Source organism: Butyrivibrio sp. AD3002 (assembly GCF_000420905.1).
Taxonomy (GTDB): Bacteria; Bacillota; Clostridia; order Lachnospirales; family Lachnospiraceae; genus Butyrivibrio.
The window spans coordinates 1-47360 of record NZ_ATVV01000029.1; the positions used below are offsets into that span (position 1 = coordinate 1).

Sequence of the window (47360 nt, forward strand, 5' to 3'; positions counted from 1 at the left end):
ATAAGTCGGAGGGGTTCATAAATATATTGAGCCGGGTCTATTCTGTTTTTATTTATAGAGATCTTCCAATGTCAGCAGCTTCACTTTATCCTTATCCGCATGTTCTAAAACCCATTTTGAATATCCTGACAAGGAAAAGAACAAAAACTGCACTTCCTCATATTTTCTGTCTATAAGCCCCTTTCTGTCCATCAGGGCTTCGTAAATGCCTTTATCGATCTGCTCATTCTTAAACTTGCATTCCCCGATAAGTGCTTTATTACTGGTATTATCTATTCCAACGACATCGATATCCGTGGGCTTTCTGTCATGACCATTCCCCCACCATTTACCGGCATTTGTCACGAAGCAGCCAAGCTCTCCATCCATTCCCTTTAACAGGACATAATATCTGCACATGTACTCAAATATTTCACCCATAAACTCGTGCAGCTTGTCTTTGACATATTTTTGGTAGTAAACATCCCCCCTGCCCATCTCTATTGCAGTCCTTGCCATGGACACAAACCTGTACCAGAAACGGTACATTCCATCTGTTATTTCATAGCTTACTTTCTTCTTGTTCTTTTCATCTGTTATTGCAAAAACCTTGGATATTACGCCCACTGTCATAAGATTCTTTAGGACATAGGATAACGTAGCCGTGGATTCATGAGTTCTGTCAGAAATCTCATTAACCTTATTTGCCCCGTTGGAACAGGCTTCTATGACCGAATTATATGTGTTGATTGTCCTGAATTCCTGAGTCAGAAGGTTATGAGGCTCCTCAAATAAATATCCGGAGGAAGTAAAATAATTGTTGATGATATTCTGATCCAGAGAAAGCCTGTCATCAAATAATGAGAGATATTTTGCGACTCCGCCGGTAACACCATACACAATAGCCTTTTCCTCTGAGGAATACTTCGGCACAAATTTGGCCGAATCCAGATAGTCGAAAGGCTTTAAGAAAATCTGGTTAGTCCTTCTTCCAAAAACAGGGCTCTTTTCACTAAGGATTTCCTTTTCCATGAAGCTGATTGCAGATCCGCAGATTATCAGATAAATGCTCTTTTTTGCAAGAATGGTATCTATCGCAATCTGAAACCTGGATAAAAAGGACTCATCTGCCTCGGCAACATAAGGAATCTCATCAAGGGCAATGATTACCCTTTCATCCTTACATGTATTCCCCACAAATTTGAAAAAATTCTCAAGGTCGCTAAATTCTGCGCCTTCAAGTTCTGGCGCTATATCATCAATGAACTGCCCGCCCCACTTTCTGACATTGTCCTCCAGGCTTGTCTGCGATGCCACATAGTATGAAGCTTTTTTATCCTTTATAAATTCAGTGATAAGCCTGGATTTGCCGATCCTTCTTCGCCCGTATATTACTGTCATCTGAAAGCCGGGCTTGTCATATGTTTCATTAAGTATCTTCAGTTCCTGCTCTCTGCCAATAAACATAATACGCTCCAAAAAACATCAAATATGTTTTAGTTAATTATCTTTTACTAAAATATATTTTAGTATAATGCCCACATAAAGTCAATTTTAGGGCATCTTCTCAAGAAAAGTCATACCTTTTTATCTCACAGTTTTTTACGCCAAATGACGAGAACTCCTCGTTATCCATTTCCCTGAAATATGACTCCACGATTCTTGCAATACCATTATGCGCAACCAGGATATATGTCTTGTCGGATGCTTTGATGTCGTCCAGAAGGTTGTAAATCCTCTGAGCAAGCTGCAGCATGGATTCTCCCGAGCCAAACCTGCTTGCCATATCCTTTTTTGCTTCATGGAATTCTTTGCCATCCCTTGCCGTGGATTCATATTTTCCAAAATTCTGCTCGATGAGCCTTTCTTCAATTCTCAGTGGAATTCCCGTGATCTCAGAGATGTGCCTTGCTGTTTCAGAAGCCCTTACCAGTGGAGATGTCAGTATCTCATCTGCCTTTATCCCCTGTTCAAGCATTTTTTCTGCTGTTTCCACCGCCTGCCGGTGTCCAAGATCTGTCAGCTCTATATCGGTAGCCCCGCATATCTTATTCTCTACATTCCAGATCGTCTGTCCATGTCTAATAAAGTAAAAATGTCCCATATATCACTCCATGATGTATTTCTTCATATTTTCAAAAACAATCTCATATGCATCCGGCCACATATGTATCCCATCTACTGAAAATTCTTCCCTGGTCTGACCGGTTTCATCTGTCAGGCCTTTGTTTACGTCTATGTATTCATACCCAAACTCTTCTGCCAGTTCTTTTACAGCTGCATTTGCCTTTTCTAGCCTTTCAAGCCTGAGCCTCGCCGCCTTATCAGCATCAGGCCATGGCTGCCTTGCAGCAACTGTGACGTTGACGGGATAGTACGCCATAAGATACACCTTTGTTTCTGGCAGCCTTTTTCTGATCCCACTAAGGACAGAACGGTAGTCTGCTATCAGCATTTCCAAAGTTTCATCCTCACGGCTAATGTCATTTGTCCCAATGTTGATAAATATCTTTCCAGGCTCAAGGTCGAATATCTGCTCATCCATGGCATCAAGCATCTCCGGTATCGTATATCCGCCAATTCCTCGATTGTATATTATTTTGTCAATGCCGTGTGTCATTGCGATCTCATTGACCGGGAACTGTTCCATCAGGGATGAACCGGTAAACAGTATCTGCCCCTTCACCACATTCCTGTTAAGGCGCCTGTATCTTTCGAGCTTCTCGTCTTTCTGTCTCTGGAACATGTTTTTCACGAATTCTTCCATTTTTTATCAGTTCTCCTAACCTACCAGCCGTTTTACTGTTTCCTTAGCTTCATCGCTAAAGTCTTTCATACCATATTCTCCGTATTCGCACCCAACATGGGTAGCTTCTATCTCATCTACGAGGATCATTTTGCCGCCTTTTTTGTCATACAGTTTTACAGTTCCATAGCCGGTTCCACCATTCCAAAGCCTGTTATGGAGCTTTTGTCCGTCAGGAGCTTCATAGTTTATTAGCAGCATGTCCTTTTTCAAACAGTGTATTTCTGTCTCCATTGCAGCCACTATATTCTCCTGCCTTACATGCCATATGACTTCGTCTTCTTTTTCCTCAAAGCTGAACTGTGTCTGCACATGAAGATGTAGCTTTGAAAAGTTGAAATCGTATTCCTTTCCTTCGTAGTAGAATACCCCAAGAAGTCTTCTGTCCAGCGGGACGAAGTAAATTTTAGGTCTTCCTCCTCCGATATGGAGATGCTTCCTTTAAGGGCCGTTTCAGAAGCAAAGCAGTCCCCTGCCTTTATCTTATACGGTGCTTTTCCGTGTATCTTTACATCCTTAAGTGAAAAGAATCTATGAAGCTGGCAGGCATCCTCTCCCCAGGTTCCGGCTTTGACCATTAGATATGATGGTTTCTTCCCCTTATTTTTGTTTTCGGAAAGCTGCCCAAACACTGGGTCCTTCTCAGCAAGCGGGACAATAAGATGAAACCAGAAGTTCGCTCCTTGATACATGGAAAAAAGCCCATAGATCGGTCCAAGAAAAAATGCTATTGTCATGAATGTAAGCCCGAGACATACACAAGCCATGAACTTTATCTTTTCTGTTTTTCATAAGCAGTCAGAGCCAAAACAACATCACACAAATTTAGTCTATAGTCTCATCATACAACTCAAGTTCTTCATCTTCTTCATGCTTTGGCACAGCGTGACTTCTAATGGTCTCCCTGAACCTGCTTTTTACGCGCTTTTTTGCCTTTTTCCTTATGATATGGATAAGGATGCCAATAACGACAGGAACAAGAACTATAGCTCCTACCTTTATTCCAAGCTTTATCTTAAGCCACATGAGCTCTTTCTTTTTCTTTTCGATGGCTTTGCTGATTCTTCCCATAAACACCTCCATCTGCATAATCTGTATATTTAACCTTAACATATTTGATCTAATGCAAAGGTTTTGGAAATATTAAATTTCTATAAATACTCATATTTGCAAAGTAATGGATTTTCAGATTCACACAAGAAACACTTTGTCTTCATACGCATAAAATCCGGATTCTAAGAGACAAGAATCCGGATTTCCTCATTATTCCATGTTTACTATATTTGTAATGTCCTTGATTATATGCAGGATCTCATTTGATATTTCAAAGGAAGCCCCTTCTGCCATGGTAACAAAATGACGTTCATGGAGAGTAAAAAACTTCCTTTCTATGTGGGCTACTCTGTTCCCTGATGCATCATAAATATCTGTCTTATCATGGATTGAAGGGAACTGTGTCTCAGCATGATATACCACATTCTCAGAAGAATCTGTTGCTGTTATTTTGCCAATAACGGGAACATTGTTACATTGTAGATGACATAGTAATATTAAGCTGTAATATAGTCACAATATTGCTATGTAAACCGGAGGTGTTTAAATGCAGACACTAATAAGACCTTCTGCAAAAATAAGGCAGAATTATAATGAGATATCTGCTCTGTGTAAAGAAACAAAATCCCCAGTTTTCCTGACAAAAAATGGCGAAGGAGATCTCGTTGTAATGGATATTGAAGCCTATAATGAAAGGGAACGTACCCTTGCACTCAGGGAAAAACTTGTTGAGATAGAAGAAAAAAGACTTGCCGGAAGGCCAGACTTTAATGGCCGCGGTGTCCTTGCAGAATTGAGGTCGAGACGCGATGGTTAACTACACTGTTGATATCTCGCTCGCTAAGAATGAATAATGAACCTGTATTGAGTCTTCAGGGTTACAAACGAGGAATACCGTGTTTGTAACCCTGTTTTTTTGACGCTTTTCTTCACACAGAATCATTCATCCTTTACCATATCCATCAGCTTATCAACTTCCTCATGTTCCTCTGACTTCTGTTTTGCTGCCTGAGCCATCTTATCCTTCATGACAGCCTGCATGATAAGCCCCTGATCCTTGGCAGAAAACATGCCTATGCTCATGAGAAGATCATCAATGTTATCTCTGTTAACAAGGAGGCTCCCGCCTTTTGACAACTTTACCCTGATGCAGTTGCGTTCATCAGAGCAGTTTCCCAGCTCAAGAGTATTATTTTTATGGTTACAGACAAAAACAGCATTCTTGTATGATATGAATCCATTTTGGTCTGCCAGATCAAAATATTCACATGGTCGCTTATCCTGAACATAGTCTTGCGCTCTGCTATTAAAAATTTCCAAAAATGTTGATCTGGAAGCCTTATTGTCTTCCGGTTTTAAACTGTGAGTATAAATATGCCGCTGAGTATCTGTATCCTTAATCCCTTCTATATTCATCCGCTTACCTCCAATACACAAAATGGTAATAAAAAGCCAGACCCTGGTGGATCCGTTCCATCACCACCAATGCCTGGCAATCCCTTGCTATTTTGTTTATCGGATATATTTTCATAATAGTTTACAGCATTCTGCTTGGCATAACCGGCTCTTGCATCAAATCAATTGATAAGAATGCATTTAAGAAAGGAACCAAGACCATTCTTAACATACGCTCAACCAATGATATGAAATATGGAAAAAAGGTTAAGAAACTTCTTAATAAAGCAGGCATAAAAGTAAAAAAAATCTATACCTACTAGCCTTTAACATCATCTAAAAAAGCATCCAACGCCCCGCAATCCAGATTATTACTGAGGTTGCGGGGCGTTATTGTTTTCTATTTTTGTGATAAAAATCCAATTCTACCGGTTATCAATGCTTCTATCAGCAGTATTGTTCCCACAGAGACACTGGCAGTAGAAAAATCATCCCTGATATTAAGAAAGATAGCTATAGCAGTAAGAAAAATCGTGATGATCGCACATGCTATTTTTATCTTTTTCTGATGTCTCTCATCTTCTAAATCAACAGCATATATGACAAGTCCAAGGCTGATACATAAAGCAAGCGTGCCGATGGCTGCTCCTTTTCCTGTTCCGCCGCTCTTATATAGATACAAAAGTCCGATGAACTGTATGAAAACTGAAGCAAAGAGCGATGCCACTGTTGCTATTTTGCTGCCCAGATCACTTTTTACCTCCGGTACCATTGCAGCAAGTCTGAAAATACCCACAACGTTCAGGAAAGTACCTACTACAAACAATACCCAGCCCCAAATACCCATATCATCAGGCATGGCGAAAAACAATGCGCATCCGATTATGATTAATGAGATGCATAGCATTAACTCTGATAACGAAAAAGTGGGTTTATTCTTTGAATACTTTTCTTTAAGTTTTTCTAAATCAATTCCCATATACCGTAAGCCCATTCTCATTCTATTTTTGCGCAAACCGCCAACATATAAGATTTCCCCATCAGTATACTTCTCCCTCATCCCCCTGTATAACAGCATGTAGGGCATCGGCCAGTGGACGCACCGTCTCTATTACATCATCAATTCCAAGAAGTTCTTCCGCTAGGCCTTCAGATTGCGAACCTGACGCTCTCCCAGCTGAGCTAATGCCCCTTGAAGTCATTATATCAAAAGAAAATGTACTTGTATCAGAAATCCATAAAGCTGCTGATACACTACTGTTTTAATAGCAAAAAATAGAACCCTCCAAGTAAGGAGAGTTCCTAATATTAATACTTATAAACTTCTATCAGCTTACACTCTGGCATTGCGCCAAGTGAGATCGTCATTGCCTCATCACCGTTGAGGATACGACCGCACTTCCATTCTCCGTTATCAAAACGGCCTTCTTCATATCTGAGTATTCCAACTGTGCAATTTTCGCCGGGAAGTGGATGGAATCTAAAACTACAATTTGTACCGGCCAACAGAAATTTATCATGTTCAATTTCGAATATCATACCGCCACCTACAGGCTTTAATCTCTCCCTATGGGCATAGGAAACGTGTATATTATACTCTTTAAACGCAAGATAACTCCCGAAATCAGTATCCCTATGCTGGACAAAGCTTTGAAGCTTATCGCTTCCACGGTATTTTATAATAAGAGGTTTTAGTTCCTCAATCAGCTTATAGGTCCTTGCCAGATAATTCTTGCTCCCTGCAATATCAAACGCGGTAGGGTCAATATTCAGAGCAATCATAACCTCCATCGGCGGACTATTGATCAGCTCTGGATCCATGGCTAATTCTTCAATCCCAAACGGTGAATAGCAAATAGCATTGTGCTTTCCAAAAGCATAAAGGCAATAAGAAGCTGTTACAGCATCTTTGCGTACCTCAGGAATAAACAATGGATTCCCTTCATAATGATATTCATCCATCACATCAGGAACATAGGAAACATATATATCCGGTGCAAGTGCAAACAGCGACGGGGCTGCTGCTTTCCAGATTTTATGCATCTGTGTAACAGGTCCTCCGCTTGGATATGATCCTGCATACCAGGGATACTGTTTAAGCCAGGCATTAGCATAGCACGGCAGAGGATACTCTTCTCTGCCCGAAGCAGTTATCACTTCCACTGCTTTAGCAAAGTGATACGCCATGAATGCCTCCTCTGCATCTCTTTTGAACACATCTCTCCAGGTTCTTTTTTCTGATGTATCATCCTCACTCAGTTTTTCAAATAACGCATCAGGAATGCTTTTTTCAAAAGCAGCCTTAGCTGCATCTGAGTAGTCACAGGCTGTACCTAATAAGCCAATTTCATTTTCGACTTGCATCGTTATGACCGTGCTCTCTTCTTCGTCATAGTTCCTGAGAAATTTCATCAATTCCTTAAAGGCCCTGGCATCCTTCTGCACAGCTTCATCACATAATGGTGAAATAGTATTTACCAGCTCTCCGTTCACCTTTTTAACGCGGAAATATTTCTCTGTGTCTTTTTTCATCCATCCGGGAACGTACATTGACTCTGCATTTTTCCATAGCCCAAACCACAGAAGTATCAGTTTCATTCCATTATCCCTGGCCTGATCAATAATTCCCCGAACCAGGCTAAAGTCAAATTTTCCTTCCTGTTCCTCGACTTTTTCCCAATATACAGGTACAATGACCGAATTCATATTCAGGTCTTTCAGATACGGCCAAACCTGCTTCTCCATATACTCAAGATCACTGGCACTGGAATTATGAATCTCACCGGCCAGTGCAAAAAAAGGCTGTCCATGAACATAGAGTGTATCAATACCATTATCTTTTCTTATTTCAGGGATCATTTTTCTTCTCCTTCATCTGTTTTGAATGTATGTATTTACAAGGTAATTATATTATTTTGGGTTGACCGGTTCATCAGATTATTATTATATTTATATAAGAATAGTCCGATATTTAAAGGAGTTTTTTATGCTTTATTCATATCCATCACATGTATCACAAAACAATCATCCACTTTCCATAAATCTTTTAGGAATGATGCATAATCAGGAACCGATAAATCGTCCAAACGGGCTTCCATTCTTCCAATGGTTCTATTGTGAATCCGGACGTGGAAATGTAATAATCGAAAACAGAAAATCCATTCTGAATCCCGGGGAGGGTATTCTTATATACCCCGGGATCAATCATTCTTATAATGCAGTCGATGATTCGTGGATCGTAAGTTTTATTGGGTTTTCAGGAGCAAATTGTCTGGAGATATTAAGATCTTTACGCATGCAGGAATCAGGCGTTTATCATTTTAATCATGAAAATCCATTTTTACGTTATGAAAAACAAATTTTGGAGATAACGCATTTGCCAAAATCCGATCAAAGACATCGACTATCTGTTATCTGCTATGATTTCCTCCTGACGCTTTCGGAAAACATAAGATTCATCAGCACATCGGAAGAAGTTGCTGATTCTGGGACTGTACGCAAAATACTAGAATTTCTGGAAGATCATTACTCTCAGACAATAACCATAGATGACTTGGCAAGAACAGTTCATCTGTCCAGGGCTTATACCCAAAGTCTGTTTAAAGCCGAAACGAAAACTACAATAATGCAGCATCTGACTTCAATACGCATTAATCATGCCAGAAATCTACTGATACGATATCCTGAACGTCCCGTCTATACTATTGCTTCAGAATGCGGTTTTAAGGATGCCAGCTATTTTGGGTATATATTTAAAAAACAGACAGGCATTACGCCTGCACAATTTAGAAAATAGAAAAGGAAATACTACTGCATAAGCAATAATCTCCAGCGGAGCGTTTCGCGGGATTGAACCCGTGGCCTCCGCGACTTAGTTCACTCAGATGAAAATCGGTCTGAAGCCCAAACAAAAGGACAGATTTTGAATATATGAAGTCTGTTTTTTTGTTTGGTCTTACACCGATTGTTCACGTTCCGATATAACTTACTCGTCCCCAAGCATCTTTTTATAATAATCTGACTTGGTAGTTGCATCAAATCCATCCAGTAAATACTCTGTAGGGATATATTTTTCATACTTAAGATCCATGAAGTAGTTGCAAAACAACTGCTCGCCATATATTATTCTGCCGTTACCATCAGTGAGGGCATATACAAATCCATGATAAGAATCTGCGTTTACTGCAAGAAGGTCATAGGTTTTTTCCTCTTTAACGCAGTAATATCCTACGTATTCAGTAGACTCGTACTCTCTAAGCCTCTTTACTTCTTCTGCATAGTCATCGGCTGAATAATCTACAACCAGATATCCAAGGTACTGCGCATCCCAAGGATTATAATAAACCATTTTGAAATCCGCCACATTCATATCATCTGTAATCTTATATGGCCAGATATGTTCATCCATTCCAAGCTTGGTCCATTTGTTTTCTTCATCCTTAAACGGAGCTTCATTTCTGGAAAAAGACATATATTCATTATAATGGGTGATGTCGTCATATTCTTCAATTGGCGCCAAGTGAAAGCCTACACACAAAATTCCAATGATTACATATAATACAATCACTCGCCAAAAGCCAATGATCATCCCGGCCACAGTGGCTATTTTCATGAAAAGAACCAGCTTTTTATGCTTAACTATCTTTTCCAATAACCCTGTAACATATAAAGTGATAACCCCCATTATGATCAGGGCTATAAACGATGTAAATAACGCTTCATAATTAGGTGGGTACTGCTCATCACTGGCTGCAGTTTGTAGCACAATGGATAATAATAAAACCAATACCCCTGCAAAACTTATTATCTGTATACTTCTAAGGAGCTTTCCCTTTTCTTCATTAGCATAATCAGCCATCTTAGTGGCCACATCTCTTACTTCCTTATCCATCATCTCGCTTTTTCTTTCTCCTTCAATTATTTCTCTGACATCCACATCGTAGAAATCCGCAATCTCAACCAGTAAAGAAATGTCCGGTAGATTGGTTCCATTCTCCCATCGTGATATGGTTCTGGAGCTTACATTAAAAAACTGTGCAAGCTGTTCCTGGGTCATTTCCTTTTCATGTCTTAATTCTTTTAAAAATCTTCCTGCTTTTTGCTGATCCAATAATTGATTTCCTCCTCTCATTGGATAATTGGAGTATATGAAACCTGTCCACGTATTACCACGACACAAAGCGAGAAATGCCGTATTTTTGCACCGGACAAGGTGTGTCTAGTCCAATATTATTAAATTCATGAGTTATTATATACATAGTAAAAGCAGCGTACAATCCATAATCCGAATCATACACTGCTAATATATTCCTACTAAAGAAATCTCACTGACTCCATGTTGATTCATTTTCAGATGTAGTCAAAGATTCCTTGGATAGCGTCTGTGATATTTATAATGTCAGGATAATGTATCCTATCAATCTTTGAATAACCCCTGATATTCAAATCAAGGAGTGCCATTTTTTCACATTGCACATAACCTTCTACGTCTTCAGTTTCGATATGTATATGTAAAGGTCCTGCTTCCCCTTTTTCAAAAATAGGGCATCCGATTATCTCATAAGTCTGATTAAAGAAATCCTTACTCACAATAAGAACCGGTTTCTTGATATGTTCAATCTTAAGTATATCCCCCTGATGCAATTCTTCCTTCATTCCCAAATCTCTCTTCCTACCGATTCACCCCAGTCAAATTCGCCATCTAAATGGAGCTGCCCACCATACTCTGCAGCACGTTCTTCCAGTGTTCTATGTCTAAATGGTTTAACAAGCATTATCATGCCACTAGATACCTTTACATCAAGAACATCATCAACTGAAATAGCCGCTTCCTGAAGTACCTCTTTTGGTATTCTAATTCCCTGACTATTTCCCCATGTTTTAACTTGAGCTTGCATAATCAGCACCTCCTTTGTATATACATTGTATATCCTTGAAACAAAAAAATCAACTTATTTGTCATCCAGATTAGTACGTTACGCTGGAAGATATTCTCAAACGCAACATGCTTATGTTCATATGGAAATGATACAGATTCCAGTTTTTCCTCCATTATGCACGCACTTTCAAACGAGGGCCAAACTTCATCTTTTTTTGATGACAGAAAAAGGACAGGTCCCCTTATGTTCTCAACCGAAATGATCGTATCCGGAGTAACATCTTTATCACTGTTAATGTCCCTAATCCTTCGCTTACATAATAGGACGGAACCCTCGCTATAACACACGAAATATCCGAAAGCAGAGAACCTGCAACCAAAGCCATTTCACTGCCTTTTGATGCCCCGTCGATACCGATCTTTTGATATCCCTGTTCTTTTAAGTACCTGATAGCATTTTCAACGTATTCAATGGGTACACTTACCAGATCAGGAGATGTCTGCTTTGTCTTGAAAAGTGCAAGCGACATAGCCGGAATGCCGTTCTTATGGTAGAACTCTGCCTCATGTTTAGCCATATTCATTCCACCATTTGAACCGGACATAACTATTATTAAGATAATTTTGAACTTTCAATCTCTATTATACATAAATTGAGCTCTAAAGCATTACTGCTTCAGAGCCCGAATAATTCTATTTGTCCTTATTGTATCGCTCCTGCCACACACATGCCTCCCCACATAATAACTGCATTCTTTGGTTCATTAAATTTCTATTTTAATTAGTTTGCAACATCAATCCACCACATCTCATAGCTGCTGGATACGTCCTTATACTGCTCGACATTTGCGTTAGCGTCGTTACTACCGTAGGCGATGTTAAGGCACTTCCCACTGTTGTGATTTATGATCTTGTAGGTGTTATTTGCAGCCGGGTAAATCTCCCACTTCTGGCTGTTGCTGCCATAATAATCCCACTGACATACGTTTCCCCCGTCCCATGTTGCTGAATCCTGGACTGTGAGAACTTTACCTGTTGAAGCAGATTTAATGATGTAATAATCGCCTTCTTTTACGAAGTACCACTTCTGATTAGCATTTCCCCTGAAGGGATACTGAAGGATATTGGTGCCGTTGTCCCTTCTGTTGCCCTGAACATCCAGTGAAAGGCAGCTTCCGGAGTTTATGAGCTTGTATGCCTTAGAACTGTCAAACATTGCACTTGATCCGGCATTATTACCGGTATTGGATGACTGTGAAGGTGCAGGCTGATAACTACTGTTATTATTGCTGTTATTGTTGTTACTATTATTGTTATTGCTGCTACTGTTGTTCGAACTTCCTGTGTGAGCATCATAGGAAGCCCAGTCATAGTAAGCACTTATCCCGGTTCTTCCATCGTAGTGTCTAAGCCAGTTGTCCACTCCTGTTCCTGGCCATACGTTCATCATGATTTTTCCGGGAGTGTTCGGGATATCCCTTGTTGCAGTGTATACAGCCTTGCCATCCACATACCAGGTGATGCTTCCGGCATTCCAGTCAAAACCATAGGTATGGAAACTCTGTGATGCATCAAATCCAAGGTTGTACAAGTATTCGTGGTTACCCTGTCCGTTTGTGTAATAGTTAAACTGGACTTTCGTGGTGTCATATCCAAGAAATTCTATATCGATCTCATCCCATTTTGTACCATCACTCTCACCTGTGTAGGTAAAGAAAGAAGATACAACGCCTGAGTTCTTAATGGGTTTCATATTAACCTGGAACAGCCCGTATCCGTAGTATTTCTTTGTTCTGTACTCTCCTCCCGTGTATCCTTGCCAGTTTCTGTCGATAGTAAGCTTCATCTGGCCGTTTGCAAAGGATACATTATTTGGTGACCAGGTGCAGTCCCCAAAACAAGTGAAACTAGTTTCTTTCCCATAAAAACAAACACCTCCTTTTTTGATAATAATAGGCATTATCAAAAAAGGAGGATATTATATTCATGTCCAAAATATCAGAATGCTGATGTTGGATGACGGAATAATGATGATAATTTTGTGCAATAATACTAAAAATCACAAGATATTTATTCCTGCATCCTCAAGCTTTTTAAGTGTTTTCTCATACACTTTTTCATTTCGTGCTCCTACGCACTTTCTTACTATTTCCGTCTTATATCCGAGTTTTGCGGCATCCATCGCCGTTTTAGCGACGCAGGAGGTGCCGTCAACTCCTACAATCTCAAGCTCCGTTGCTTTGAGCCCTTTCAGTTTTTGTGAAAAGGCTTTTGATGAAAATGCACTCGGACTCTTCTTTTCAAAAACCAGATCCGAAACCATGAGAAGCTCATCCGAGAGGTCGTATCCGTCTCTGTTCCCGGTGAGGCCTACGTTTTTCACATAGAAGATTGGAACGTCTTCCTCTTCATGAGCCAGTTTTATCTCGTAGTTAATGTTCGATAAAAGCTTCTCATCGTATCCGCTAAGATACTTTTTCTGCATGTCAATTACAACTAATACCCTCATAAGATCCCCCTCTTATCCGGTCTTTGTACTTAATTGATACACATATTATTTATCATTGTAAAACTGTCGGGGGGAATTTACAAATTAAAAGTTCATAATCTTTGCAACGAAACCGCGGCATAAACTGTATATATTATATAATGATAAACGGAGGAAATGCTGTGAAAACGTGTATGAAGAGACATATATTGTTTGAAACATTGATTTTGATTGCCGTATTTAAGATACTTAATGACTTGCTGCAAGCTCATAAACTGCGATTCAGATTCTTTGTGATCCAGGTAGTTGTAACCCTGGCTGTTATAGGGATTATCGTTGGAATTATTCAGCTTATCAGACGACAGAATAATAAAAAGGCCCGAAGACTTGCCTATATAGCAACTACTGCAACAATTGTTTTAGGCATGTTTTATGCGTTTCTGCCCATCACTATATTCTATTTGGGTGAGCGCGAAACTACTGCATATATAGACGGGGTGAAGTATTCTGCTAACACTTCTGAGTTCCTGGACCGATTTGTGTATTACTATGAGTACAAGAACTTTTTTATCTCAGGAAATGTGCTGAAAATAAGGGATGAATACCCGGGATTCACCGGCCCCACTCCCATCAGAACCGTTTATAACGAAGACGGAAAAGGAACGGTTGTTATGGGTCAGGGAGGCTGAATTTCATATTAATGCAGAAAAGAACTGAATGATCAGCTCTTTTTGTAAAACAATCAGGGTCTGAGTATAGCCATAAGCCACTCTGAATCCGGAGTGTCAAGCGCCCTGTCCATGGTCATCTCTTCCATTATCCCCTGAAATGCAGACCAGAAGCAAAGCGCCAGCAGTTTAGGATCGCCCTTTCTGAATAGCCCGGCTTTTTGACCGTTTTTTATAATCTTTGCCGTATTGTCGATGGCTTCCACCGAATTCGCCAATTTGCGCACGTCTTCCGGCATTCCGGCACGTCTGGCCTGTGCCATCAGGACAAACATATTTGCTACGTATGCATCCTTTTTAGCATAGAGAAATAGTTCATCCAGCATCCCTTTTAGGAATATGTCTGCAGGGATTCCCTCTACAGGAGCTGTTGCCCCTGTAAACTCTTTCCCCATTACGACGAGAGCCATTAAGAGCTCTTCTTTTGATTTGAAATAGTGAAACATCAGGCCGGTGCTCATTGGAACCGCAGCCGCAATATCCGCAACTTTGGTCTCATGATACCCTTTTTCCACGAAGAGCGTCAGAGCTGTCATAAGTATTGCTTTCCTGCGTTCTTCCTTCTGTTCTTCTCTTGTCATTGGCTTCCCCTTTAAAATATCCCTTGTTTTTACAAATTCTCTGAATAGCAAACTTGCCGTTTGTCACAGCTATCGGGAGTCCTCCCGGTGAACTGTTCCACTGCCCTGCAAAACAGAGATTCTTTATGCCCTTTATGTCTCCTTTTACTCTAAACGGTATTCCGTTACCTGTCGAGATAAAGCTCATGTAACTTCCATGATATGCATTGCAGTATCTCTCATAAGTGAGCGGAGTCCAGGAATCAAGGACGTGGAGATTGCCTTTGAGCTCGGGATATCCGGCCTCTAATCTCTCAGTTACCTCTTTCACCAAAGCTTCCTTAACTTCTTTATATTCCTCTTTAGGAAGTCTCTTCCAGTATTCAAAATCGGCATCGCTCTGGAAAAAGCTGGTCTGAAGTACCTGTTTTCCATCCTTCACAAACTTCGGATCATAACCATACACTTTGACATACATACGGTCTAACGTTCTTGCGCCAATCTTAAGAGGCTCAATATCGATAAATACGGTTTCTCCGGGATTAAAATCCTTATTTACGGTATACGCAACCTGGAATCCGCTTGTGACAGGAAATGCTTCGCGGTTATCGTATGCTTTTTTCAGTGCTTTTGGCATATACTTGCTGTCGATCATTTTGCCAAACAGAAGATTTGTATCAACGGTTGCTATGAAATAATCGCCGGTTACCTTCATTCCGTCGTCAAGAATCATAGCAGCGGCACGCCTTTTCTCAACCAGAATCCTGTCTACAGCCTTGTTATAGTAGATCTTGCCGCCAAGCTCCTTGTATCTCTTCTCCATTCGAATCGACATCTCCAAAGATGCCCCCATTGGTATGTCACCGTTACCATCAGCGATGGATGCATAGGATACAAACAGTGATTCTGCACTGTATTCCTTGGGAAGATAATCACACATAAGCTTCTGAATCAAGGGAGACTTGAAGCGTTTGCTGTAGTCTTCCAGAGATTCCTGCCCAAGATCCTTGATAACCTTCATAAAATCGCCCATGGATTTTCCAAGTCTGATGTAATCTCCGATGCTGAACATGTCCATCGGTTTATCTGCCGGAACCTGACATTGCTTGGAGTATTCCACATATTCGATAAATTTATTTATTTCATCAGCATCTTCCGGAGAAAGCTCTGTAAGCTCTCTTCTTGTTCTCTCAAGATCTGCCCAGAGTGTCGCCTTTTGTCCACCAAGACATGAGGTATAAAAGGACTCGAGATGAACGTACTTAGTATTATCCGAAATGGCTCCGACAGTCTCCCATACGTCGTACAACTCTGTTCCCTTCTTGGTTCCTGTGAGCCAGTGAATACAGTTATCTATATGAAAGCCTTCTCTGTTCCATCCTGTGCATTCTCCGCCGGGTGTGGAATTCTTCTCATATATTTCTGCTTCAAAACCTGCAAGTCTTGCATAAATACCTGCAGAAAGTCCTGCAATTCCCCCACCGATTATTACTACTTTTTTCTGCATACCCATAATTGATCTCCTGTTTTATTGAATTAATATTCATTGAATGTATATTCAATATAAATCTTTCAATCATATTTGTCAACTTGTTTTTTACATAAAATAACACATAAAAAACAAGCCTCACATATGCACTGATATTGGCTTGTTTTACACGATATTGACTTTACTAATTGTTATGCGCCTTTTTATCGCATTTTTGTAAGTTCATCAAGAATACAGTTTGCTGCGCTATCCTTGCTCATAAGAGGAAGCTCTGTCTCGCTGTCCTTGGTGATAAGCGTAATAACGTTGGTATCAACGCCAAAGCCTGCGCCGGCAACCTTGAGATTATTTGCACAGATCATGTCGAGATTCTTTTTTGCAAGCTTTTTCCTGGAATTCTCGAGCATATTCTCGGTTTCCATTGAAAAGCCACATAGAATCTGACGCTCACCTTTGTGCTCTCCGAGCCATTTTAAGATATCTTCCGTTCTTTTAAGCGGTATGGAGAGATCACTGTCATTATCTTTTTTCTTAATCTTGTTATCTGCTACCGTTTCGGGTGTGTAGTCCGCAACTGCAGCCGCTTTTATAATGATATCCTGTTCCTTTGCCCTGGAAGTTACTTCGTCAAACATATCCTTAGCTGAAGTTATCGGAACCACATTTACATAGGCCGGAACCTGAATATCCGTAGGTCCCAGAACAAGTGTGACATCGGCGCCTCTGCCTGCCGCAGCCTTTGCAAGAGCAATTCCCATCTTGCCTGTTGAATGATTGGTTATATATCTGACGGGATCTATTGCTTCTCTTGTGGGGCCTGCAGTCACAAGGACCTTGATTCCTTCCATATCCTTAGGCGCTGCAATTTCATAAATGATGGCATCCACAATATTTGCAGGCTCTTCCATTCTTCCTTTTCCCACAGTGCCGCAGGCAAGGTAACCCTCGTCGGGTTCTACAATAATATATCCGAAGTCCTTAAGAGTTTGAAGATTGCGCTGTGTCACAGGATTTTCGTACATATGTGTATTCATAGCAGGTGCTATTATTTTCTTACAGGTGCAGGCAAGGGCTGTGGTTGTGAGCATATCGTCTGCTATTCCGGCAGCAAGCTTTGCTATGCAGTTTGCTGTAGCGGGCGCGATAACAAGAATATCTGCCTTGTCTGCCAGGGCGATATGTTCCACCTCCCACGGATGATTCCTGTCAAAGGTGTCCGTGACGCATCTGTTGTGTGTCAAAGCTTCAAAAGTAAGCGGCGCAATAAATTCCGTGGCGTTTTTGGTCATTACAACATCCACGTTTGCGTGCTGCTTTATGAGCTTTGATGCCAGATCAGCCGACTTGTAAGCCGCGATCCCCCCTGTAACTCCTAATAGAATATTTTTTCCTGATAGCATGATCTACTTCACTTTCATAACTGCTTGCATTAAGTTCAAATATGGCATTAAGTCCCCGTAAAAGAAGGTCCTTTTCATAGCAGACTTCCCGATTTATCCAGGGAATAACAAGGCTTCCAAGGCCTCCCGTGATTACAAGTGCCATATTATCCAGTTTGTAATCGGCGCTGATTCGCTCTGCTGCGCCCGAAATCATCATTCCGGCTCCGGCTACAGCTCCGCTCATCATGTTTGAGGCGGTGTCTGTTCCCAGAATCTCGGTCACTTCTCCCGCAGACAGCTGTGGAAGCTGTGCAGTCCGCATAGCCTCTGCATCTAGTGACAGCTGCACTCCGGGAGCTATCATTCCGCCGATAAGTTTTCCATTTTCATCTGCTACGGTGATTGTGGAGCAGGTTCCAAGGTCGCAGACCATGACCGGTTTGTCCTTAAACATCGACTTTGCTGCGGATAAATCCACGATTCTGTCTGCACCGATTTTACCCTTGCTGTAATTCGAGATATCTATTCCGGTTATGAGTTTGTCACTCATAAGAAGCGGCTTCGTTCCGGTTATCTCCTCCATTGCATAAAGAGTAACTTCGTTTATCTCGGGCACCACCGAAGAGAGAATCGCCCCCCTGAAGGGAGCTTCCTCATACTCTGCTTCTATTTGGTCAAGATAATCCTGTAAAAGGCCGCCAAGAGCCTTCGTTATCTCTTTTTTGCCATAGTCTCTCATAGTCGCGATTCTTCCGGTGAATTCCGGCTCGCCATTATTCAAAACTCCGGCAACTATGCTTGAATTACCTATATCAACAGTCAAAATCCTGCTCATAATAATTACACCTGCTATTTATGTGCTTATGCTCTGTGAAGAACCTTTGAGAGCACCATTCCTACAGTACCTGCAAGGATGCAGCCAATGCATGCTTCCACTGTTGCCTGAACACCAACCATTGCAATTACAAATGCGAAAGGATTGGTTGCATTGTAGTTACTTACAAGACCCTGTACATAGTCTGTGTTGTAGAAGAACAGGCAGAGTGATGTCATGAAAAATACTGTGTTGAATAAGGGCATAAATGCGCCTGTAATATAATATGATGCGTTTGTGAGTTTTCCTCTGTGGATAAGCTTGTAAATGCCGCTTACAACAGCTGCATCAAGAAATCTTGCTACTATAGCTGTGAAAAATACACCGAAGGGATTAATAGTAAAAAGTGTTGAGAGCATTCCGCTTGCACCTGTGAGTGCGCCAACAAAGCTGTTAATACCGAAAGCAAGACCGCAGATCATGCCTGCAGCAGGTCCGATAAGCATTGTTGCCAGTGCAACGGGAACGGTAACAATAGAAATCTTAAGAAGCGGTGTAGGAATTGTCCCTAAAAATGTGTTGCCCATAATAAGAACAACTGCGATCATAAGGGCAGTCTCCACCATGTAACGTGTTGCGTGACTCAGTCCGAATGACTCCTCTGCGGTCTTACGGCCAAGTGTCCTTGTGTTTTCCATATTTAATTCTCCTTTTGACAAAAAAGCTACCGTTTCGGATCATTCCGAATACAGTGCAACTGTAATATATCAGCTTGCCAGACGGATTGCAACACATATTTTTATGCCTGTTTTAAAGGCGTTTTATCCCCCATATACTGCACTGCTATCCTGTTCTCCGGATGGACATCAACCATGTATATTACTATAAGGAAAAACCACTCCAAGGGTTTCATGATAAAGTAAACGGCGTCTGCAATCCATCTGCTCTTAATAAGCCTTGCAACCGGGAATCCGTATTTATCGTAAAAAGCACGGACAGCCCTGTGAAGGTGCGGAGTCTTTTCCTCCAGGATCTGCTCGAAGGCATTAGCTATGCAAAGCTGTCTGTTTACCGTAACTTCATGTCCGTGGCGGATGCCCTTTCGGATAGGCTTTACAACCCTGCGGTGGCCGCCGGCAGCTACAGTACACAGATAATGTTCGTCATAATAGATGTTCTGCGGCGATATTTTCGTTGAAAGATTCCACTGACTGGTCTCTGTCCAGGCTTTAATTACGGAATCCGGCGCCTGGCCGAATAAATACAGTATCGCTATCAGGATTCCGAGGAGCGGAATCATAAGGAAAATTGCGAAAAACGGCCATAAGATAACATTCTTCAGGATAGTATCAGAAGTTTTCAAAGCAGGATTTTGCTCCAATTTACTTGTATCGAAACGGTTGTCATTCCATTCATAAATCTTCTCAACTATCGTGCGGGCTGTGATAAGTATACAGCAGGCAGGAAGCGGAAAGAGATACACATCCATCTCGTCACCAACACCGAATACCTGCACAGTCAGGATGATAAGCTGAATTATACCAAGGTACATGGCAGCCATTGACAATGCCGCAACAAGGGGCGGTAATTCGTTAAGAGGCGTATATTGAAGGATAATATAGCCCAAAATTGCAAGAAGAAAAATAATCATAACGGTTGCTACTGCGCCTGTATAAATAGGTGTATGACGCTGAGCGTTGTAAAGTTGCTCCGGCCAATCATACCAGGTTGCATTTTTTATCTCCCCTATATAGAGCCACTCGTAAGTTGGCCCAATGATGAGAACAAAGGCGTCAAATACCCTGGAAGCAATAATTTTCACTTTATTAATTGAAATAATAAAGCAGATAAATTCATCAATAACCAAAAATACAGGGAATATGAAAATCGGCCCTAACAGTATTCCACCTCTCCTCGCAAAAACTACTCCTATCAGCACGGGTGCAATCAGTGTTATCCATATTGAATGCTTATTAAATAATGAAAACGGCTTATTTTCCATGACAACTCCTCCAAGTTCACTTTGGGGCTATTATCCTATTTAATGGCCCCGTCTAAATATAATACAGCTGAAAGGGTTGAAAAGTTGCATATTTTTTGAGTTTTTTTAAAAACATGTGTTATAATCTCATCCGAGGTATGAAAAATTATTACAGGGGAACTATAATATGAAAAGAAAAAAGCATCTTTTGGTCATCACAGTCATACTGTGTCTATTTTTTAATGCATTCGCAGGAATTACTTCCAGAGCAGAATCAGAACTCCTAACCGGAGAAGAACTCTCGCCTGAAGCGACTTTTAGTGCTGAAGATGAAGTCAGTGCCGGAAATGCGGAAGAAACACAGCAGGAATCATCAGAGGAACCAAATCCCGGTGCCGATAATCCATCCGAATCCGAATCAGGTGAAACACGTATCGAAGAAAATGCTGATTCCATACCGGATGATACCGGGGGTTCGGCTGAAGACCCTGAAGCAGGGATTGAAATGCTGCTTCCTGTGGAAACCGAGGAGTTAACCGCACTTGGCAGTGCTTTTTCATCAGAGTATGACAGCTTAAATGACCTTCTTGCAGCTGATATTCCCGTGGGAACAGTTGTAAGCGTCAAAGGCTACGCTTCCGCAGGAGATGGCGGTGCTGCATCATATCAGATAACAGATAGCGCTCCGGATAAAAACATTTTTTATACAAAAATGAAGAACAAAAAATATGCACAGCTCATATTGACCGATACGATCAATGTGGCGCAGGTGGGAATTTTCCCGACTACCGACATATCGGAGCGTCTGAACTTACTTATTACATCATCGGTTGCCAGCGGCGTGGTTTCGACCATCCAGTTCAACGACGGCGTTTATACTCTTGATAAAACTATATACTTGAAATCCTTGAATTACAAAGGAACAGGGAATACCACTTTGAGTGTCAGCAAATCCTATAGATCCGGGTCCAACAGGATAATGTACACTGTTCCGGGTGAGACTAGTCCGACCTTTTCTCTTACATTTTCGGACATCAATTTTTACATGGAAACCACCAAAGATCATCCGCTCAAAGATAAACAGGTAGTCATTCTCAGCCTTTCCGAAATTGATGGATGTAAGATCACAAACTGCAATTTCTATGCCGCTCCCGCCAAGAAAAACGGGGGATTCATGCAAGTGGATCTGGTGTGGTTCAAGCACAGCAGAAAGCTGAATAACGTTGAAGTAAGCAACTGCTCTTTCCGAAACCTTACCGGCATGGGCTATGAGGGTAACATAACAGATACTTTGGTCGGCGGTTGTCTGTGGTTCTGTGGTAAAGAAAATACGCTGGATTCAACTCTTGAGAATTTAAGTGTGCACGACTGCGATTTTGAAACTACGCTCACTGATGAAATACTGGCTTTTTGGCGCGGAAATTACAGAAATGTCAGTGTATATAATTGTAATTTCAAAAACCATACCCATGACTGCCACAACATTTTTACATTGTTTAATGGTTCCTTTAAGGACACCAGCATAAAGAACTGCACATTTAATCTGTCAGCAGCCTGCGTCAGAGTTTGCAAGGTTATGCGACTTGCAGGTGAAACGGAAGTTGTTTTTGACGGAATTACTTTCGATCTCGACTCCGGAGTAACTGACACAAAAAGAAATTCCAGCATTTTCTTCACAGGCCCCGATTCAGAGGAGACTACGGGTGAATATCCCGCAAATGTGACAGTTAAGAACTGCATCACTAACAGCAAAAACGGTACAGTATACAGAACCTTCCTGGATGTTCCGGAGACTTCGCTCAAAACCTATAACGTATCGGATTGCACACTCGAAATGCCCTTTACGACAGGTGTTCTCTCCATGAAAAAGGGCAAAAAGAACACCGTAAATATATCGTCATGTGTTATAAATACCAACGATTATCTTACAAGCTTAACTCAGACAGAGGCATGTAGGGTTTCATTTTGTAATAACACCATCAAAAACAAAATAAACGCAGGCATTTATAATTCCGCAAGCCTTTTCTACAAGTTTTCGGGCAATACCTGCACATATGCTGAAAAAGGAACCGTGTTGTCCTGTAAGAATCTATCCAAAGAGGATTTTGTAGTGCTTTACAATGAAGGCAACAACTATCCTTCCGGCACAAAAATAAATGAGTTTTATATAAACAATAAGCTCAAAGCTGATGATATCGTAGTAAGAACGCAGGATCCTGACGGCGCTGAGTTCTACACATTGACAAATACTAAGCCTGAGGATTTCGTTGCTCCTAATACAAATCAGCCCGCTCCTTCTGAGGATCCCGCAAATCAGGCTACTCCCGAAGATCCGGCAACCCAGACTGCACCCGAGGATAACGGCTCAGGTCAGACTTCCTCCGCTCAGGTGAATTCAGAGCCTGCTCAGCCCTCTGAGTTTACGGTTACAGTGGATGATATCACTTACACCATCGGAAGCGATGGAAATGCTACAGTCGATAAGATCGGCAAGAGAAAGAAGGCTTCCCTCAACAATGTTACTGTTGACGGAATCACCTATCCGGTAACCAAGATTGCAGCTAAAGCCTGCAAAGGAAACGACACGATTAAGAAGGTTGTTATCGGAAAAAATGTCAGATCTATAGGCAAGAATGCATTTAAAGGATGCTCAAACCTTAAGAAGATTACGATTAAAGCCAATAAGCATCTTAAGATCGGCGCCGGTGCATTTAAGAAGCTTCCGGAAGATTCAAAGATAAAAATAAAAGGTGTATCCGGTAAGACAAAGAGCAGAATTACAAAGGCTGTCGCTAAGAGAACAAACGCAGAAGTGGAATAAAAGAAGTAGAAAGAACAACCCGTGTCAAAAGGCACGGGTTGTATTTTCATAGCAAATATTTAATTTACAATACTAATTCTATCTGCCTCAACATGGCAGCTGTGGCATACGACTTCCACGCCTGCCTTTTTTGCGGCTTCCAGCGCTTTTTCAAATTCAGGCTGAGTCTTGTCGTTTGGAAGCACAGTATATATGCCGTTCATTTGAATAACAAATGCTATTGTGCAATGATATCCCTTCTTTACCGCTTCTGCCAGCTCCTGAAGATGCTTGATTCCGCGCTCTGTCGGCGCATCCGGGAAATAACCCACTCCGCTTTTTTGATCATAGGAAAGTGTACAGCCCTTAACTTCCGTAAGGTATTTCTCGCCATCTTTTTCCATATAAAAATCAAATCTGGAATTCCCGTAAGTATATTCAGCTTTCACATAGTCATATCGCGGCTCAAGGTACTGCTTCATGAGCTTGTTCGGAACAAGACTGTCGACGTTAATCCACTCGAACTCCGGTCTGTAGACGGAAATCAGGTCATACTTCGTCTTCCTTCCGGGATCATCGGATTTTTGAAGCGTCACCTCGGCATTTTCCAGGAGGAGCTCTCCGAGGCGACCGGTATTCTTAACATGTACCGTCTCCCTGTGTCCATCAACCAGGACTTCTGCCGTGAAGCGGTTATTTCGTTTTATAAAAAGTGCGGACACGGTATTTTCATATATAATCATAAAATCAATTAAACTCCAAACACAGCATGGTCAGATCATCAAACTGCTCTGCTTCTCCGACAAATTCACTTATATCGGCTCTTACAGTCTTAACTATCTGCTGCGGAGAAACGTCCGGATCCTTGTTAAGTGCCTCTATCATGCGGGATGTTCCATACATCTTGTTATTTATATCTGTGGCCTCTGCCACACCGTCAGTGTACAGGAACAGCTTATCTCCGTGGCCGATTTCTATCTGATATTCTTTGTATTTGATTCCTTCCATTCCACCGATTACAAATCCGTGCTTATCCTTGAAAAGCTCGAATTTACCGTCCTTTCGCATAATGGCGGGATATTCGTGCCCGGCATTTGCACAGGAAATTATTCCGGTAGAAATCTCCAGAATACCGAACCAGACTGTGACAAACATATCCGTCTTATTGTTGCTGGTGAGGGCTTCGTTCATCTTATTCAGAACTTCCGCGGCCGATTTTCCAAGCATAGCGCAGCTCTGAAGAATTACCTTGGAAATCATCATGTACAGTGCGGCCGGTATACCTTTACCGGAAACATCTGCCATAACCAATCCCAAATGGTCATCATCTATCAGGAAAAAGTCGTAGAAATCACCACCGACCTCCCTTGCAGGTTCCATCATTGCATAAATATCGAATTCCCTTCGGTCCGGGAAGGGCGGGAAATCATGGGGCAATATACTTGCCTGAATCTCGGTAGCAAGGGCAAGCTCTACTCCTATTCTCTCCTTCTCAGCTGTCGCCGCCTGAATATCGACAATATATTTCTTCATCCTCTCAGTCATAAACCCAAAAGATGTGGCCAGCTCCTGTATCTCATCGCCAGTGTCCTCGGTCCATTCGAAATCGAGCTGATCTCCTTCAATTGCCCGAACCTTAGCCGTAAGCTCCTCTACAGGCTTCACCAGCTGTCTGCTGAGCATATTTGAAATAACTACCGTTATTAGTGCAATGACAACAATGAAGGCAAGAACAGTGGTTAACGCCGTTCTGAGAACCTTTTGCACTTCCGTAAGTTCAATGATTCGATTGCTATTCAAAGAATTCAAAAGACTTTCTTTGGGTGCAAGGACAGTACTTTCCGGAACAATGGATATCAGTGACCATCCTACAACTTTAATGGGGGAATACGCCAGATAGCATTTTTTTCCGTTGATCTCCAATAGTTCGAGACCTCTCTCTCCGGAAATTGCCTTCTCTGAGAGCTTTTTGAGAGAGCTGTCTTTTTTCCCTTCTCCAAGAATTGTCTGTGTCTTGAGATCCCCTTCGTCTTGTGAGGAAAAGATGATCATCCCATGTTCGTCAATAATGCAGGAATTTCCCTGATCACTTATACGGGCATTCATCATTACCGATTCTATTCCCTCAAGATAAATACCTGCGCCGGCAACTCCCACAAATTCACCGTCTCTGTAAATTGGTGAACCGCACATTATTGCCAGCTTTTTGGTATCATAGTCCTCTTTTATCTCGGAAAAACTGGTTCTCCGTGCATTTTTTGCCGCCAGGTACCAGGGCCTTTGTCTGGGGTCAAAGCTGGCATAATTGCCGTCTTTATCCCATCTCTCAGGAAGTACCGGCCCTGCAAGCAGCATTAAACCTGTCTCCGTACCTATATTGGTTGCTCCAAGTTCTGGAAATTGTCCGTACATGGCAAGAAGACTTCCCTGCATATTAGCCAAAAGGGAAATCTCTTCTTTTACGCTCGGACTGTTCGGGTCAACTTCCTCTGAAAAGAGAAACTGCCCCATGCTTTTTCCGATATCTGACTTTTCGGGTATTTTAACTACAGATGAACCGTATCTTTCAGGATGAGAGTACATATCAGTAGCGGCATCCGCCATGATGGTTACGGTTCCTGCGAAATTTTCAAGATTATCATTAACAATATAGGAACACCCACGAGTAGTGGCACTGAGCTGCTGCAAAAGCTGATCACGCATCGCCTTATCGGAGTATTCATCAACCTGATTCCCTGATTTCTCTGCGTTCTGTATCAGTATAGTTCTGACTCTGAAAATCATTTGTACTGTCAAAAGTACAACTAATGCCAATAATAATGAAGAAACTATCATCATTATTCTCATTATCTTTTTTTTCATAAAATCTTATCTCCCCCCAAGAAGTCAGGCTTTCTTATATAATCCGAATATTGTCCTATTGTAGCTTCCCAGCTCCTTTGTAGCCGCTGCAAGATCCTTGGTGACAGCTGTCAGGTCTTTCTGGGTGGAAAGCAGCACTTCCTGCGTCTTTTTAAGCTCAGTCTGCATGGATTCAAGCTGATCGTGCTCCTTATCCGCAAGCAGTAAAAGAGCCTGTGAACGTGCGCGGTCCTCAAGCAGCGTTGAATTCTGCTTCGTCATATCCTGAAGCTCCTTCTGAAGCAAAATAATAGCATCCTTAAGGCGCTCTTTCTCCTCGCGAACCTTCTCCAGCTCCTGCTTCATATCATTATTATCATATTTTACAACGACATTTCTCTTTAGCCTGTGCTGATCAAGAAAATCACAGGCAAACTCATCAAGAACTTTGCGTTTGTCCTCGGTCTTGATATGTCCCTTAAGCTCTTCCTTATATCTGGTGGTCTGAACGCGAACAGTCTCGTAACTCACGGATCTGCTCTCGGCGTATTCTTTTAAAGTCATCATTTTTAAAATCTCCCCCACACAATATTGGAACAAGTTGTTCAAGTATATTGTGTGTATTTTTTATTTTTCCACTACTTATAGTAGTAGACTATGCAATTATATCAATCAAAACGGTGTCCTTTCAAGAGTTTGAAGGCCTATTTCTATAGCGGATTTACAAAATAAAAGAGCCCCTTCGCCGCCCCGATAGTGAGCCGGCAAAGGAACTCCTCGTAATATATATATAACCATAGGTGAAGCAAATTTAATCAGGCATTTTTCTCGCTTTTTTCCTGATTGTCTACTGTAGAAAAAGCTGTATCAATGGTGGATTTCATATCCACATAAAGTGTATTCTTTTTACCACGAATAAGTCTTAAACCCAAAACAATAATAACAACTGCAATTATTAATCTGGGAAGTGAATATACACAACCGGCCACAGCGTCATATATGAAATTCAGCCCGGTCATATTCGCCAGAGCTTCAACACCACTTAAAATAGGCTCAACAACTATATTCCAGATTATGGAAACGCCTGCAATTATCAGTACCCATGCGGATATTTTCTTCGCTGTTTCGGATTTTAAGTTTATTCCTTTTCCATCAAAGAATTCATTCCAGAAATAATCATCCTGCAGTCCCGCAAATACATCAATTCTGCAGGTAGCCATATTTCTTGCATGGAAAAAGCTGTAAAACCACAGTACAATCGGTATCATCATGAAGGCATCGCTAAGCCCGAGAAATGCAATCAGCCCCATCAGTCCGAAAAAAGCTCCCATAAGGCTGATTCCCATTTTCATGAAACCCATATACATCTCTGCCGCACCGGGCACAAATGCAAATATAAAATTAAAAAATCCTCTTTTCTGCGCTCTCATAATTAATTCTCCTTATCTGTCGAACTGTTTAAAGTTCCTATTTCAAAATGATTACTTCCGATAGATTCACTTAGCGTGTGATTTCCCAAAAAATCCGAGACATACGTTGTTGTTTCTCTGGGAACTGTCTGTCCAACCGCAACTTGTGCCTTCCATGCATTATAGTTGTCGTTCGCTGAAAGGAACGGTGAAACGATCAAAAATAGAATTGCAGCAGCCATCGCCAGACAAACTTGAAATCGGAACCTTGAAAACTGTTTCTTTCTCTCTTCAAAAGAAATGACCGTTGATTTTGTCTCCGCCTCTTGGATTCTCTTTAGAACCTCTGCTTCAAAACTGATAGGAGCTTCAAGCAGTCCTGACTCTTCGGTGGAATCAATGAGCTTTTGCAGTTCATCGTCGCTTAAATATTTAAATTCATCATTCATGCTTCCAGCCACTCCTTTCTATAGGATTTTTTCAGCATTTCCTTTGCCCTGAAAATTCTTGTCTGTATAGTCTTAAGATTGTCGCCTTTTTCTTCCGCAATCTCTTTTGCTGTACGCCCTTCAATAAAATGTTGCATCGCTATGTCGCTGTAGGCTTCCGGAAGCTCCTCACAACATTTTGAAAAGCTGTTCATAACATCTTCTGCTTCATATATATCCGCCGGATTGTTGCTGGCTGTCATCCCCATTACCGCGGCGCCTTCTGCAGGCTCCGGCATCTCATCCTCTGCCGTGGGAAGCGTCTTTGCGGCTGAACTTCTGAGGTAATCAGTGCACTTGTTTGCCGCAATTCTGCAGAGCCAAGCCTTTTCATTATTTCCATCGAACTGATCCATGTGCATATATGCCGAGAGGAAGGTCTCCTGTGCAATATCCTCCGCGGTGAAGTAATTGCCGGTCATCCTAAGGCAGATGGAAAAAACAAGGTTCTTGTACTCACTCATCCAACGTATTAAGTTTTCATTCGCCTCTATTTTTCCCACCTCCTTTCAGCTTTTCCTGCTCTCATTACATATAACGAGTGTAACACAGATAAGTCTTCATAATTTTCTAAGAAAATATTTTTGTCTTATGCAAAATATTAACAAATGCAGATATCAGCATAATTGAATAGATAATCCAGATTAGTGACATCATCAGATTTCCCTGCCCATTAATCAGGCGAATGATATTTAAAATCAATTGGATTAGCGGAAATATCACCATGATAATCACAATTCCAACCGCCAAAAGACGCCTGCAGAGCGCATTTTTCATTAGATTGAAAAATATGGGATATCCAACGAGAGACTCAAATCCGGAATTCAGGCTGATCTCATCAAGAACAGGCAGAATGTCGGGGAATCTCTGTCCCCGGCTCTCTGCCTCTGCAACATATGAAATATATTTATCGGTATCGCTCTCTTCGTAGCCATCTTCGAGCATCTTTTTGCACAGTTGTATTGACCCTTCAACTTTAAGTCTGTCCTCTTCGAGTCTCTGCATCTGTAATCCCAAGAGTTCCCCGATATCCTGCTCATTATCGAGCATTTTCCTGATATCCTCCACCGGCATATCTATTTTTCTGAAAAGAACGATCTTTTTTAATCTTTCTATATCTTCGGGTGTATAGTCCCGATAGTTGCTGTCTTCTCCCCTTTCAGGATTTATGAGCCCCTTTCTCTCATAAAACCTGACGCTGCTTACATCAAGCCCAGCGGCGCTTGCAGCTTCACTTATTTTCATACCTGATCCTCACGCAATATTCTGATCCTTTAATGTTTTTCTGGCGGTTTCCACCACTTCCTTCGGAAAATCATAGCATGAAAGCAGATCAATTGCATTAGTGCCTTCGCCAAATCCTGATTTTATCCTGTAATCGAAGTGGATTCCTTTGTCGGTAAGCCTGCTGTCAAAATGGTAGCCCTCGTATTCATCACTAAGTCTCTCTGCAAGCTCACTGTCATGTGTTGATACGATAACCATTCCGCTTTTTTTACATAAATAGCGAAGTACGGCCTCTGATGCGGCAAGTCGCTCTTTGTTATTCGTCCCTTTCAGGATTTCATCTATAAAATACAGAACGCATCCCTTCTTCTGCGATTCATCCAACATTCTTTTAAGGTATTTTACTTCTCTTACATAGTAGCTTTCTCCGGTGGTAACATCATCACGAACAGCCATTGAGGTCATAACGGTGCTTTTGGGAAACTCCGCTCTCGCACCGCAGCAGGTGAATATTGACTGGGCAAGAATTGCATTGACTGCAAGTGCCTTCATAAAGGTACTCTTACCCGAAGCATTTGCTCCCATTATCATGGAGCCGCTGTGTAAGATTACGTCATTGGGGACGGCATTCTCTATAAGAGGATGATAAATATCATCTGCTATAATTGTGCCGGTATCTATAAAGTTCGGATAACAGTGTATCGGAAGACTTTTCCTGAAGGATGCCACCGATATCCCGGAATCTACCGCTCCGGCGAAGGCATAGAGGTCCATCACTGCCTTCTCGTTCCCTCTGATGGTTCTCACAATCTTATTAAAAGAGACCAGGTCAAACAGAGTAATTCCCATAATATACATCGCCAGTGCTCCCTGCGGATCCACTGTCGCATATTTTCTTTTTGAAATCAGCGATCCCGACATCCTCCTGATAGAGTGAAGCCTACTAATATCCTCTCTTATGACCTCATTTCCTGGGAAATCCGGAGTACATTTACTCTTCAAAAGCTTTTCACATACATTGATAAGACTGCAGATTCCGTACAAGCAATCCATCATATGCTCAGACTGAGATTTTTCCCTCATATATATGAACATATTTATGCCGGCAACTCCTAAAAATGCCAGCATTAATTCACTGCTATGCAGTACAATTCCCAAAATTAAAAACAAAAATAACAATGCCTGCAAGATGCGATATGCCCATGCAAATTTGAATTCATAACCTGCCAAAATATGTATAAGCTGTGGCATATAATAACAATCGTTTCTTTTACCGAGACCCATTAGAAGCTCTTCCGCTTTTACTCTTTCTGTCTCGTTGTTTTCATAGAAACTGACCGTATCCCCAAAGCCTTCAGCCTCCTCCGCATCAGTACAATGCAGTCTGTGGTACAAAACCTGCTCCCCGACGTAGGATCTTGTGTGATTTATCCTGAAAAAAACGTCATCCATCTCAAGGTCATTCCAGGTAATATCATCAACAGTGCCTTCCCCCACCTCGTCATGGTACTTGGCAATTAGTTTGATTCTATCCTTTCTCATATAGTGATAAGAATCGTGAAGAGGGTTTCTTCCGAACTGCTTTTTAATTAATTCCTGCTGCTTTCTTTTGTTTATGAACATGACTTTTTCCTCCTGATATGCGAAAAATACACCCTTCACCAAGTGCAGAGTCAACAAAATCCTGAAAAAAATTTAAAAATTACAGTTATTATTTTATGAATGAGATTTTGGGGGCAAAAAGAAGGCTCCGATGATTCATTCATCAGAGCCTCAGTTAGATTTATAAAAATCTCATGTTTTTATCAGCACATCAGTATTACTATTTTATGCTGTGAAGTTGATTGAGTCGATTATGCTTGCCAGTGCATCGGATACTTCCATATCCAAAAACTCATTGCCACTCTTGTGCTCGGTGCATTCAAACATAAGTGTTCCACCCATGTAATCTCTTACAATTGCTGTCATATAGAGTCCTGAGCCCTCTTCTGTAGTAGGAAGCGTTACCCAATAGCCTGTGACATCGTCTGTGCCGGGGAAATTTCCTTCAGATACTGTTGCGTCTGCGCCCCATGTCTTAGCAAGGTCGTCAGCGGTTTCTTTTGCATTCTTTTCCACAGAGTAAGTAGCAGTAATCATGTTTGTTCCGGCACTGACTCCGGTGTATACGAAAGTGGTTACAGGGCCGCCGCCATTTACTTCGAAGGAAGCGGGATCATACTTTACGCTCCAGCCGTTTGCATCATTATAAACATAGTCATTATCGATTGCCTTACCTACATAATTCTCTGCATCAAAGCTTTCAGGATCAACATCTGTCTGAGGTACAAATACAAGCTCTAAGCCGTCATCATAGTGACCTTTTACTGCGCCGTTCTCAACAGCGTCTACTGTGAAGATCTCTTCTCCCATTGCATCCATTCCACCAAAGGAGAACTTTACGGTACCACCTTCCTGCTCGCAGCAGAAGGGTAATCCGATGCCTTCATGCTCTCCGTCTGCTGTATAACCTGCTCCCTCATCATCAAAAACATAGAAATATGTAAGATCGGGATCCTCAGCTTCTTCTGCATAATTTACATACACGCCTCTTTCGAAGTACGGTGCCTCGAGCTCTGTGCTGCTCACTGCTATAACTTCCTTTGTATCTTCCTCTGAATCAGTCACTGCAACTGTATCTTCTGTAGCAGTCTCATCACCACCTATACCAACAAAAGCTGCATCTGCGTTTCCACATCCTGCAAGTATAAAGAGTGCCATTGCTGTTCCAAATGTTACTGACAATACCATTTCTACAAGATTCCTTTTCATTTCTATTTCCTCCGTATGAGATATTTAGCTGTTCTATGTCGTTTTCGTTGTTTTCTTTATCTGTAACACATCTTATCAGGAGAAATATCACACAATTATCACAGCACTTTTCATTCTGCAAAAAATACCACGTAAAGGCATGAAATGAGGGACATTTGTAGGACATTATTTGGTAATATATGTATTGATTACTTATATTAATACATGATTAAAACATGTGAGGAGGAGAAAAAGTATATGAAAAACAGATTGATATCTTCTATTATGATGGCGACACTGGCACTAGAACTTGTCGCATGCGGCGGCGCAAAGGATACAGATACTTCTAAAGAGGAAGCCGCTGTTACGGAGCAGCAGGAAGACGCTGCAGAAGAAGCATCTTCAGAAGAGGCAAGTGCAGAGGAAGAAGCTTCAGAAGAAACCGCAGAAAGTGCTGAAAATACAGAGATCGCCAATCCCTGGAGAGAATGCACCGAGGAAGAAGCAAATGCCGCTTGTCCCCGCTTATTCAAGGCACCGGAGGATGCAGTTGTAAACGGGTGGAGCCTTATGGATGCGAACAGCAATGAAAACGGAGTTCCCGGAGCACTGGTAGAGCTCGATTTTCGTATGGAGGGCATGGATTATACAGCCAGGGCACAGTATGGTGTCGGCGAAAATGAGGATATTTCCGGTATCTATTATGACTGGGATAATACAGAAGATATTACCTTGGCAAACTGGGGTGAAGGCCACATGCCGGCTAAGCTCAGCAGACATATTGAAGATGGCTGGATGATAGATCTTTGCACCTGGTACGACATAGAGATCGGAATTGCTTACTCACTTTCAGTAGAGGCAGAGGATCTTGAAGGCTTTGATCTCCAGGCAATCGCTGAGCAGATGTACAGCGCAGAAAACGAACCTTATGTAGGAGAACCCGAAGAAGGTGAAAGCCAGGGCCAGGTACAATCATTTGAAGGCCAGTATTATGCCGGACGCGGCAACCTCAGCATCACCGGACAGGGCGATGACACCTATCTCATTGAAGTATGGTGGGGAAGCAGCGCATCAGAGCACAGCGAATGGGTAATGCACGGAACATATAATGAAAGCACACAAACAATTACCTACAGTGACTGCGAAAAGCATGATTTTGTTTTGAATGAAAACGGCGAAGTTGATACCGATGATATTGCATACACAGACGGTTCGGGCAGTATCAAGATTGTCGATGACAGCTCAATAATCTGGACAGACGATCAGGATCATATCGCAGACGATTTAACTTTGGAAAGATAATATTATACGTTATAAAAAATATAAGAGTTCTAAAACTGTGATGTTTTAGAACTCTTATTTTTTCATTATATATAGCGCTGACAGTGCAGTCTTACATCAGATTTCTGAAGAATGCTGTCTCATCGTCATTGCACTGTGTTGCTTCCGTAAGCCTCATATTGCAGTGGAATACATGTCCAAGTTCTCCATTGGGACTCGTATAGTACTTGCAGGTAAAAGGCACGGAATTATTTATCATAACAGCTGCCATCTTGGGAAGCTCATTATTTAAGAAGTCTCCTGTTGCAGACATAAGGAATGACGGAGGATACGCATTTGTTATATATTTTCCCGCATTCATAACATCAAGATCTTCCTCTGTTACCCTCTTACCGAAAAGATCATCCATGAGATTTCCCATGTTTTCATCTGTTTCGCTTACAGATTTAATCTCAAATGCTGCACAGTTAAATGCAATACCCTTGAAATTAAACTTATCGGATACTGTAAAGTCGAATTTCTTCGAATATTCCTTATTTGTAAGGAAAGCAGCTGTTATGCCTATAAGCGTACCGCCTGCGGAATCGCCTACACCAAAAACATTGTTAAGATCAAATCCGTATTTATCCTCGTTCTCTACAATCCAGTTTGCAACTGCGCAAGTATCCTCCAGACTTGAAGGGAATGTGTATTCCGGTGCAAGTCTATATGAATAACAAACTACTGCGAAACCTCTCTGGCAAAGAGATGCAGAATAGTATTTGTAAACTTCCTTATCCCCATATACCCAGCCACCGCCGTGAATAACTACAATCACGGGGAGTTTTTTATCTTCCGGAACATCTGCCGGTCTGTATACATCAAGCATCTGCCACTCGGGATGTTCACCCTTATCACCGTATGTGATATCAGTATATCTTTTTACATCGGAAGGAATTTCAAGTCCTTCATCTCTTATGGCATCGCCTTTAGCAAAATTTGTTCTAATAAATTCGCTTGCTTTTGACATTTCTTTACCTCTTATGATACTAAAATTCTAAATTCTTTACTCTTAATATTCTGCTACTGCTCTCTTAGCTTCAAGATCTCTCTGGATCTGGCCGATGTGCTTATCAATGTTCATGATGATGCACAGTGCCAGAACAACAAGTGAAAGGATTGCTCCGAAGTATCCATAACCGAAACGGATAGATGCAAGAGCTGCCTCTGTCTGAACCTCTGCTGTTCCAACATAACCACCGAAAGCGATGATCCATGTGCAGATAGCAGAACCAAGACCAATACCAACCTTCATACCAAAGCTTGTGCAGCTGTTTACAAGACCTTCTGAACGAACGCCTGTCTTCCATTCGCCATAGTCAACTACGTCAGCTGTTGTAGCAAAGATACCTGACATGATGGGGCCTGTACCAAATCCCTTAACAATAAGTCCGACAACTACAAGAGGAAGATTTGATCCTGCAGCACCGATGAGTACTGAACCCAGAGCCATGATAACAGCACCTGTTATCATAAGTTTTCTCTTACCAAACTTAGCTACGAGTTTAGGCATTGCAAGGTTTACGATCATTGCCGGTATTGTTCCCGCAACAGATGTCCATGAAAGGAATGCGATGTTACCAAGTACGCTGTTGCAGAAGTAGTATGTCATTGAACCTGTTGCAACTACATTGATGTATAAGAACATGAACATAAGTGCCTGAATGAAGAAGTATTTATTCTTTAAAAGTGCAGGAAGTGCCTTGGAAAAAGGTACCTGCTCTACTTTAACATTTCCGTCCTCTCCTGCGTCTACATGCTCTCTGACTCCAAGGAAGCAAAGAATGCACATTACGCAAGCGATTGTTCCATATATAGCTGAGATTGATCTCCAGCCCATGCTTGCAATAAGGTTAGCTGTGATAACGTTTGTAATAAGTGATGTAACCTGAGTCATTACAAATCTGATAGATGCTGTCTGAGCTCTGTCCTGTACATCAAGTGTCATACGGCTGAGAAGTGCATTATAAGGCAGGTTGTTTGCTGTATAAATAATGCAGTTCTGGAAAATGTAAGTAAGGTAGATATATACCAGTTTGCCGCTGGCACCAAGCGATGCCGGTACATTGAATATCATGAAAAGCGATATTCCCATAAGCGGTGCTGTCCACAAGAGCCAAGGTCTTGCTTTACCATATTTTGTATTGGTCTTATCAACAAGTGCACCCATGATAAGATCTGTTATACCGTCGAACACTCTGCACAGGAGCATCATTGTTCCGATGGCTGCAGCAGCGATTCCAACTGTGTCTGTATAATAACCTGTCAAAAAGGATGAGGCCAGAGCAACTATTACATTAGCTCCGCAATCTCCGATACCATATGAGAACTTCTCACTGAATGAGAGACGCCCCTGTTTTTCCTGTTGTTGTTCTTCATAAATTATTGCTTCCATTGTAACCTCCAATCTTATATTTGGAAACCATATCCCGTTCAACGAATCTTAATATATAAAAAAATGGCAGGTTACTCTTTACATTCCTTGTCATAAAAATTACGTTTTCTTGACATTAATCAAAAATACACTATAATGACAAATATTGCGATTTTAATTATTTAAAACATATATAAAAAGGAAAAATCATGTCAGATATGCAAAGCAAGGACATATCCTACGAGGTTGTCCATTACCACACAGAGCTGCCCTTCAAAATACTAAATGTTCATAAAAAGGACTTATACCCAAATAAAGATCTCTCTGCGGTCAGCGATGTCCTCGACCACTGGCACAACGAGCTCGAAATAGTCTATTCTTATTCAGATGATGGCGAATATTTTACAGACGGAATCGCCCATCCCCTGAAAAAAGGTCTGTTTATCATCGTCAACACTCGTAGTATCCATAAGGTAATCTCAAACAGGACAACACCTTATGATAAACTGCCCCCGACACTTACGACTGTACTTCAGATAAGTGACTCATTCCTTCGCAATTACATCCCAAACTTCGACGAACTTTACTTTATTCCTGTTTTTAAACCCGGCGAAGAAAGACCCGCCGAAATAATGAAGGATCTCGCACAATATGCAGATGGCAAACCGCTTACCAAGTATGAAAACATGCGTCTTTTAGGCCTTGTTCATGAGCTTTTATATTTCATCTGCAAAGATGATCTGAGCCTGAAAGATACTGAGATGCCCGAAAAGAGCAGAAAGAACGCTGATATCCTGCGAAAAATCATTTCATATACTGAAGAAAACTATGACGGTGCCATAAATGAAATGTCTGTTGCCGAGACTTTCGGTTATTCCGCCAGCTATTTTTCCAGATTTTTCAAGTCAAATATGGGAATAACCTATAAAGAATTCCTGACACGAATGCGCGTCAATGCTGCAAAGGACAGTCTGGTACAAACTCAGAAGTCAGTTCTGGAGATTGCCATGGACTGCGGCTTCTCAGACTCCAGAGGCCTTATAAATATGTTCAATAAACTCGAAGGCATAACGCCTCTTCAGTACAGAAAAAAATATGCGGAAACTGTGTAGAGAAAATATCACGCACTGGCATCCCTGTAGTATTTTGCCTGTGCCTCAAATTATGCGCAACTGCTTAGATTGATTTTCCCATAGCATAAGCTTCATCCAACGCCTTATGCCCTTCAATCTCACCACGCTCATTTACGCCGCCGGCAAAAACTTTTCCCTTAAACTCAGCCTTTTCAAAGCAATCAGTCCAGCCGTTAACACCACTGACCGCTTTTTCATCTGTATAAGCTTCATCCTCTGCCGCTGTAGATAACAGATAAACCTCTCTGAACTTGTAATCCCTTGGATACAGGGAATTAGCCCTGTCGATCATTGTCTTCATTTGCCCGCTCATCTCGTAATAATAGATTGGTGTAGCCCATACGACAACCTCTGCTTCTAGAATCTTTTCAGTTATCACATTGGCATCATCAGGGATAACGCATTTTCCCAACTTCTGGCAAGCAAAGCAGCCGGTGCAGAAGCTAATCTTCTTGTCCTTTAGCGAAACAATCTCCACATCATTTCCGGCATCCTTAGCGCCTTCTGCAAAGCTCTCAGCCAGGATATCCGAATTGCTTCCCGTTCTAAGGCTTGTTTCAATTATCAGAACCTTCTTTGCCATATCTCCTCCTATTCAACACTGAGTGTGATCGTAACATCACCGTTGCTCAGTAGTTCTTTTAATTCATTTTCAGACAAGTTTACCCTTCCGAGCCTTGTATATGCCCAGGAATTGGAACCGTAAAAGACTACCAGCTGATTTCCGGAATACAAAACAATATCTCCCGCTGTTGTAGTTGTCTGTTTATCATCTCTCGTGATACTCTTTCCGATAGATCCCACCTGCTCAAAGTCGCCGTACATCGACATTGATATTGTCAGTCCTGATACAGCAAGACCCTTAAGCTCCTCCACGGAAGCATTTTCTTCCCAGGCAACATCTACACTTGTATCTCCAATCTTCATCAGCAAAGTCTTCATGTCATTCACCTCCATTTCATATGGATAGCTATAGGCATCAGCTGTACCACACGCCGTTGCTCCCGGCATAAGAAATACAAAAACGAACAGTATAAATGCTATTCTTATCTTCATACATATTTCCTTACAAACTCTTCGATATGGTTAAATGGGATCACATCAAGATTATCATACAAATCAGTATGAACAGCATCCGGAATGATCATGAGTTCCTTATTATCCGTATACTTGCTATCCTTTATCATATTTGCATAGGCATCCTTCGAGAAATAGCAGGAATGCGCCTTCTCTCCATGAATGATGAGCACTGCGCTTCTGATCTCATTTGAATACTTAAGGATAGGCTGATTCATAAACGACTCACATCCGATCACATTCCATCCTTCATTGGAGTTAAGGGATCTTTCATGATATGCCCTGCCCTTATAGTATTCGCTGTAATCTTTCACAAAGAACGGAACATCCTCCGGAACAGGAAGTGGCAGGCATCCTCCTGCACGTTTATAGGAACCGTTCTTTAAATCTTCCAGGCGCTGAAGAGCCATTGTCTTCCTGTTCTCATATCGAGCTTCTTCTGAGTCTTCCGAATCAAAATATCCGTTTGCATTTACTCTGGTCATATCATACATTGTTGAAACCACGGTAACTTTAATGCGTGGGTCTAATGCAGCAGTGTTAAGAGCCATTCCGCCCCAGCCGCAGATTCCAATGATACCGATGTGCTCCGAATCCACTTTTTCATTCAGGCTCAGGAAATCAACCGCCGCCATAAAATCCTCAGTATTAATATCAGGAGATGCCATGTATCTCGGCTCGCCGCCACTCTCTCCGGTATATGAAGGATCAAAGGCAATCGTCAAAAATCCCCTCTCCGCCATAGTCTGTGCATAAAGCCCGGAGCACTGCTCTTTTACTGCTCCAAATGGTCCTGATACAGCAAGTGCAGGAAATTTCCCTTCTGCATCCTTGGGTTCATACATATCTGCTGCAAGTGTTATGCCATAGCGGTTTATGAAGGTCACTTTACTGTGAAGGATCTTATCGCTCTTCTCAAATGTCTTATCCCACTGGGGTGTCAGGTTTAATTTTTCAGTATTCATCATCTCTTTATTCCCTGTTTGTGTTGTGTTTTCATCTGACATCCTCAGTATAATCCATGTACAATCTCTTTGCTAATGGTTATAATGAATATCATGATATTCATTTTGGGCATATCATTTTATTTAAGGGGATTCTTATGGAAATAAGGAATTTAAGATATTTTCTTGCCGTCGCAAGAGAAGAGAACATGTCACGAGCCGCAGAATTACTTCATGTCACACAGCCTACTCTTTCCAAGGCATTAAAAAGTCTTGAAGAAGAACTAGGAAAAAAGCTTTTCACCAGACATAGTTTTTCCATCAAACTCACAGATGAAGGAATGCTTCTACGTGACCGTGCTGAGGATCTTGTGTTAATGGCAGATAAAATCGAGCAGGAATTTGTCTCCTTGGATGATATCACAGGTGGAGACATATACTTTGGTCTGGCGGAATCCTATCAGATCTGTCATCTTGCCCGAGAGATTAAAAAGCTAAAAGACAGATATCCTTCCTTCACCTACCACATCACCAGCGGTGATACTGAGCAGGTAACAGAAAAGCTTGATAAGGGGTTACTGGATTTTGGCGTAATCTGCGAAACACCTAACAAAGATAAATATGACTATGTCACATTCCCTGATACTGACCGCTGGGGTGCTATTATCTTAAAGAGTCATCCCCTGGCAAAGAAAAAGAGCATAAAAGTAGCCGACCTTATAGGACAGCCACTCTTCTGCTCTGAACAAAGCTGGAATATCGAGATACCGGAATGGGCCGGGGAGAATTTTTCCAAGCTCCACCTGGAAGGTTCCTTCCGTCTTTCTTATAATGCATCAATGTTTGCCAAGGAAGGCCTGGGTATACTTCTGACCTTTGAGCATCTGATAGACTGCTCCGAAGAAAGCGACCTTGTATTCCGTCCACTTTCTCCCAAGCAGGAAACAACGCTATATCTGATCTGGAACAAGTACCAGACCTTCACACCTATTGCAGAAAAATTCCTGGCACAGGTAAGGGAGACGTTTTAAATTCGGAGTTATCCTTGCACATGTAACAGATAAAAATCATCCGCATATATTCGCTCTCCCTGCACATATGGGATCAGGTTTTCCTTATTCCACCGTTGCATTCTCGATGCAAACCACTCTTGCTTACTCCACTGTTCATAATGAATTCCGAGACAATCTAACAAGGTAAGTACAAAACAGGCATCTAACACATCGTAACGGATCGTACCGCCTGTATTCTGATATCCTTCTGCCATTTGTTGCCTACGCGCCAATGATCCGCCGATATTTCCAAACAGAACAGCAAGATCATACATCGGATGTCCCATACCGAAAAAAGAAAAATCAATAGGCACAAGCCCATTCGGTGTTTGCAAGATATTCGATGCAGACAGATCCCCATGGATCATCTGAAATTCATCCTGCACGTTTTCCAATACAGCTCCGGCATGATCACAGCACTTTTGCATGATCAAAGAATACTCGTTGCTTAACCCCAGATTTTCCAGTGCCTGAAATCTCCTTTTCGTGCATTCGCAATGTTGCTTTCCATAGGTTTTTACCGGTGATACCCGGAATCCCTTTGCCTTCTGATGCAAACGCGCAAGCATATCACCTATCTGATAGCAGATTGCATCATTCAACTCAAGCTTGTCTAACGATTCGCCATCCAACCATTTCGAAACCGTAACATATGTACCATTCTGTAACTTTGTAATGAGTTCACCATAACGGTTTTCAACAGCTTCGCGTATCTGCATGCTCTGTTTCTTTAAGTAGGCTTGAAAATCAAGTTCTGACTTATATATCTCGACACGATCAACACCGTCGTAAAAAAACTCTGCTGAAAACCCCTCTGTCGGCTCATGTATTTGCAGCAAATACTCGTTTCCCACGCGATAGGTCAGATTCTCATTGTGTCTCAGCAATTCTATTTCTGTCGCTGTTATATTGTAATGAGCTAACGCTTCTAAAGCTTTTTGTCTGTATTCTATCGTCATAAGTATTACCTTAAACCGAATACCCCAAGTTAATATCAAATGGAGAAATCAGCATTTTTTGCAAATCTTTATAGAATCTCTTGAAATACTTGAGTGATATGCAGCCTTCACATTTAAGCTGATTTGCGGTCATTTCCTCAATCTTAGCTTCGAATTGCTCGAGTTTATCGGGCTTTACCTGAAAGAGTTTCATCTCAATAAATGTCTTTTTCATTATGCATTCCTCTGATTATTTTTTCATTTATATTCCGATAGAACTAAGTCGCTGCGCGACGGCCTGCCAAGGCTGTGGCGCAGCGTTTCTTTTACTCAAAAAGCAGTAGATAGTGAAACTATGATGATGTATGTTTAAGTTACCACACAAAAACCGAACATTACCAAGACCACTACTACTGCCATGAAAAGCGTATCATTTATCATTACTTCATACAAGCACTTTCATTGTTAAGTTGAATTGCCCCAAGTTCGAGTTCCATACGCGTTCCCTCCTGGTCTAGTCAGACTAAACTACATTTCCGGTCTAGCCTGACTAGACCGGAAATATCAAGAAAAAAATTTATATTGAACAACTCGCCACCAAATCATAATGTTTTAACATGCATTTGGGGGCGAGTCATCCAGCACTCATCGAAATAGATCTTCTAACAGCACTTGGTTATCAACTATATCACTATAGCTATTTTCCTTGACTCCGTAGCTGGTAACAAATGTGCATCGAAGAGCTTTTTTAGTATTCATCTGTTTTTTAAACAAGCTTGTACGTTCCCTAATAGTATCTGAATACTTTCCAGTTATTGTGTATTCATCCTGAGCAAACTTCATCTCGCATAAATTCATAACCTTATCACTTCTGTCGATTATTAAATCAATCTGCCCGCCTTTCCATTTAGTCCCATCTGAATCAACAAACGCCTTCTCGCTCCAAGCGTACACATTGCTTAATATTCCAGATATTCCAAGCTTCATCTTTATCTGATCAATATGATGTAGACAAACCTGCTCGAACGCATACCCTGCCCATGCATTAACTTCTCCGGTTCCAGCAATATTCGTCCAATAGTTTTTATCCTGTCCATTACTTCTTTTAACAAATCTAAGATGAAACAAAGTGAACATATCTGTTAACTGGTAGATTTTGCCCTTCTCTTTTTTATTAGGGCAGTAATAAACTCTAATAAAGTCGCAGGAATTAAGGTTGTTTAAAATTGTAGTTAAATCTCCACCTTCAAGCTTGCATCCAGCAGAAATCTCTTCACGTGTTAGCCCAGATAATTTCTTAGATAGCAACGTTACAACTTTCTGATAGCTTACACTCTTTTTAAACAGCGAACGGAATAAGAAATCATACTCCTTTCGCAGTGGAGCATCACTGCCATAGAATAATCTGTCAACATTTACAGTAAATGGCAGTTCGTTATCAAGCATATCAAGGTAAAATGGAATGCCTCCGAAAATCATGTATGCATCAAGTACCTGTGCTTTGTTGTAATGCATCTTTTTTATCTTGTTCAGATATTGCTCAGTTTCTGCCAGTGTAAAAGGTGCCAAATAAACTGGGCGACTAACACGACCATATAGTCCCCCCTGATCACCAATCAGTTTATCTACCATCCATGTAGTAGCTGATCCACATACGTATAGTTTTAATAAAGCTTTTGCACTATCCCATGTATTCCAGAAATAAGAAAAGGCGCTCAAGAAATTACTATTTACAGTATCCATCCAAGGAAGTTCGTCCAAAAAAACCACAACTCTTTTCTTATTCAAAGACAATAAGTAGTCTTTCAAGTTGCTAAATGCTACAAACCAATCCTTGGGGATCTTACCGGTACTGTGAGACCACTTATCAATTTCGTTCTGGAATTGTTCACGTTGAACCTTGGCTGGAGTTTTGTGACTACCAACAAATTCAAAATCAAACTTCTTCCCCATGGTCTTTTTTATCAGATATGTCTTCCCAACTCTTCTTCGTCCATAAACAGCCACCATTTCTGATTTTGAAGAATTATAGTATTTTTCTATTATGTCGACTTCTTGTTCTCTGCCGATGAAATCCTTTTTATCCATGTGCAAACCTTTCTAAACATCCTTTTATGTAATTGTAACAGACCACATATTTTGAATCAACAACTTCCCCCCATAACACCAAATTTTAATAGAGTTATGGGGGGAAGTCAATTTTGAGGTTATGCAATTTTATGCAGCTCACGCTCAATTTGTGAAATTGTTAACGGTCGTTTTAAACTGGAATATATTTTCGGAGAGAACTAATTAGTCCTCATTTTGTTTGTTAATCTTCAAAGTTGATATTATTGCATAAACTATAACAATAATAAAAAATGGGATTTCCAGAAAGAACAACCTACTATTTTGCAACACAACGGCTAATCCGATAATAATAAAAATGATGCTCAGCAAATAAAAAACAACCGCAGATTGCCTGTAATATGGTTTCTTATTCATTGTCTCTCGCTGTGTTTTTGATGCATATATATACGCATTATTAAACAAGTGTCCGCGTTCACCAAAATGAAATATCGCTAAAAATATTAATGCTATGGCAATCATGAAAACAATTATTGATACTATTAATTCACCTGTGCTCATTTTTAGTCTCCTTTACATATACCATTTTATCCTGAAATATAATCCTGTCTGCGTCCCCCATAATCGCTTATCTCTTCATTTCAAAAAACAAATTAAACATAAGCGGTTGGTATATCTTACTTGTCATCCATGTCTTCTTAAAATCAGATATAGAGATTTTGCGATTATATGGCGTATTTTCGCTATTCACGTGCTCTTCCATCGAATCCACTGTATAGATGTATTCCTCATCAAATCCCACTACTGTTATGTAGTGAAGCCATCTTGAGCCAACGCCTGTCCTGGTAAGAACCACAACCGGAACACCTTTTGATACTAAATCCTTTAGCGCCTCAACATTCCCTATCCGAAGCAATACTCTCACATTATATTTTAGGCACAAAAGAACTATGCCCATTCCCGAAACGCTGCCTCTCAAAAGTTTGAAAGGAATCTGCTTATACGCAGAAAGTCCGTCTATGTCGATTCCAAGATGCCTGAAAACAAATGCTGTTGAATAGCCGCTACATTCACTCCCCTGCTGATACTCCAATCTGTTTGCAGCATCAATTAGGTATTCCTTATACTTACACTTTCTGACTATTTTGAGGATTGGAAGTCCAAATAAAATAATATCTGCAACTGTTACCCACACAAACAGCCAAATGATTTCTCTCAGGATTTTATATATTATGATCATTCTACCAAGCCACCAATTTGTTGTCGTAAATAAAACTGGAATATATTGTTTCCTTTAATGCCCTTCAATGTTGTCTGGGAAAGGTGCATCACCATATATAGTCATAGTATAACTCCCATCCTTCTTTTCCAACGCATAATACTCATATTGTGCCTCAAATATGCTGTTCACCTCATCCTCAGGCAAATTTGAATTAAATGTGACCTTGGATTCACATTCAACATAGTTACTTGTTCCGGAAGTGTTGCCATAAATCCAACTACCTCTATTACTACAAAAAGAGCTAAAAGTAGGACAGGAATCGATACTGTCGTAATTCCTATTCCTACAAAAACCTTACTAAATACCTTTTTCATACTTTCTCCATAAAATGGAATTTAATGAAATGAGCCACTAACTCCGTCCCCAACCTTAGTACACTTATACTTATCACAGAGAATGCCGTTTGATGTCCGTACAATTTCCTAGCTCATCAAAACTAAACTCCACAATCCATGGCATCAGAAATCTAATATTCTCAAAATCATCATAGCCAAAAGATTTATCATAATAATTTATAATGGTACTTAATGCTGTGCCATGACTTCCAACTACTATATTTTTTCCTGGATACTTCTTCAGAACATTATCAAGGGCTGCTATATTTCTATCTTGAACTTCCCTAAGACATTCGCCATCTGATAACTTGAAAGAGTAATTGCTCCATTGCTTTTTGGAAAAAGAGGCAAAGTCTTCTATCCAACCACTATCTACCTTTCTTTCTCTAAAGTCCTCAACTATCTCAACAGGCAGTCCATTTTTATCTGCAAAATCTTGGACAGTATCAACAGCCCTCTTAAATGGGCTTGAAATAACTATATCTATATTTTTATCAGCCAAAAAAGCAGTAACCTTTTTCCTATCTTCCATTCCACGAGGACTCAACTCACGAATTCTGTCATCATGATTATCATAATTAGGTTCTGCATGCCTTACAAAGAATACTTTTGTCATACTCACCTCTTCATTAAAACTTCTTCAATGGTAAGCTTTACTGCAATTTTATATCTCTACCTCAAAAGGTGATTCGTTATCAAAAATATCACTGTAGAAGCCAAACCAGCTAAGCCCCTCCACAAGGCACTTCACATTGTAGCTTTCTTCCTCATCGAAAACGAATTCTTCGCCGGAAGCCTTCTTTACCTCAAAGACATCAATGATATTTTCCATCAATACTGCATTGACCATCATTTCCAAATGCTCAAGTTCTTCATCGGTTATGGTACACTCAGTCCGGTATCCATTAATGACTGTCTGCATATATTTTTCCATATATGCCCGTCTTTCATCTGCGTCTTCATTCCAGGCAATCCACCCAAGACCATGGGACCATAAATTGGCAATATCATATAAATACCAGCAAGTACGGCAGTTATCAAAATCAAATACATTGATTTTTCCTGTATCATACTCAATGTTATAGTTTCCATCACTATAGTCAAAGTGAACCATTCCATAGTTTTCGGAGTTCCGCGGAAGTCTGCGCAGTTCCTCCAGAAATTCATGCAGTCTGTCTTTAACCCGACGCCCCATCTTCATATGTAAACAAAAGAAATCATCCGGGATAAGGCTCTCGAAATAGTCTTCATTGTACTTCTCGAAGAAATCAAAACGCTTATGAATCGAGCTGTAGTTCTTTGAAAGAGCATGTATTTTCCCTAAAACCTTGCCAGTAAGATAGAAGTACTCATCTATCGGAACTCCATCAATATACCGGTAAGCATGATCGGCTATCTGATCACCTTTTGCAGCCTCAAACATGGTCACTGCCATCCCATCGATAATTTCAATACGGTTACCTTTCCCTGAGGGAATTGATTCTGCCACGCTGGCTCCACCTTCAGAAAGATAATGTACATACTCGATTTCCGCCTCATAATCCTTAATGCTTCTATCTGAAAGGGAAGACACTCTGAGGACCGAATCATTTCCAATCATAAATACCAGATTCCTTCCGCCTTCATGCCCTGGGACTTCCTTGGCAGAGGCAGTATCGAATCCGTAAAGCTGTGCCGCTTTGATTAAAAGATCTTTTTTCATCATATGACTTTTTTAATCCTTTTCTTCTTGGTTGATTATCCTGAAAGATATTTACACATACTTCTTCATTATCGATACCCATTGTTTCATAACCAGTTTTGTGGGGGTAATCTTAGAGTAAACTGAAATATTTTTTTTTACACCGAATACCCCAAATTAATATCAAACGGGGCAATCAGTAATTTTTGCAACGCTTTATTGTAATTATCGAAAAAACTTTTTATGGCCTTGCCATAGTTTTCTTTAGTATCAAATTTTCTTATCTTCAAAAACGAAAATTTATATGTTACTGTACAAAATCTCCAATCTTTCCAAGCGTTTTACCAATGCTATGATACTTTCCAGAATAGATGACTGGATCCAGTACCGTAAGATCAATGTCAAATATATCTTCACATTCAAGTCTTTCATCCATCTGTATATTGCGGATATGACAAAAGAAAGTAGTTGAATCTCCAGTCTCGACAGTTCTTGCAACCTCACATTCATACACCCATCGGCTTTCATTCAATACAGGAACATCCAACACCTCTCCCCTCACAACCTCATAGGAAATATCATTTTTAGCGCCATCTTTGGCATGTTTAGAACCAAAATAATCCATAAGCGACAGCATATCTATGCTGACAAGGTTTGCACTAAAAACTCCGGTTCTTAGAACGTTTTTCTTAGTCATCTTAGTTCCTGCCATACTTATAACAAATAAATATTGGTCGCCATCTTCATGAGTTGCACTTGCCCAGGTGATAGGAGCAAAGTTTTCAGAACCATCCTCGTTATTCGTGCCAATAATAAAAGAAGGCTGAACACACATAGAATATTTAGGATCAACAGATCGTCTTTTTGCCATTTTTTCTCCTTAGATAGTAATTTTATACTGGAATATATCTTCACAGTAGTTCCCTTTTTCCGTTCAATCCTCTGAGTCTTATCTCTTCCAACTGCTCCGCCGATAGAGTTCCTGCCTTGTAAAGCTTGAGATATTCATTCTCTATAGAGCTATTGAAAATCAGAAGATCATCGGTATT

General features: G+C 41.0%; 53 protein-coding genes and 1 tRNA gene. 7 read left to right on the plus strand and 47 right to left on the minus strand.

The features are described 5' to 3' along the window. Nucleotides 1–48: 48 nt before the first annotated feature. The 7 genes from G596_RS0116530 to G596_RS0116560 all read right to left on the minus strand — a co-directional run bounded on the left by G596_RS0116530 (nucleotide 49) and on the right by G596_RS0116560 (nucleotide 4336). Entirely contained in the window at nucleotides 49–1446 is a 1398-nt protein-coding gene (locus tag G596_RS0116530; protein WP_022762931.1) for an ATP-binding protein, read from the minus strand. A 100-nt stretch (nucleotides 1447–1546) separates the two neighbouring features. Continuing rightward, entirely contained in the window at nucleotides 1547–2083 is a 537-nt protein-coding gene (locus G596_RS0116535) for a histidine phosphatase family protein (protein WP_022762932.1), read from the minus strand. 3 nt (nucleotides 2084–2086) lie between these two features. After that, nucleotides 2087–2746 carry a GDSL-type esterase/lipase family protein gene (locus G596_RS0116540; RefSeq protein WP_022762933.1) on the minus strand — a complete coding sequence of 220 codons (660 nt, stop codon included), beginning with the start codon at nucleotides 2744–2746 and terminating at the stop codon, nucleotides 2087–2089. Between the two features lie 15 nt (nucleotides 2747–2761). Further along, nucleotides 2762–3019 (minus strand): hypothetical protein, encoded by a 258-nt coding sequence (locus tag G596_RS24075; protein WP_196805244.1) that lies wholly within the window; start codon nucleotides 3017–3019, stop codon nucleotides 2762–2764. Between the two features lie 23 nt (nucleotides 3020–3042). Further along, nucleotides 3043–3522: a hypothetical protein gene (locus G596_RS24080; protein WP_155829337.1), complete on the minus strand. Its 480-nt coding sequence runs from the start codon at nucleotides 3520–3522 to the stop codon at nucleotides 3043–3045. 88 nt (nucleotides 3523–3610) lie between these two features. Further along, nucleotides 3611–3856, minus strand: a complete 246-nt coding sequence (locus G596_RS0116555; protein WP_022762936.1) for a hypothetical protein — start codon at nucleotides 3854–3856, stop codon at nucleotides 3611–3613. Between the two features lie 192 nt (nucleotides 3857–4048). Further along, on the minus strand, nucleotides 4049–4336 hold the full coding sequence (locus G596_RS0116560) for an LURP-one-related family protein (protein ID WP_081646787.1): 288 nt from the start codon (nucleotides 4334–4336) through the stop codon (nucleotides 4049–4051). Between the two features lie 49 nt (nucleotides 4337–4385). On the opposite strand from G596_RS0116560, the gene G596_RS0116565 reads away from it, so the two are divergent. After that, complete coding sequence (locus G596_RS0116565; RefSeq protein WP_022762938.1) at nucleotides 4386–4655, plus strand: type II toxin-antitoxin system Phd/YefM family antitoxin; 270 nt, start codon at nucleotides 4386–4388, stop codon at nucleotides 4653–4655. A gap of 122 nt (nucleotides 4656–4777) precedes the next feature. On the opposite strand, the gene G596_RS0116570 is transcribed toward G596_RS0116565, so the two are convergent. The 4 genes from G596_RS0116570 to G596_RS0116585 form a co-directional block, all read right to left on the minus strand. Further along, a complete protein-coding gene (locus G596_RS0116570; RefSeq protein ID WP_022762939.1) occupies nucleotides 4778–5254 on the minus strand; it encodes a hypothetical protein in 477 nt (158 codons plus the stop codon). 379 nt (nucleotides 5255–5633) lie between these two features. Further along, entirely contained in the window at nucleotides 5634–6212 is a 579-nt protein-coding gene (locus G596_RS0116580; RefSeq protein WP_155829339.1) for a hypothetical protein, read from the minus strand. 100 nt (nucleotides 6213–6312) lie between these two features. Continuing rightward, a tRNA-Ala gene (locus G596_RS25035) sits at nucleotides 6313–6425 on the minus strand. Between the two features lie 116 nt (nucleotides 6426–6541). Further along, nucleotides 6542–8092 (minus strand): GH35 family beta-galactosidase, encoded by a 1551-nt coding sequence (locus G596_RS0116585; RefSeq protein ID WP_022762942.1) that lies wholly within the window; start codon nucleotides 8090–8092, stop codon nucleotides 6542–6544. Between the two features lie 127 nt (nucleotides 8093–8219). On the opposite strand from G596_RS0116585, the gene G596_RS0116590 reads away from it, so the two are divergent. Then, nucleotides 8220–9029 (plus strand): helix-turn-helix transcriptional regulator, encoded by an 810-nt coding sequence (locus tag G596_RS0116590; protein WP_026498807.1) that lies wholly within the window; start codon nucleotides 8220–8222, stop codon nucleotides 9027–9029. 189 nt (nucleotides 9030–9218) lie between these two features. Here the strand turns inward: G596_RS0116590 and G596_RS24085 are convergent, their stop codons facing one another. The 7 genes from G596_RS24085 to G596_RS24090 form a co-directional block, all read right to left on the minus strand. Beyond that, entirely contained in the window at nucleotides 9219–10343 is a 1125-nt protein-coding gene (locus G596_RS24085; protein WP_022762944.1) for a helix-turn-helix domain-containing protein, read from the minus strand. A 239-nt stretch (nucleotides 10344–10582) separates the two neighbouring features. Further along, complete coding sequence (locus G596_RS0116600) at nucleotides 10583–10888, minus strand: type II toxin-antitoxin system PemK/MazF family toxin (RefSeq protein WP_022762945.1); 306 nt, start codon at nucleotides 10886–10888, stop codon at nucleotides 10583–10585. Further along, nucleotides 10885–11130, minus strand: a complete 246-nt coding sequence (locus tag G596_RS0116605) for an AbrB/MazE/SpoVT family DNA-binding domain-containing protein (protein WP_022762946.1) — start codon at nucleotides 11128–11130, stop codon at nucleotides 10885–10887. Before G596_RS0116605 ends, G596_RS0116600 begins: the two co-directional genes overlap by 4 nt. Before the next feature lie 2 nt (nucleotides 11131–11132). After that, nucleotides 11133–11459, minus strand: a complete 327-nt coding sequence (locus tag G596_RS26115; protein ID WP_196805245.1) for an acyl-CoA thioester hydrolase/BAAT C-terminal domain-containing protein — start codon at nucleotides 11457–11459, stop codon at nucleotides 11133–11135. Continuing rightward, nucleotides 11354–11689, minus strand: coding sequence for an acyl-CoA thioester hydrolase/BAAT C-terminal domain-containing protein (locus G596_RS25795; protein ID WP_278246768.1), 336 nt, complete (start codon nucleotides 11687–11689; stop codon nucleotides 11354–11356). Before G596_RS25795 ends, G596_RS26115 begins: the two co-directional genes overlap by 106 nt. Nucleotides 11690–11892: 203 nt before the next feature. Further along, nucleotides 11893–13071 carry a beta-glucanase gene (gene bglS, locus G596_RS25900; protein WP_022762948.1) on the minus strand — a complete coding sequence of 393 codons (1179 nt, stop codon included), beginning with the start codon at nucleotides 13069–13071 and terminating at the stop codon, nucleotides 11893–11895. Between the two features lie 99 nt (nucleotides 13072–13170). Beyond that, a complete protein-coding gene (locus G596_RS24090) occupies nucleotides 13171–13620 on the minus strand; it encodes a cysteine hydrolase family protein (protein WP_022762949.1) in 450 nt (149 codons plus the stop codon). Nucleotides 13621–13793: 173 nt separating this feature from the next. On the opposite strand from G596_RS24090, the gene G596_RS0116625 reads away from it, so the two are divergent. After that, nucleotides 13794–14288: a hypothetical protein gene (locus G596_RS0116625; protein WP_022762950.1), complete on the plus strand. Its 495-nt coding sequence runs from the start codon at nucleotides 13794–13796 to the stop codon at nucleotides 14286–14288. 53 nt (nucleotides 14289–14341) lie between these two features. Here the strand turns inward: G596_RS0116625 and G596_RS0116630 are convergent, their stop codons facing one another. The 6 genes from G596_RS0116630 to G596_RS0116655 form a co-directional block, all read right to left on the minus strand. Further along, nucleotides 14342–14908: a TetR/AcrR family transcriptional regulator gene (locus tag G596_RS0116630; RefSeq protein WP_026671396.1), complete on the minus strand. Its 567-nt coding sequence runs from the start codon at nucleotides 14906–14908 to the stop codon at nucleotides 14342–14344. Beyond that, nucleotides 14823–16394 (minus strand): phytoene desaturase family protein, encoded by a 1572-nt coding sequence (locus G596_RS0116635; RefSeq protein WP_044928972.1) that lies wholly within the window; start codon nucleotides 16392–16394, stop codon nucleotides 14823–14825. Before G596_RS0116635 ends, G596_RS0116630 begins: the two co-directional genes overlap by 86 nt. A 185-nt stretch (nucleotides 16395–16579) precedes the next feature. Next, the gene (gene coaBC, locus G596_RS0116640; RefSeq protein ID WP_022762953.1) at nucleotides 16580–17776 is read right to left on the minus strand and encodes a bifunctional phosphopantothenoylcysteine decarboxylase/phosphopantothenate--cysteine ligase CoaBC; all 1197 of its coding nucleotides are present in this window, start codon (nucleotides 17774–17776) and stop codon (nucleotides 16580–16582) included. Then, nucleotides 17712–18593 carry a type III pantothenate kinase gene (locus G596_RS0116645; RefSeq protein WP_022762954.1) on the minus strand — a complete coding sequence of 294 codons (882 nt, stop codon included), beginning with the start codon at nucleotides 18591–18593 and terminating at the stop codon, nucleotides 17712–17714. Before G596_RS0116645 ends, coaBC begins: the two co-directional genes overlap by 65 nt. A 26-nt stretch (nucleotides 18594–18619) precedes the next feature. Continuing rightward, nucleotides 18620–19270 (minus strand): ECF transporter S component, encoded by a 651-nt coding sequence (locus G596_RS0116650; protein ID WP_022762955.1) that lies wholly within the window; start codon nucleotides 19268–19270, stop codon nucleotides 18620–18622. A 101-nt stretch (nucleotides 19271–19371) separates the two neighbouring features. Then, nucleotides 19372–20574 (minus strand): DUF6688 domain-containing protein, encoded by a 1203-nt coding sequence (locus tag G596_RS0116655; protein WP_022762956.1) that lies wholly within the window; start codon nucleotides 20572–20574, stop codon nucleotides 19372–19374. Between the two features lie 166 nt (nucleotides 20575–20740). Between G596_RS0116655 and G596_RS25650 the strand changes: the two genes are divergently transcribed. Continuing rightward, nucleotides 20741–23374 (plus strand): leucine-rich repeat protein, encoded by a 2634-nt coding sequence (locus G596_RS25650; protein WP_022762957.1) that lies wholly within the window; start codon nucleotides 20741–20743, stop codon nucleotides 23372–23374. Between the two features lie 59 nt (nucleotides 23375–23433). On the opposite strand, the gene sfsA is transcribed toward G596_RS25650, so the two are convergent. The 9 genes from sfsA to G596_RS0116705 all read right to left on the minus strand — a co-directional run bounded on the left by sfsA (nucleotide 23434) and on the right by G596_RS0116705 (nucleotide 32129). Beyond that, nucleotides 23434–24096 carry a DNA/RNA nuclease SfsA gene (sfsA, locus tag G596_RS0116665; protein ID WP_022762958.1) on the minus strand — a complete coding sequence of 221 codons (663 nt, stop codon included), beginning with the start codon at nucleotides 24094–24096 and terminating at the stop codon, nucleotides 23434–23436. A 4-nt stretch (nucleotides 24097–24100) separates the two neighbouring features. Then, nucleotides 24101–26215, minus strand: coding sequence for a SpoIIE family protein phosphatase (locus G596_RS24095; protein WP_022762959.1), 2115 nt, complete (start codon nucleotides 26213–26215; stop codon nucleotides 24101–24103). A gap of 24 nt (nucleotides 26216–26239) precedes the next feature. Continuing rightward, the gene (locus G596_RS0116675) at nucleotides 26240–26761 is read right to left on the minus strand and encodes a hypothetical protein (RefSeq protein WP_022762960.1); all 522 of its coding nucleotides are present in this window, start codon (nucleotides 26759–26761) and stop codon (nucleotides 26240–26242) included. 248 nt (nucleotides 26762–27009) lie between these two features. Further along, nucleotides 27010–27624, minus strand: a complete 615-nt coding sequence (locus G596_RS0116680; protein ID WP_022762961.1) for a hypothetical protein — start codon at nucleotides 27622–27624, stop codon at nucleotides 27010–27012. Between the two features lie 2 nt (nucleotides 27625–27626). Then, on the minus strand, nucleotides 27627–28052 hold the full coding sequence (locus G596_RS0116685) for a hypothetical protein (RefSeq protein ID WP_022762962.1): 426 nt from the start codon (nucleotides 28050–28052) through the stop codon (nucleotides 27627–27629). Beyond that, nucleotides 28049–28555 (minus strand): RNA polymerase sigma factor, encoded by a 507-nt coding sequence (locus G596_RS22670; protein ID WP_044928955.1) that lies wholly within the window; start codon nucleotides 28553–28555, stop codon nucleotides 28049–28051. The genes G596_RS0116685 and G596_RS22670 overlap by 4 nt, the downstream gene beginning before the upstream one ends. Before the next feature lie 106 nt (nucleotides 28556–28661). Further along, entirely contained in the window at nucleotides 28662–29336 is a 675-nt protein-coding gene (locus G596_RS0116695; RefSeq protein ID WP_022762964.1) for a MerR family transcriptional regulator, read from the minus strand. Nucleotides 29337–29345: 9 nt separating this feature from the next. After that, entirely contained in the window at nucleotides 29346–30941 is a 1596-nt protein-coding gene (locus tag G596_RS0116700; RefSeq protein ID WP_022762965.1) for a MutS-related protein, read from the minus strand. A gap of 204 nt (nucleotides 30942–31145) precedes the next feature. After that, nucleotides 31146–32129, minus strand: coding sequence for a hypothetical protein (locus tag G596_RS0116705; RefSeq protein ID WP_022762966.1), 984 nt, complete (start codon nucleotides 32127–32129; stop codon nucleotides 31146–31148). Nucleotides 32130–32366: 237 nt separating this feature from the next. Here G596_RS0116705 and G596_RS0116710 point away from each other — a divergent pair, with 237 nt between their 5' ends. Further along, entirely contained in the window at nucleotides 32367–33410 is a 1044-nt protein-coding gene (locus G596_RS0116710; RefSeq protein WP_022762967.1) for a hypothetical protein, read from the plus strand. 91 nt (nucleotides 33411–33501) lie between these two features. Here G596_RS0116710 and G596_RS0116715 read toward each other — a convergent pair whose 3' ends face one another. Both G596_RS0116715 and G596_RS0116720 read right to left on the minus strand, forming a co-directional pair. After that, entirely contained in the window at nucleotides 33502–34398 is an 897-nt protein-coding gene (locus tag G596_RS0116715; RefSeq protein WP_022762968.1) for an alpha/beta hydrolase, read from the minus strand. Nucleotides 34399–34440: 42 nt separating this feature from the next. Then, the gene (locus tag G596_RS0116720) at nucleotides 34441–35823 is read right to left on the minus strand and encodes an MFS transporter (protein WP_022762969.1); all 1383 of its coding nucleotides are present in this window, start codon (nucleotides 35821–35823) and stop codon (nucleotides 34441–34443) included. 188 nt (nucleotides 35824–36011) lie between these two features. Here G596_RS0116720 and G596_RS0116725 point away from each other — a divergent pair, with 188 nt between their 5' ends. Then, complete coding sequence (locus tag G596_RS0116725; RefSeq protein WP_022762970.1) at nucleotides 36012–36914, plus strand: helix-turn-helix transcriptional regulator; 903 nt, start codon at nucleotides 36012–36014, stop codon at nucleotides 36912–36914. A 64-nt stretch (nucleotides 36915–36978) separates the two neighbouring features. On the opposite strand, the gene G596_RS0116730 is transcribed toward G596_RS0116725, so the two are convergent. The 3 genes from G596_RS0116730 to G596_RS0116740 are packed head-to-tail and all read right to left on the minus strand — an operon-like array spanning nucleotide 36979 to nucleotide 38980. Next, nucleotides 36979–37518, minus strand: coding sequence for a flavodoxin family protein (locus G596_RS0116730; RefSeq protein ID WP_022762971.1), 540 nt, complete (start codon nucleotides 37516–37518; stop codon nucleotides 36979–36981). Nucleotides 37519–37526: 8 nt separating this feature from the next. Next, nucleotides 37527–37991, minus strand: a complete 465-nt coding sequence (locus tag G596_RS0116735; RefSeq protein ID WP_022762972.1) for a cyclophilin-like fold protein — start codon at nucleotides 37989–37991, stop codon at nucleotides 37527–37529. Then, a complete protein-coding gene (locus tag G596_RS0116740; protein ID WP_026671400.1) occupies nucleotides 37988–38980 on the minus strand; it encodes an alpha/beta hydrolase in 993 nt (330 codons plus the stop codon). The genes G596_RS0116735 and G596_RS0116740 overlap by 4 nt, the downstream gene beginning before the upstream one ends. Nucleotides 38981–39114: 134 nt before the next feature. Between G596_RS0116740 and G596_RS0116745 the strand changes: the two genes are divergently transcribed. After that, on the plus strand, nucleotides 39115–39987 hold the full coding sequence (locus G596_RS0116745; protein ID WP_022762974.1) for a LysR family transcriptional regulator: 873 nt from the start codon (nucleotides 39115–39117) through the stop codon (nucleotides 39985–39987). 8 nt (nucleotides 39988–39995) lie between these two features. On the opposite strand, the gene G596_RS0116750 is transcribed toward G596_RS0116745, so the two are convergent. The 9 genes from G596_RS0116750 to G596_RS0116795 all read right to left on the minus strand — a co-directional run bounded on the left by G596_RS0116750 (nucleotide 39996) and on the right by G596_RS0116795 (nucleotide 47182). Continuing rightward, nucleotides 39996–40967: a phosphotransferase enzyme family protein gene (locus tag G596_RS0116750; RefSeq protein ID WP_022762975.1), complete on the minus strand. Its 972-nt coding sequence runs from the start codon at nucleotides 40965–40967 to the stop codon at nucleotides 39996–39998. Nucleotides 40968–40977: 10 nt separating this feature from the next. Beyond that, nucleotides 40978–41181 carry a hypothetical protein gene (locus G596_RS22675; protein ID WP_022762976.1) on the minus strand — a complete coding sequence of 68 codons (204 nt, stop codon included), beginning with the start codon at nucleotides 41179–41181 and terminating at the stop codon, nucleotides 40978–40980. Nucleotides 41182–41591: 410 nt separating this feature from the next. Beyond that, a complete protein-coding gene (locus G596_RS0116760; RefSeq protein WP_022762977.1) occupies nucleotides 41592–43034 on the minus strand; it encodes an AAA family ATPase in 1443 nt (480 codons plus the stop codon). A gap of 204 nt (nucleotides 43035–43238) precedes the next feature. Continuing rightward, a complete protein-coding gene (locus G596_RS0116765; protein WP_022762978.1) occupies nucleotides 43239–43574 on the minus strand; it encodes a DUF3784 domain-containing protein in 336 nt (111 codons plus the stop codon). A 67-nt stretch (nucleotides 43575–43641) separates the two neighbouring features. After that, the gene (locus G596_RS0116770) at nucleotides 43642–44253 is read right to left on the minus strand and encodes a hypothetical protein (RefSeq protein ID WP_022762979.1); all 612 of its coding nucleotides are present in this window, start codon (nucleotides 44251–44253) and stop codon (nucleotides 43642–43644) included. Nucleotides 44254–44420: 167 nt separating this feature from the next. After that, nucleotides 44421–44609, minus strand: a complete 189-nt coding sequence (locus G596_RS0116780) for a hypothetical protein (RefSeq protein ID WP_022762981.1) — start codon at nucleotides 44607–44609, stop codon at nucleotides 44421–44423. A 73-nt stretch (nucleotides 44610–44682) separates the two neighbouring features. Further along, complete coding sequence (locus G596_RS0116785; RefSeq protein ID WP_022762982.1) at nucleotides 44683–45246, minus strand: histidine phosphatase family protein; 564 nt, start codon at nucleotides 45244–45246, stop codon at nucleotides 44683–44685. 48 nt (nucleotides 45247–45294) lie between these two features. Beyond that, the gene (locus G596_RS0116790) at nucleotides 45295–46335 is read right to left on the minus strand and encodes a phosphotransferase enzyme family protein (protein WP_022762983.1); all 1041 of its coding nucleotides are present in this window, start codon (nucleotides 46333–46335) and stop codon (nucleotides 45295–45297) included. Between the two features lie 283 nt (nucleotides 46336–46618). Beyond that, nucleotides 46619–47182, minus strand: coding sequence for a flavin reductase family protein (locus G596_RS0116795; RefSeq protein ID WP_022762984.1), 564 nt, complete (start codon nucleotides 47180–47182; stop codon nucleotides 46619–46621). Nucleotides 47183–47360: the final 178 nt, after the last annotated feature.

Coding starts and splice junctions, on each gene's coding strand:
- G596_RS25795 (WP_278246768.1), bottom strand. CDS start 11,689: ATGGCTAAACATGAGGCAGAGTTCTACCATAAGAACGGCATTCCGGCT.
- G596_RS0116685 (WP_022762962.1), bottom strand. CDS start 28,052: ATGAATGATGAATTTAAATATTTAAGCGACGATGAACTGCAAAAGCTC.
- G596_RS0116740 (WP_026671400.1), bottom strand. CDS start 38,980: ATGATGAATACTGAAAAATTAAACCTGACACCCCAGTGGGATAAGACA.
- G596_RS0116635 (WP_044928972.1), bottom strand. CDS start 16,394: ATGCAGAAAAAAGTAGTAATAATCGGTGGGGGAATTGCAGGACTTTCT.
- G596_RS24095 (WP_022762959.1), bottom strand. CDS start 26,215: ATGAAAAAAAAGATAATGAGAATAATGATGATAGTTTCTTCATTATTA.
- G596_RS0116580 (WP_155829339.1), bottom strand. CDS start 6,212: ATGGGAATTGATTTAGAAAAACTTAAAGAAAAGTATTCAAAGAATAAA.
- G596_RS24075 (WP_196805244.1), bottom strand. CDS start 3,019: ATGGAGACAGAAATACACTGTTTGAAAAAGGACATGCTGCTAATAAAC.
- G596_RS0116790 (WP_022762983.1), bottom strand. CDS start 46,335: ATGATGAAAAAAGATCTTTTAATCAAAGCGGCACAGCTTTACGGATTC.
- G596_RS0116695 (WP_022762964.1), bottom strand. CDS start 29,336: ATGAAAATAAGTGAAGCTGCAAGCGCCGCTGGGCTTGATGTAAGCAGC.
- G596_RS25650 (WP_022762957.1), top strand. CDS start 20,741: ATGAAAAGAAAAAAGCATCTTTTGGTCATCACAGTCATACTGTGTCTA.
- G596_RS0116555 (WP_022762936.1), bottom strand. CDS start 3,856: ATGGGAAGAATCAGCAAAGCCATCGAAAAGAAAAAGAAAGAGCTCATG.
- G596_RS0116645 (WP_022762954.1), bottom strand. CDS start 18,593: ATGAGCAGGATTTTGACTGTTGATATAGGTAATTCAAGCATAGTTGCC.
- G596_RS0116600 (WP_022762945.1), bottom strand. CDS start 10,888: ATGAAGGAAGAATTGCATCAGGGGGATATACTTAAGATTGAACATATC.
- G596_RS0116780 (WP_022762981.1), bottom strand. CDS start 44,609: ATGAAAAAGGTATTTAGTAAGGTTTTTGTAGGAATAGGAATTACGACA.
- sfsA (WP_022762958.1), bottom strand. CDS start 24,096: ATGATTATATATGAAAATACCGTGTCCGCACTTTTTATAAAACGAAAT.
- coaBC (WP_022762953.1), bottom strand. CDS start 17,776: ATGCTATCAGGAAAAAATATTCTATTAGGAGTTACAGGGGGGATCGCG.
- G596_RS0116625 (WP_022762950.1), top strand. CDS start 13,794: ATGAAGAGACATATATTGTTTGAAACATTGATTTTGATTGCCGTATTT.
- G596_RS0116700 (WP_022762965.1), bottom strand. CDS start 30,941: ATGTTCATAAACAAAAGAAAGCAGCAGGAATTAATTAAAAAGCAGTTC.
- G596_RS0116750 (WP_022762975.1), bottom strand. CDS start 40,967: ATGACGATAGAATACAGACAAAAAGCTTTAGAAGCGTTAGCTCATTAC.
- G596_RS22670 (WP_044928955.1), bottom strand. CDS start 28,555: ATGAGTGAGTACAAGAACCTTGTTTTTTCCATCTGCCTTAGGATGACC.
- G596_RS0116565 (WP_022762938.1), top strand. CDS start 4,386: ATGCAGACACTAATAAGACCTTCTGCAAAAATAAGGCAGAATTATAAT.
- G596_RS24090 (WP_022762949.1), bottom strand. CDS start 13,620: ATGAGGGTATTAGTTGTAATTGACATGCAGAAAAAGTATCTTAGCGGA.
- G596_RS0116585 (WP_022762942.1), bottom strand. CDS start 8,092: ATGATCCCTGAAATAAGAAAAGATAATGGTATTGATACACTCTATGTT.
- G596_RS0116770 (WP_022762979.1), bottom strand. CDS start 44,253: ATGATCATAATATATAAAATCCTGAGAGAAATCATTTGGCTGTTTGTG.
- G596_RS0116720 (WP_022762969.1), bottom strand. CDS start 35,823: ATGGAAGCAATAATTTATGAAGAACAACAACAGGAAAAACAGGGGCGT.
- G596_RS0116730 (WP_022762971.1), bottom strand. CDS start 37,518: ATGGCAAAGAAGGTTCTGATAATTGAAACAAGCCTTAGAACGGGAAGC.
- G596_RS0116570 (WP_022762939.1), bottom strand. CDS start 5,254: ATGAATATAGAAGGGATTAAGGATACAGATACTCAGCGGCATATTTAT.
- G596_RS0116630 (WP_026671396.1), bottom strand. CDS start 14,908: ATGACAAGAGAAGAACAGAAGGAAGAACGCAGGAAAGCAATACTTATG.
- G596_RS0116590 (WP_026498807.1), top strand. CDS start 8,220: ATGCTTTATTCATATCCATCACATGTATCACAAAACAATCATCCACTT.
- G596_RS0116765 (WP_022762978.1), bottom strand. CDS start 43,574: ATGAGCACAGGTGAATTAATAGTATCAATAATTGTTTTCATGATTGCC.
- G596_RS0116725 (WP_022762970.1), top strand. CDS start 36,012: ATGTCAGATATGCAAAGCAAGGACATATCCTACGAGGTTGTCCATTAC.
- G596_RS0116715 (WP_022762968.1), bottom strand. CDS start 34,398: ATGTCAAAAGCAAGCGAATTTATTAGAACAAATTTTGCTAAAGGCGAT.
- G596_RS0116675 (WP_022762960.1), bottom strand. CDS start 26,761: ATGATGACTTTAAAAGAATACGCCGAGAGCAGATCCGTGAGTTACGAG.
- G596_RS0116650 (WP_022762955.1), bottom strand. CDS start 19,270: ATGGAAAACACAAGGACACTTGGCCGTAAGACCGCAGAGGAGTCATTC.
- G596_RS0116705 (WP_022762966.1), bottom strand. CDS start 32,129: ATGAAAAGGAATCTTGTAGAAATGGTATTGTCAGTAACATTTGGAACA.
- bglS (WP_022762948.1), bottom strand. CDS start 13,071: ATGCCTATTATTATCAAAAAAGGAGGTGTTTGTTTTTATGGGAAAGAA.
- G596_RS0116530 (WP_022762931.1), bottom strand. CDS start 1,446: ATGTTTATTGGCAGAGAGCAGGAACTGAAGATACTTAATGAAACATAT.
- G596_RS0116710 (WP_022762967.1), top strand. CDS start 32,367: ATGAAAAACAGATTGATATCTTCTATTATGATGGCGACACTGGCACTA.
- G596_RS0116785 (WP_022762982.1), bottom strand. CDS start 45,246: ATGACAAAAGTATTCTTTGTAAGGCATGCAGAACCTAATTATGATAAT.
- G596_RS22675 (WP_022762976.1), bottom strand. CDS start 41,181: ATGAAAAAGACATTTATTGAGATGAAACTCTTTCAGGTAAAGCCCGAT.
- G596_RS0116680 (WP_022762961.1), bottom strand. CDS start 27,624: ATGAGAGCGCAGAAAAGAGGATTTTTTAATTTTATATTTGCATTTGTG.
- G596_RS0116540 (WP_022762933.1), bottom strand. CDS start 2,746: ATGGAAGAATTCGTGAAAAACATGTTCCAGAGACAGAAAGACGAGAAG.
- G596_RS0116760 (WP_022762977.1), bottom strand. CDS start 43,034: ATGGATAAAAAGGATTTCATCGGCAGAGAACAAGAAGTCGACATAATA.
- G596_RS0116745 (WP_022762974.1), top strand. CDS start 39,115: ATGGAAATAAGGAATTTAAGATATTTTCTTGCCGTCGCAAGAGAAGAG.
- G596_RS0116535 (WP_022762932.1), bottom strand. CDS start 2,083: ATGGGACATTTTTACTTTATTAGACATGGACAGACGATCTGGAATGTA.
- G596_RS0116795 (WP_022762984.1), bottom strand. CDS start 47,182: ATGGCAAAAAGACGATCTGTTGATCCTAAATATTCTATGTGTGTTCAG.
- G596_RS0116735 (WP_022762972.1), bottom strand. CDS start 37,991: ATGAAGATAAGAATAGCATTTATACTGTTCGTTTTTGTATTTCTTATG.
- G596_RS24080 (WP_155829337.1), bottom strand. CDS start 3,522: ATGACAATAGCATTTTTTCTTGGACCGATCTATGGGCTTTTTTCCATG.
- G596_RS0116605 (WP_022762946.1), bottom strand. CDS start 11,130: ATGCAAGCTCAAGTTAAAACATGGGGAAATAGTCAGGGAATTAGAATA.
- G596_RS0116655 (WP_022762956.1), bottom strand. CDS start 20,574: ATGGAAAATAAGCCGTTTTCATTATTTAATAAGCATTCAATATGGATA.